Origin of the sequence: Natronorubrum thiooxidans (genome assembly GCF_900156475.1) — an archaeon.
In the GTDB taxonomy this organism is placed as follows: Archaea; Halobacteriota; Halobacteria; order Halobacteriales; family Natrialbaceae; genus Natronorubrum; species Natronorubrum thiooxidans.
The window spans coordinates 1-57,671 of the sequence record NZ_FTNR01000007.1 but is presented as its reverse complement, the minus strand read 5'-3'; the positions used below and the strand labels follow the sequence as shown (position 1 = coordinate 57,671).

General features: G+C 59.5%; 53 protein-coding genes and 1 pseudogene (1 of these 54 running past the window's edge). 24 read left to right on the top strand and 30 right to left on the bottom strand.

Annotated features, from left to right (window positions below; translation table 11 throughout):
* The 4 genes from BW940_RS10925 to BW940_RS10910 form a co-directional block, all read left to right on the top strand.
* A protein-coding gene (locus BW940_RS10925) for a lipid II:glycine glycyltransferase FemX (protein ID WP_076609390.1) crosses the window boundary here: on the top strand, positions 1-618 show its 3' portion. 393 nt of this gene lie to the left of the window's left edge; the window shows 618 of its 1,011 coding nt (coding positions 394-1,011); its start codon lies off the left edge, out of view; the stop codon is at positions 616-618.
* Between the two features lie 138 nt (positions 619-756).
* On the top strand, positions 757-2,370 hold the full coding sequence (locus BW940_RS10920) for an alkaline phosphatase family protein (protein WP_076609389.1): 1,614 nt from the start codon (positions 757-759) through the stop codon (positions 2,368-2,370).
* A 114-nt stretch (positions 2,371-2,484) separates the two neighbouring features.
* On the top strand, positions 2,485-3,687 hold the full coding sequence (locus tag BW940_RS10915) for a carboxylate--amine ligase (RefSeq protein WP_076609249.1): 1,203 nt from the start codon (positions 2,485-2,487) through the stop codon (positions 3,685-3,687).
* A 191-nt stretch (positions 3,688-3,878) separates the two neighbouring features.
* On the top strand, positions 3,879-4,208 hold the full coding sequence (locus BW940_RS10910) for a hypothetical protein (RefSeq protein WP_076609248.1): 330 nt from the start codon (positions 3,879-3,881) through the stop codon (positions 4,206-4,208).
* A 113-nt stretch (positions 4,209-4,321) separates the two neighbouring features.
* On the opposite strand, the gene BW940_RS10905 is transcribed toward BW940_RS10910, so the two are convergent.
* Positions 4,322-5,629 (bottom strand): hypothetical protein, encoded by a 1,308-nt coding sequence (locus tag BW940_RS10905; RefSeq protein ID WP_076609247.1) that lies wholly within the window; start codon positions 5,627-5,629, stop codon positions 4,322-4,324.
* 624 nt (positions 5,630-6,253) lie between these two features.
* Here BW940_RS10905 and BW940_RS10900 point away from each other — a divergent pair.
* The 3 genes from BW940_RS10900 to BW940_RS10890 all read left to right on the top strand — a co-directional run bounded on the left by BW940_RS10900 (position 6,254) and on the right by BW940_RS10890 (position 12,079).
* A complete protein-coding gene (locus tag BW940_RS10900; protein WP_076609246.1) occupies positions 6,254-8,044 on the top strand; it encodes a hypothetical protein in 1,791 nt (596 codons plus the stop codon).
* Positions 8,045-8,731: 687 nt separating this feature from the next.
* Entirely contained in the window at positions 8,732-9,709 is a 978-nt protein-coding gene (locus BW940_RS10895) for a hypothetical protein (protein ID WP_076609245.1), read from the top strand.
* A gap of 537 nt (positions 9,710-10,246) precedes the next feature.
* Positions 10,247-12,079, top strand: coding sequence for a hypothetical protein (locus BW940_RS10890; RefSeq protein WP_076609244.1), 1,833 nt, complete (start codon positions 10,247-10,249; stop codon positions 12,077-12,079).
* Positions 12,080-12,193: 114 nt separating this feature from the next.
* Here BW940_RS10890 and BW940_RS10885 read toward each other — a convergent pair whose 3' ends face one another.
* Positions 12,194-13,660, bottom strand: a complete 1,467-nt coding sequence (locus tag BW940_RS10885; protein WP_076609243.1) for a flippase — start codon at positions 13,658-13,660, stop codon at positions 12,194-12,196.
* A 392-nt stretch (positions 13,661-14,052) separates the two neighbouring features.
* Here BW940_RS10885 and BW940_RS10880 point away from each other — a divergent pair, with 392 nt between their 5' ends.
* The gene (locus BW940_RS10880) at positions 14,053-15,222 is read left to right on the top strand and encodes a glycosyltransferase family 4 protein (RefSeq protein WP_076609242.1); all 1,170 of its coding nucleotides are present in this window, start codon (positions 14,053-14,055) and stop codon (positions 15,220-15,222) included.
* Positions 15,223-15,564: 342 nt separating this feature from the next.
* On the opposite strand, the gene BW940_RS10875 is transcribed toward BW940_RS10880, so the two are convergent.
* Entirely contained in the window at positions 15,565-16,161 is a 597-nt protein-coding gene (locus tag BW940_RS10875; RefSeq protein ID WP_076609241.1) for a DUF7344 domain-containing protein, read from the bottom strand.
* Positions 16,162-16,912: 751 nt separating this feature from the next.
* On the opposite strand from BW940_RS10875, the gene BW940_RS10870 reads away from it, so the two are divergent.
* Complete coding sequence (locus BW940_RS10870; RefSeq protein WP_076609240.1) at positions 16,913-17,863, top strand: transcription initiation factor IIB; 951 nt, start codon at positions 16,913-16,915, stop codon at positions 17,861-17,863.
* On the opposite strand, the gene BW940_RS21805 is transcribed toward BW940_RS10870, so the two are convergent.
* The 5 genes from BW940_RS21805 to BW940_RS10850 all read right to left on the bottom strand — a co-directional run bounded on the left by BW940_RS21805 (position 17,864) and on the right by BW940_RS10850 (position 24,589).
* Positions 17,864-18,040: a hypothetical protein gene (locus BW940_RS21805; RefSeq protein WP_173834878.1), complete on the bottom strand. Its 177-nt coding sequence runs from the start codon at positions 18,038-18,040 to the stop codon at positions 17,864-17,866.
* Positions 18,041-18,148: 108 nt separating this feature from the next.
* Positions 18,149-18,856, bottom strand: a complete 708-nt coding sequence (locus tag BW940_RS10865; protein WP_076609239.1) for a protein sorting system archaetidylserine decarboxylase — start codon at positions 18,854-18,856, stop codon at positions 18,149-18,151.
* A 78-nt stretch (positions 18,857-18,934) separates the two neighbouring features.
* Positions 18,935-20,980, bottom strand: coding sequence for a PAS domain-containing sensor histidine kinase (locus tag BW940_RS10860; RefSeq protein WP_076609238.1), 2,046 nt, complete (start codon positions 20,978-20,980; stop codon positions 18,935-18,937).
* A 103-nt stretch (positions 20,981-21,083) separates the two neighbouring features.
* Positions 21,084-23,918 carry a DEAD/DEAH box helicase gene (locus tag BW940_RS10855; RefSeq protein ID WP_076609237.1) on the bottom strand — a complete coding sequence of 945 codons (2,835 nt, stop codon included), beginning with the start codon at positions 23,916-23,918 and terminating at the stop codon, positions 21,084-21,086.
* Positions 23,919-24,034: 116 nt separating this feature from the next.
* Complete coding sequence (locus BW940_RS10850) at positions 24,035-24,589, bottom strand: hypothetical protein (protein ID WP_076609236.1); 555 nt, start codon at positions 24,587-24,589, stop codon at positions 24,035-24,037.
* A 282-nt stretch (positions 24,590-24,871) separates the two neighbouring features.
* On the opposite strand from BW940_RS10850, the gene BW940_RS10845 reads away from it, so the two are divergent.
* The 3 genes from BW940_RS10845 (at position 24,872) to BW940_RS10835 (ending at position 27,070) form a co-directional block, all read left to right on the top strand.
* The gene (locus tag BW940_RS10845; RefSeq protein ID WP_076609235.1) at positions 24,872-25,771 is read left to right on the top strand and encodes a 5-oxoprolinase subunit B family protein; all 900 of its coding nucleotides are present in this window, start codon (positions 24,872-24,874) and stop codon (positions 25,769-25,771) included.
* Positions 25,768-26,745, top strand: a complete 978-nt coding sequence (locus tag BW940_RS10840; protein ID WP_076609234.1) for a 5-oxoprolinase subunit C family protein — start codon at positions 25,768-25,770, stop codon at positions 26,743-26,745. Before BW940_RS10845 ends, BW940_RS10840 begins: the two co-directional genes overlap by 4 nt.
* 82 nt (positions 26,746-26,827) lie before the next feature.
* Positions 26,828-27,070, top strand: a complete 243-nt coding sequence (locus BW940_RS10835) for an acetyl-CoA carboxylase (RefSeq protein WP_076609233.1) — start codon at positions 26,828-26,830, stop codon at positions 27,068-27,070.
* A gap of 58 nt (positions 27,071-27,128) precedes the next feature.
* On the opposite strand, the gene tsaA is transcribed toward BW940_RS10835, so the two are convergent.
* Complete coding sequence (gene tsaA / locus BW940_RS10830; protein WP_076609232.1) at positions 27,129-27,617, bottom strand: tRNA (N6-threonylcarbamoyladenosine(37)-N6)-methyltransferase TrmO; 489 nt, start codon at positions 27,615-27,617, stop codon at positions 27,129-27,131.
* A gap of 234 nt (positions 27,618-27,851) precedes the next feature.
* On the opposite strand from tsaA, the gene BW940_RS10825 reads away from it, so the two are divergent.
* Positions 27,852-28,613, top strand: coding sequence for a LamB/YcsF family protein (locus BW940_RS10825; protein ID WP_076609231.1), 762 nt, complete (start codon positions 27,852-27,854; stop codon positions 28,611-28,613).
* A gap of 71 nt (positions 28,614-28,684) precedes the next feature.
* Here BW940_RS10825 and BW940_RS10820 read toward each other — a convergent pair whose 3' ends face one another.
* Together BW940_RS10820 and BW940_RS10815 are read right to left on the bottom strand one after the other, a co-directional pair.
* Positions 28,685-30,028 carry an acetyl-CoA carboxylase biotin carboxylase subunit gene (locus tag BW940_RS10820; RefSeq protein WP_076609230.1) on the bottom strand — a complete coding sequence of 448 codons (1,344 nt, stop codon included), beginning with the start codon at positions 30,026-30,028 and terminating at the stop codon, positions 28,685-28,687.
* Positions 30,029-30,257: 229 nt separating this feature from the next.
* On the bottom strand, positions 30,258-31,484 hold the full coding sequence (locus BW940_RS10815; protein ID WP_076609229.1) for an RNA-guided endonuclease InsQ/TnpB family protein: 1,227 nt from the start codon (positions 31,482-31,484) through the stop codon (positions 30,258-30,260).
* A gap of 189 nt (positions 31,485-31,673) precedes the next feature.
* On the opposite strand from BW940_RS10815, the gene BW940_RS10810 reads away from it, so the two are divergent.
* The 3 genes from BW940_RS10810 (at position 31,674) to BW940_RS10800 (ending at position 33,705) form a co-directional block, all read left to right on the top strand.
* A complete protein-coding gene (locus BW940_RS10810; RefSeq protein WP_076609228.1) occupies positions 31,674-32,165 on the top strand; it encodes an Lrp/AsnC family transcriptional regulator in 492 nt (163 codons plus the stop codon).
* A 272-nt stretch (positions 32,166-32,437) separates the two neighbouring features.
* Positions 32,438-33,394 (top strand): PGF-CTERM sorting domain-containing protein, encoded by a 957-nt coding sequence (locus tag BW940_RS10805; protein ID WP_076609227.1) that lies wholly within the window; start codon positions 32,438-32,440, stop codon positions 33,392-33,394.
* Positions 33,395-33,483: 89 nt separating this feature from the next.
* Positions 33,484-33,705 carry a hypothetical protein gene (locus BW940_RS10800; RefSeq protein ID WP_076609226.1) on the top strand — a complete coding sequence of 74 codons (222 nt, stop codon included), beginning with the start codon at positions 33,484-33,486 and terminating at the stop codon, positions 33,703-33,705.
* Positions 33,706-33,765: 60 nt separating this feature from the next.
* On the opposite strand, the gene BW940_RS22355 is transcribed toward BW940_RS10800, so the two are convergent.
* The 6 genes from BW940_RS22355 to tnpA all read right to left on the bottom strand — a co-directional run bounded on the left by BW940_RS22355 (position 33,766) and on the right by tnpA (position 37,241).
* On the bottom strand, positions 33,766-33,894 hold the full coding sequence (locus BW940_RS22355) for a hypothetical protein (protein WP_268875539.1): 129 nt from the start codon (positions 33,892-33,894) through the stop codon (positions 33,766-33,768).
* Positions 33,895-34,029: 135 nt separating this feature from the next.
* A complete protein-coding gene (locus tag BW940_RS10795) occupies positions 34,030-34,698 on the bottom strand; it encodes a cytochrome c biogenesis CcdA family protein (protein WP_076609225.1) in 669 nt (222 codons plus the stop codon).
* Positions 34,695-35,273 (bottom strand): TlpA family protein disulfide reductase, encoded by a 579-nt coding sequence (locus BW940_RS10790; RefSeq protein ID WP_076609224.1) that lies wholly within the window; start codon positions 35,271-35,273, stop codon positions 34,695-34,697. Before BW940_RS10790 ends, BW940_RS10795 begins: the two co-directional genes overlap by 4 nt.
* Positions 35,274-35,275: 2 nt before the next feature.
* Entirely contained in the window at positions 35,276-35,467 is a 192-nt protein-coding gene (locus BW940_RS10785; RefSeq protein WP_076609223.1) for a hypothetical protein, read from the bottom strand.
* A gap of 152 nt (positions 35,468-35,619) precedes the next feature.
* Entirely contained in the window at positions 35,620-36,849 is a 1,230-nt protein-coding gene (locus BW940_RS10780) for an RNA-guided endonuclease TnpB family protein (RefSeq protein ID WP_076609222.1), read from the bottom strand.
* Positions 36,849-37,241 carry an IS200/IS605 family transposase gene (gene tnpA, locus BW940_RS10775; protein ID WP_076609221.1) on the bottom strand — a complete coding sequence of 131 codons (393 nt, stop codon included), beginning with the start codon at positions 37,239-37,241 and terminating at the stop codon, positions 36,849-36,851. Before tnpA ends, BW940_RS10780 begins: the two co-directional genes overlap by 1 nt.
* 233 nt (positions 37,242-37,474) lie before the next feature.
* Here tnpA and BW940_RS10770 point away from each other — a divergent pair, with 233 nt between their 5' ends.
* From BW940_RS10770 to BW940_RS10750, 6 genes are all read left to right on the top strand, one after another.
* The gene (locus BW940_RS10770; protein ID WP_076609220.1) at positions 37,475-38,623 is read left to right on the top strand and encodes an iron transporter; all 1,149 of its coding nucleotides are present in this window, start codon (positions 37,475-37,477) and stop codon (positions 38,621-38,623) included.
* Positions 38,624-38,772: 149 nt separating this feature from the next.
* Entirely contained in the window at positions 38,773-38,949 is a 177-nt protein-coding gene (locus BW940_RS21495) for a hypothetical protein (protein ID WP_159440165.1), read from the top strand.
* Between the two features lie 1,330 nt (positions 38,950-40,279).
* Entirely contained in the window at positions 40,280-41,485 is a 1,206-nt protein-coding gene (locus BW940_RS10765) for a Cdc6/Cdc18 family protein (protein WP_076609219.1), read from the top strand.
* A gap of 286 nt (positions 41,486-41,771) precedes the next feature.
* Positions 41,772-43,547, top strand: a complete 1,776-nt coding sequence (locus tag BW940_RS10760; protein ID WP_076609218.1) for an alpha,alpha-trehalose-phosphate synthase (UDP-forming) — start codon at positions 41,772-41,774, stop codon at positions 43,545-43,547.
* Between the two features lie 3 nt (positions 43,548-43,550).
* The gene (otsB, locus tag BW940_RS10755; RefSeq protein WP_076609217.1) at positions 43,551-44,360 is read left to right on the top strand and encodes a trehalose-phosphatase; all 810 of its coding nucleotides are present in this window, start codon (positions 43,551-43,553) and stop codon (positions 44,358-44,360) included.
* 301 nt (positions 44,361-44,661) lie between these two features.
* Entirely contained in the window at positions 44,662-45,015 is a 354-nt protein-coding gene (locus BW940_RS10750; protein WP_076609216.1) for a winged helix-turn-helix domain-containing protein, read from the top strand.
* A gap of 157 nt (positions 45,016-45,172) precedes the next feature.
* Here the strand turns inward: BW940_RS10750 and BW940_RS10745 are convergent, their stop codons facing one another.
* The 3 genes from BW940_RS10745 to BW940_RS10735 all read right to left on the bottom strand — a co-directional run bounded on the left by BW940_RS10745 (position 45,173) and on the right by BW940_RS10735 (position 48,556).
* Positions 45,173-45,436: a hypothetical protein gene (locus BW940_RS10745; protein WP_173834877.1), complete on the bottom strand. Its 264-nt coding sequence runs from the start codon at positions 45,434-45,436 to the stop codon at positions 45,173-45,175.
* A gap of 436 nt (positions 45,437-45,872) precedes the next feature.
* The gene (locus BW940_RS10740) at positions 45,873-47,918 is read right to left on the bottom strand and encodes a bacterio-opsin activator domain-containing protein (RefSeq protein WP_076609214.1); all 2,046 of its coding nucleotides are present in this window, start codon (positions 47,916-47,918) and stop codon (positions 45,873-45,875) included.
* A gap of 386 nt (positions 47,919-48,304) precedes the next feature.
* The gene (locus tag BW940_RS10735; protein ID WP_076609213.1) at positions 48,305-48,556 is read right to left on the bottom strand and encodes an MTH865 family protein; all 252 of its coding nucleotides are present in this window, start codon (positions 48,554-48,556) and stop codon (positions 48,305-48,307) included.
* A gap of 255 nt (positions 48,557-48,811) precedes the next feature.
* Between BW940_RS10735 and BW940_RS10730 the strand changes: the two genes are divergently transcribed.
* The gene (locus BW940_RS10730) at positions 48,812-49,201 is read left to right on the top strand and encodes a ribbon-helix-helix domain-containing protein (protein ID WP_076609212.1); all 390 of its coding nucleotides are present in this window, start codon (positions 48,812-48,814) and stop codon (positions 49,199-49,201) included.
* A gap of 21 nt (positions 49,202-49,222) precedes the next feature.
* Here BW940_RS10730 and BW940_RS10725 read toward each other — a convergent pair whose 3' ends face one another.
* Together BW940_RS10725 and BW940_RS21490 are read right to left on the bottom strand one after the other, a co-directional pair.
* Entirely contained in the window at positions 49,223-50,884 is a 1,662-nt protein-coding gene (locus BW940_RS10725; protein WP_076609211.1) for a cobyric acid synthase, read from the bottom strand.
* Positions 50,885-50,921: 37 nt separating this feature from the next.
* A complete protein-coding gene (locus BW940_RS21490; protein WP_159440164.1) occupies positions 50,922-51,071 on the bottom strand; it encodes a hypothetical protein in 150 nt (49 codons plus the stop codon).
* Here BW940_RS21490 and BW940_RS10720 point away from each other — a divergent pair.
* On the top strand, positions 51,070-51,471 hold the full coding sequence (locus BW940_RS10720) for a universal stress protein (RefSeq protein ID WP_076609210.1): 402 nt from the start codon (positions 51,070-51,072) through the stop codon (positions 51,469-51,471). The genes BW940_RS21490 and BW940_RS10720 overlap by 2 nt on opposite strands.
* A 57-nt stretch (positions 51,472-51,528) precedes the next feature.
* Here the strand turns inward: BW940_RS10720 and BW940_RS10715 are convergent, their stop codons facing one another.
* The 8 genes and pseudogenes from BW940_RS10715 to BW940_RS10680 form a co-directional block, all read right to left on the bottom strand.
* Positions 51,529-51,918 carry a universal stress protein gene (locus BW940_RS10715; RefSeq protein ID WP_076609209.1) on the bottom strand — a complete coding sequence of 130 codons (390 nt, stop codon included), beginning with the start codon at positions 51,916-51,918 and terminating at the stop codon, positions 51,529-51,531.
* Between the two features lie 541 nt (positions 51,919-52,459).
* Positions 52,460-52,771: a DUF7521 family protein gene (locus tag BW940_RS10710; protein WP_076609208.1), complete on the bottom strand. Its 312-nt coding sequence runs from the start codon at positions 52,769-52,771 to the stop codon at positions 52,460-52,462.
* Positions 52,768-53,115: an ArsR/SmtB family transcription factor gene (locus tag BW940_RS10705; protein ID WP_049889923.1), complete on the bottom strand. Its 348-nt coding sequence runs from the start codon at positions 53,113-53,115 to the stop codon at positions 52,768-52,770. The genes BW940_RS10710 and BW940_RS10705 overlap by 4 nt, the downstream gene beginning before the upstream one ends.
* Positions 53,116-53,316: 201 nt before the next feature.
* The gene (locus tag BW940_RS10700) at positions 53,317-54,027 is read right to left on the bottom strand and encodes an alpha/beta hydrolase family protein (protein WP_076609207.1); all 711 of its coding nucleotides are present in this window, start codon (positions 54,025-54,027) and stop codon (positions 53,317-53,319) included.
* A gap of 501 nt (positions 54,028-54,528) precedes the next feature.
* Positions 54,529-55,560, bottom strand: a complete 1,032-nt coding sequence (locus BW940_RS10695; protein ID WP_076609206.1) for an AI-2E family transporter — start codon at positions 55,558-55,560, stop codon at positions 54,529-54,531.
* A 171-nt stretch (positions 55,561-55,731) separates the two neighbouring features.
* Positions 55,732-56,136 carry a DUF5518 domain-containing protein gene (locus tag BW940_RS10690; protein ID WP_076609205.1) on the bottom strand — a complete coding sequence of 135 codons (405 nt, stop codon included), beginning with the start codon at positions 56,134-56,136 and terminating at the stop codon, positions 55,732-55,734.
* A 281-nt stretch (positions 56,137-56,417) separates the two neighbouring features.
* Positions 56,418-56,963, bottom strand: a complete 546-nt coding sequence (locus BW940_RS10685) for an MFS transporter (RefSeq protein ID WP_159440163.1) — start codon at positions 56,961-56,963, stop codon at positions 56,418-56,420.
* 198 nt (positions 56,964-57,161) lie between these two features.
* Positions 57,162-57,671 (bottom strand): annotated as a pseudogene (locus BW940_RS10680) (ISH3 family transposase); the annotation flags it as partial.

The window sequence follows — 57,671 nt, the reverse complement described above, 5'->3', positions numbered from 1 at the left end:
GCGTTCGAGGATTCGCGGCCGTTCAAATGGAACGCCTACGACGTGACGCCGGAGTACACCTACGCCGTCGACCTCACCGTCGGGGAAGAGGACCTCCTGATGTCGTTCAGCAGCGACGCGCGGAACAACATCCGGAACACCGACGACGACGCCTACGAGGTCACAGTCGGCGGCCCCGAAGAGATTCGTCTGATCCACGAGCAGGTGACACACCGGTACGAGTCGCAGGATATCAGCTTCGGCGTGCCAGTCGAGTTCGTCCTCGAGCTCGCCGACCGAACCGAGAACGGCCACGTGCGACCGTACACCCTCCGCGTAGACGGCGAGTTCGTCGGCGGCATTCTGGCCCTCGAGTACAACGACACCACGGGCCGGTGGATGGGCGGGGTGCGAACCGACGCCGAGGTCGACGTGCCGACGAACGACCTCCTCGACTGGGCGATCATGAACGACGGCCTCGAGCGCGACCTCGAGACGTACGACCTCGTCGGGGCCGACACGCGCCGGATCAACCGGTACAAAGCGAAGTTCAACCCCACGTTGGAGACGTACTACAGCCTCGAGTACGGCTCGTGGGGGATGCGGACGGTCGCGTCGCTGTACGACAGCGTCAAGTAGGACGTGATTTCGCCGCCGTTTTGAAGCGATCATCGACGGTTGACTCGTGGCCCAGAGCAGTCGTCTCCGCCCGAGGAACAGCTGCCCTGCAAGTAATCTAGGTCATAACGAAAGGTCAGTATCGCGGAAATGTCGATGATGAACAACGACTCCTCCCTTCACACGCTGCTCGTCGGGATCGACGCCGCCTGTGATCGCGTACTCGAACCGCTGTTCGAAGCTGACGAGATACCGACCCTCGAGTCGATCTATCAAGATGGAACGAGTGGGCCACTGGAATCGCAGATCCCGCCGTGGACCGCCTCGGCGTGGCCCTCGCTGTACACGGGGATGAATCCCGGCAAACACGGCGTCTACGGCTTTCTTAGCTTCGACGGCTACGACTGGGACGTGGTCAACGCGACCGACGTCCACGAGCGAACACTGTGGGAACTGCTCGATCGCCACGAGATCACGAGCGCGGTCGTCAACGTCCCCGTCACGCATCCGCCACGAGAGTTCGATGGCGCGCTGATTCCAGGCTACACCGCCCCGGAGGATCCCGACTGTCATCCCGAAGGGCTGCTCGAGGATGTCCGAGCGGAAATCGGCGAGTACCGCGTCTACCCCGACAAGAATGTGGCCGATCTCGGGCAGGCATACACTGACTGCGTGCGCATGCGAGGAGAGGCGTTTCGCTACCTCGCCGATGAGTACGAGCCCGAGTTCGGGTTCGTCGAGTTCCAGGCGACGGACTCGATCTTCCACGAGCGGCCGGACGACGAGGCGGCGATCCGGTCGATCTATCGCGAGGTCGACCGACAGCTCAGCGAGATCCTCGAGGCAACGACGCCGACGAACGTGATCGTCGCGAGCGACCACGGGATGGGGCCGTACGACGGCCAGGAGTTTCGGATCAACGAGCACCTCCGCAACGCGGGGCTCGTCAAAACGAGACGCGGTGGCCGAGGGATGCCGAACTGGGCGACGGTTCGTGACGGCAATCTCAAGGAGGGCGACGATACCACGCGGTACGAATCCGGCGTCGCCGAGCGTGCGATGGCGACCGCCGCCGGGTTCGGCGTGACGAGCCAGCGTATCGGGGCCGTCCTCGAGCGACTCGGGCTCGACGAGGTCGTCGCGGCGTACGCCCCCGCTGGACTCGTCAACGCGGGGGCAACACAGGTCGACTTCCCCAAATCGACGGCGTACGTGCGCTCGCGGATCGAACTCGGCGTTCGGATAAATCTCGAGGGGCGCGAGCCAGATGGTGTCGTCGAGCCAGCAGAGTACGAGGAAGTCCGGACCGAGATCATCGACGCCCTGCGATCGGTGACGACACCAAACGGGCGTCCCGTTTTTGAGGCCGTTCGGCCCCGAGAGGAGTACTTTCATGGCCCCGAAAGCGAGCACGCCGTCGACATCGTGACCATCCCGGCCGACTTCGACCACTTCCTGTCGGCGACGCTGCGAGACGAGACGTTCGGCCCACCGAGCGAGCCGTGGAATCACAAACTCGAGGGAACAGTCGCGGCTCGTGGCGACGATATCGATCACGACGCTGGCGTCGGAAACGCACACCTCTTCGATATCGCACCGACGGTTCTGTCGACGTTCGGGCTGGCGGTCGACGAACGGATGGACGGCGAGTCGCTTCCGTGTGTCGAACCGGCAGGCACACGGCAGTATCCCCGATTCGACGGCACACGATCGGTTGAGACGGCGGACGAGGGGGTCGAAAAACGGCTCGCCGATCTCGGCTATCTCGAGTGAGTCGGCGACACGCTGTCCGGTCACGAATCGCGGAGACTGTAGCCGACGACTGAGCGCATCCGGGAGTCGGGTTAGCCACGTCATAACATTTCTATCCGATATTGGAGTGGTCGTATGGACAACGCCGCCTGGAACGGAAACGAGTCAGTCGTCGTTCCGGGGATCTCCGCACCGAGTACGGTTGCCTGTGTGAGATCGCTCGGCCGACGCGGCATCCGAACGATCGTCGTCTCGAGTGATGAAACAACCCCGGCGTTTCAATCGAAATACTGTGACGAGGCGGTGCGTGTGCCGTCGCCACACGAGGATCTCGTGGCGTACAAAAACGCACTGCGCTCGCTTGCGATGCGCCCGGACGTGCGAACGATCATCCCCGTTCGCGAGCCGGATATCTACGTGCTCTCGAAGTACAGAGACGAGTTCGCAGAACACGTGCGTACGCCCTGGCCGACGTTCGAGACGTTGGCACGAGCACAAGACCGGATGCGGCTGTTCGATGCTGCCGATACAGCGGGTGTCGCCGCACCCGAGACGGCCCTGTTTACGACGGAACCCGATAGCAAGCGCGAGTGGATCGTCAAACCACGGTATACGATCCTCGGGGACGAGTACATCGACGAGTACACGCCCAAAACCTGTGTCGCGCCGCCATCGACCCGGTATCTCGAGTCGACACAGGCCGCCACTACCGAGGACGTCTACACGGAGATGCACCACGTGCCGCTGATCCAGGAGTACGTCTCGACGACCGAAGAGTACGGGTTTTTCGCGCTCTACGATGAGGGGAACCCGCTGGCAACCTTCCAGCACCGACAGCGGCGGGGCTACAGCTACGCCGGTGGCCCCAGTGCGTTTCGCGAATCGGTCGACATTCCGGCCCTCGAGGAAGCCGGCCTGGCGCTGCTCGACGAGCTAGACTGGCACGGGCTGGCGATGGTCGAGTTCCTGCACGACGAGGAGACCGGCGAGTTCAAACTCATGGAAGTCAACCCGCGGTTCTGGTCGTCGCTTCCGTTTTCCGTCCAGACCGGGTCGGATTTCCCCTACTACTACTGGTTGCTGGCAAACGGCCAACAGGAGCTGATCGACCACGACTACCGGCCGGGAATCGGTGGTCACCTCCTCCGTGGCGAACTGCTGTATCTCCACTCGGTGCTCAGGAAAGAGATCGATCTCGTCGAGAAGCCATCGGTGAGCGAGGCGGTGATCGACGTGGCGCGATCGCTCTACGAGCAACCACGATTCGACTACCTCAGCCGCGACGATCCACGCCCGTTCGTTCGCGACCTCCTGAACACGTTTTCGACGCTCCGGTAGGACGGATTCACCGGACGACGGGACGAAAACGGTCGATCACTGACCGTCACCTGATGGTTGTCCTCTCCGGCGTTCGTCATATCTTGGATGACTATTTACTCGTCGTTCTGTATCTGAGTGCCAATAGTTCTTGAATAGCTACCAATAAGTCGACAGGAAGGCTTATGGCGCAGAGACAGACTTACCGAAGTATGGCACGCGACACACCGGTACAGAACCAGGTTGCCACGACAGAATCAGAACCACTCCCAAACCTCGTGACGATTATCGGCCGAGGCGTCCCCTCGAGCTTCGAAATCACCGTCGACGGCGAGATTGAGATGGACGCACACGACCCGTTCGCCGAGGGAACGGTCGTCTCGGGCAGCGTCGCGGAGGGCGCGATTGACGTCGGCGTCCAGCGGTTTCGCTTTGCCGGCCAGGTGACGAACGTTCGTGTCGTCGACTGGAACGGCGTCGAAGCACCGGACTCCGCGAGCGTTCCGAACGTCCACGTCGATTACGGCGTTCCCGAACGGTAATCGCAGCCAGCCGGGTCGGATGCAGTTTTGCGGTCACCACCACACGAGAGCGCAGCGATGCGGCCGGACGACGAGCCAGTGGTGACGGCGAAGCCGGGGTTGCAATGAGTCCGCTACCGGCCGGGTCGAACACGTCGCAGCCCCGACTTCGCAGACGTCCAAGCGGGATAGACCGTGTTGTAGACGGGAGCCGGCGCGTTTCTCGCGCCCGCACGGAGTAGTCGGTGTGACAGCGGCGGCGAGGAGTCGGAAACCAGGTCGCCGAGATCAGCCGCGTCGAGCCACTCGAAAAACGCCGCTTCGGCGTCCGACGTCGGCTCCGTTTCGCGAGCGCGCTCGCGGATATCGTCCCACATGTAGCGTTCGTCCTGTCCGAGGACCCACCGCCCCTCCTCGAGTGCAGTCCGAATCTCGTGGTAGTCCTCGTCGACGAACAGATAGCCGTGTGCCGTTGGCTCGAGGCCGGCGAGTCGAAGGCCGACGGCAGTCCGATAACACTTCTCACACTCGCCGCAGTTGCCGTCCATCCGGACGTTACAGGTCTGGAGTTCGAGTGTCGGCTCCTCGTCGCGGACGTAGTCGGCGATGACATCGAGTCGTTCCTGCCGGGTGAGTTCGTGACCATCGTGGTGACACTGCGTGCCGGCCCACCGGATGTTGTCGTCGATATCGGGCCGCGACCCCCACTCGAGGTCGATCCCCTCCCAGTGGGTCGCGGCGACGTAGAGGTCCTCGATACCGCGAGCGTAGGCCATCGGCGCACAGAGACCGAGTAGCCCGAGGCCGTGACCGACGGAGCTGTACCACGCGCCGTCGACGTGGCGCTTGTAGTGGGCCAGCAACATCGGATGAGCGAGAAACGAGAGCATGTTCGACTCGAGAAACGCCGTCTCAAGGTCGTGGTCGGCGGCGAACGACGAGACGCGCGAGCGAAGAGCGTTCCAGTCGTCATCGTCGGCTGGATCGGGCGTGATCGTCCAGCCACGAATGCTGATGAGCGTCGGTGACTCATCGCGGTGGCGGACGTACGAACACGTCGAGTCGACGCCGCCAGTAAAAAGTAGCCCGCTCTCACCGCCCGCGTCGGGGTCGGCGTCGATCGTGCGCTTTGCATACAGCGTCCCTCCCTCGAGAAAGTCGTGCATCGAGCACAGCGTTTCCTTGACGTCCTCGAGGGCGCTCGCGAAGGTCGCGTCGACCTCGTCGACGTAGACGTCGGCCCCGTTTGCCCACGCGACGGGACAGACCTGTGCGAGGACGGGGATCGCACGCACCCCCTCGGGGACGTCCGCGATCGAGACGTCGTAGTCGGTTCGAAACGATTCGTCCGTAAAAAACCGCTCGAGGTCCGCGGACGTCCGAACGTCCGACTCGAGGGTCGTGCCGTCGGCGCTGACGTGGTCGATAACGATGGATGACATAGGAGTTTCAACTGACTGCTCAGTGGCAATACTGCCGGGTATACGCCGTCGACGGCGTTCGACGACTCGGGTAATCGTGACCCGTACATCGGGAACTTCGGCAGTATACGACACCCACTGTTCGCTGTCACCTGACTGGATCACGGAGAGGTACAAAAACCATCAGAACCGTTGATCGTTCGGGAATCGAAAACGCAATCCATACAACTCAGTCCTCGAGCGATAGGGATCGCATACACGCAGCCGATAGTGTGCGTCTCCGCCTGAACGTGACCGAGGGATGAAATCGAGAGCAGCCGTCCGATTCCGGTCAACGGCCGAGAACCGGCAGCGTGGGCTGTCCAACGAGTCGCCAGCGATCACTGTGACAGTGGGCCAGCCGGACGCGACCGCGCGACGGACACAGTCCGTGTCACGTCGGGAGAGCGTATCGGTCAATACGGTTTACACCCCGATCGAACACGAACGGCTGTCGCGGCGGGCGATAAGCCATGAGACACTGTTGAGGGTTCACTCACTGGTGACCGACAGGATAGGAGCCGGATAACAAACCGCTGGCTCGAGGACCATTCCTCAAGACATGCGTATCGACATTGGAACGGACAGCTATTCACTCGAGAGTACATGAAACGGTCGACACTCAACGTCACGGTCGCTGTTGGCTTTCTCGCAGCCGCGATCGGACTCCTCGTCGCGAGGGCGAATCCGGCGACAAGCTACGAGCCGTCGATCTATACGGGCACACCGGCGATAACGTGGGTCGCGTTCGCCGTCGCGCTGGCGATCGCCGTCAGTACGGCACTGACCTGTCGTGGCCGCGAACAGGCGCTCGGGATCGGACTCGGCGCGATGACAGTCACCGGAATCGTCAGTCTTCCGGTGATCAGAAACTATCGGTTCTCCGGGATGGGCGATGCACTCACACATCTGGGCTGGACGAGAGACATCACCACAGGAGCGTTGGCCCCCCACGAGTTGTTTTATCCCGCGGTCCACTCGATCGCGTCGGTCTTTCATTACGTGGGTGGTACTCCGATCGAACGCGGGCTCCTGTTCAGCATGGTCGTCCTGTTCGTGCCGTTCGTGATTTTCGTTCCACTGGTCGTTCGAGAGCTGACGGGTACCAGTATGGCGATCGGAGTCGGAGCGATCGTCTCCTGGATGGTGTTGCCGATCAACAACATCGCGACACACATGGGCGTGCACACGAACTCGAACGCCCTCTTTCTGGTTCCCGTCGTCATCTTCGCGGTCGTCGCCTATCTCCGTCGCCGGGCCGCAATCGAGCGGCTGCCGCTTGGCCTCTCACCGTTTAGCCTCCTGATTGTCTTCTCCGGGGTCGGACTCCTGTTGGTCCATCCACAGCAGATGGTCAACGTCGTCATCCTGATCGGAACGATCAGCGTCGTCCAGTACGTCGTTCGACGCCGCTTCGACGACCACCCGATCCTCGATCACCCGACGACGTATGCACACACGATCACCCTCGGAGCCGTCTTTACTCTCTGGGCAGCGAGCAATGAGCGGTTCAGGGACGCACTGATCGGACTCCTTGTCGGTATCCTCACCGAAGACGTCGGTGGTGGTGCTGAGGTCGACCAGCGCGGGGCCTCGCTCGCAGCGATCGGCGGCAGTCTCGGCGAACTGTTCGTGAAGATGTTTCTCGAGTTGGCCCTGATCTCACTCGTCGTCGGCGTGTTCATCCTGCTTCTGTGGATTGGTCGAACTAGCCTCGACCCCGAAACGAAATCGGTGGTCAACTATCTCGCAATCGCGATGGTACCGCTGACTGGACTGTTCGCCGTCTACTTCATCGGAACCCCGACGATGGCGTTCCGCCAGATTGGCTTTCTCGCGGTCATATTGACGATCCTCGCGGGGGTTGCCATTGCACGTGGCGTTGGCACGCTCTCGAACTACAGTACCCGACCGGCCGGAAACGCCCTCGCAGCAGTCGGCCTCGGTGCCTGTCTCGTCCTCGGGCTGATAACCGTGTTCGCATCACCCATGATCTACGATCCTGGACAACACGTCACCGCACAGCAGTTCAGCGGCTACGAGTCCGGCTTGGAACACGCAGACGACGAGATTCCCCATGCAGGGATGGGCTATGATCCCTACCGATACGACCATGGGATCAACGGCGTCGAAGGGGAAAGAACACTGAGCGGCGCAACAATCGCAAGCGGAACCGTCGATCCTGACGCGTTCGAAGCCGGCAACTACGGCGAGGCGTACAACGGCATCGACTACTACTTCATCGTGACCCAGTACGACCTCGTTCGCGAGATCGAGGTCTACCAGGAACTCTATCACAGCGACGAGTCACTCGAGGAGTTCGAGACCTCCCCAGATGCGAACAAGGTACTCTCGAACGACGAATTCCGAATGTACGCCGTTTCCGGCGCAGAATAGCGCCGGAGCCCACTGTAGCAGGACGACAACACGACCCAGGACAGCCAGAACTGGCATCGGCGATGGACAGACGGCACACCGACTGCAACCTAACAGATAATGCGTTGATTCTCTTCGCGCGTGCGCGAGGCGTGGGTGTCCGATACTGTGTGGGCCCCCACGAGTGGCGAACCCGCGTCGGAGCCACCACTGATCGAAGTAGACGGTGTTCGATGGACAGCCACAGCAGACAGACGAGTGACATCCAGCCGTCCGCTCGAGGCGGATCGCGCTCGTCGTCCCGACCGACGTGGGCTACCGGTCCATCGTTGGACTGCGGTGGGCACGAGTGCAGTAGCGGCTGGACGATCACGTGATCTCGCTGTTCGATTCCCACCGCCGGTTTCAATCGAGTAATAGTGGACTGATCGCCTTGATTCGATCTCGAAAGCCGATAGCGTCGATATTTCGGTGTCGGTAGCGACAAACAGCGATCGGACGATACACCGCCTCTCGCGTGTGGTAAGCCAATATTTCTGCAGAAAAAACTGATTACTCGAGGACGAATGCGAAGCGGATCGTTCATAGTTTCGTGAAGAAATAGTCACAGATTCTGTTTGGTTTTGCAGTGTTAGAAATATATTCTGTAAATTTTATCTACATTGACAAAGAAAAGTTTATAGCTGTAAGCCCAGGTTACGCAAGTGTATGGCGCAGAACCCCCGTACGTCCGAGACGGACACTACGCCGAATGCAGACCGTAATAGTGGATTAAGCCGCCGCAGCTACGTGCGCTCGCTCGCTGCGGTCGCGACTGCAGCAACCACTCTCGGTGCAACCGGCACGACCGCCGCCGAGGACGACTCCGAGGAGTCCAGCGCTACCGGCAAGGGCGACTTCGAGGTTATCGAAGCCGCCGGCCAGACGATCACCATCGGCGACGGTGAGACCTGGGAGAACAAACTCATCGACATGACGACCGGCCAAGACATCGTCATCACCGCCCACAGCAGTGACTGGACGATCCGGAACATCGGGTTCAAAGGCGAGAACACCTCCGGGACCGGCTCTGCCACGTTCGGTATCTCTGACACCGGCGGCGGCACCTGTACCGTCGAAAACGTCTATCTCGGTGATGGCTCGAGTACGGGCAACGGCAATCCGAACGGTCACGGACAGACCGCATTCTGGGTTGCTCCCGACCACTCCGGCCACATCGACTTCACGAACGTCAACATCCAGGGCTTCGCGGACAACGCGATCTACGGCTCTGCCCCCGGTAACAAAGGCGGCGGCACGATCCACATCGACAGCTGTTTCGCTGCCAACTGTTATGTCTCGCACTTCCGACTCGCAACGGCCGGCAGCAAGGTCACGAACTCGAGCGTGTACGTCGACAACGAGGGCTATGCAGGCCGCGGAATCTGGGCCTGGTCGCCCGGCACGATCGAAGTCGAGGGCTGCCAGATCGAGATGAACGGCAACCACACCGCGATCGATGCCGGGGCAAACGGCCAGGGAACGAACGTCGTGCTCCGCGATACCGACTACGACGAGCAAGCCGGCATCGCCGAACACGCTGGCTCGACCGTCGAACTCGAGGGCGACACGGGTACTGCCCCCGAGGCGGTCATCCCCAGTGGCACACCGACCAGCGCCGAAGAGGCAGCTGCTGGCGACAACTAACGGCAACGAAGCGGTCACTGTAACGGACACCGATCGGTCCTCCCGCTGACGCGATCGCGCTGCTGCGGACGCTCCTTTCCCTCCACTTCGAACTCCACTGCATTTTGACTCGCAGACCACCAGAACCGAGAGACACCCTCGCCGGGTCGTCGTTCGATATGGTGTGGCGGTCAGTGGCTAGCGGATGTGAACGAGCGCTGTTTTTCACCGCCTGCTCTCCGAGGAGTGACCGCTCAGCAAGCGCCACGCCTCGAGACGAGTCCACGACACCGCGCCACGCGATCAGTAACCGGGCGAACGAACGGATCAAAACCGTCCGTAAGAGCAGCTTACTGCTCAGTTAGCGGAGCGTTCGGGACCAGAATAGGGGTAATATAGTATTACTCGAGCGGACGGCGGGCAGCTGTGATATATAAAATTCCACGAAGAAAATAGAATGATTGCTTCAAATGACATTCAGATAGTATCTAAAGTCTATAAATTTTAAGTAAAATAGAAGAGAAAGTTTATGGTGGTAGTATCGTATTACCCGATTGCATGGCACGCGAATCTTCGGTACTGAACGAAAATCGATCTGCCGGCAGCGAGGACCAGCCGGCAGACGAGAGCGGTAATTCGGGATTACTCCACCGGCGCTCGTATATGAAGTTGGCCGGTGCAACGACTGCAGCAGCAACGGTGTTCGGCACGAGCGCAAGCGCCGACGAAAACGACTACGACGTCATCCGCGCACGCGGACAGGTGATCACCATCGGTCGCGGAGAGACGTTCGAAAACAAACTCATCGACGTCTCGACGGGCAACAGTGTCCTATTGAACGTCACAGGCGCGAACTCGGTTATTCGAAACATCGGGTTCAAAGGCCTCTATCGCGGCGATCAGTTCCTGATCTCGATCAATGCTGGTCGCGGCGACATTCTCTTCGAAAACATCTATATGGGCGATGGGGCAACCAAGGAAGGCTCGAGTTTCGTCCACGGCCCCGGTGGGGTCTTCATGCATCGCAGCAGCGACGCGAACCTGACGTTCCGCCGCTGTAACGTCCAGGGGTTCCCGAACAACGGCTTTTACTGTTCAAACACCGCCTCCGGACCGAGCAGCGTCCACTTCGATACCTGCTTCGGAAAGAACAACGGCGTCACGACGTTCCGCTGTGCGAGCGGCGACGACGTGATCGAAAACTGCGTCGCGTACAACGACACCACCGACTACGGCCCCGGCTACGGTGGTTACACCGAGACCAACGGCCGACCTGTCTGGGTCTGGAACGGCGGGACCGTGACGATTCGGGACTCACACTTCGCCGACGGGCCATACCCCTACGCGCTCGTCGCCGGCGCGAACGGCTCGCCCGGCCGCGTCAACTTCCAGAGCGGCGGCTACCGAGGAGACATTCAGCGTGCGAGCGGCTCGACCGTCTCCGTCGATGACGCTGTCTCGAGCTCGCCGGATCTCTCGATCCCTGACGGCGTTCCGACCTCGGCAGAGGCAGCTGCATCGGGAACTGCAAGCGCCGACAGTGGGACAAGCGGGACGGACAGTACCGACGACGAAGCCGATGAAGCGGACGAGGACCTCCTCGAGAACGTGATCCTCTTCGACGGCGACAGCTCGGACGTAACCCGATACGAGTTCGAAGTCGACGGCGACGTCGAACCATCGAACTACGAGGGCGCGACGATCGACGACGAAGCCGAGATCGAAGACTCGCTTGCAAGCGGCGTCGTCGCAGACTGGAAAGACGCGTTCCGCTTTTCCGGCGACCTCGAGGAACTCACCGTCGACGGGCCGGCAACGGTGCTAATCAACGACGAGGAAGTCGATCCCGCCGACTACGGCGAGGACCTCCCACACGTCCTCGAGGTCGAGGGCCAGGGCTCGCCGACGAGTTTCGAGATTACGGTCGAAGGGACGATCGAACTCGCTGGCAACGATGATCCCGAAGACGAAGCGACGACGGTTTCCGGTTCGACAGGCCAGAGTACTGTCACCGACGGGAGCCAGATATTCCGCTTTTCGGGTGCACTGACAGACGTCACGCTCATCGATGGTGAGGCGACAGTCAGCCTCGATGGCGAAGAGATCGATCCAGCCGACTACGGCGACCACGAGGTGCTCCCGCACGCACTCGTTATCGACGGAACGAACGCTGAGAAGCCAAGCACGTACTCCTTCGAGGCCAGTGGTGCCGTTGTCAAATCGACCTACCGAGACGCCACGATCGACGACGAAGACGTCGTCGAGGGCCGAGCCGTTCGCGGTGCCGTTGGCAACTGGCTCGACGCCTACTGGTTCGAGGGCGATATCGAGGCGTTCAAACTCTGTGGCGACGCAACCGTCGACGTCCAGTACAACGTTCGCGAGCAGTGAGGAACTCGCCGCTGCTCGCACAGCAATAACCGGTATCGAAAACCAGTCTTCTCACTTCTCGTGGTGAGCCGGCGATCGGCGTTCCACGTCTAAGCGATAGAGCAAGCGAGACAGTCACGTGAGCTGTGCGATCGTCTGGCGTGGATCGATGACGCCGCTTGCTGTGACCAGAACGCCCCAGATAGCGATGCCGACCGCGATTACGCCGAACAATGCCGGAATTGACGAGGCGTACGGGACGAGAAAGAGTACTGATAGCCCCATCCCGCAGGCAATAGCCGACGTCAAGACGAGCGATCGACCGATCCGAACGAAATCCAGCGACAGTTCGCTGTGCATGACGTAGACGTTGACCAGCGTGTAGAGCCCAAACGTGAGCACTGTCGCAGCAGCTGCGCCAGTGACGCCATAGATCGGGATCAAAACGATGTTGAGACCGACGTTTGCGACCGACGTCACACCTTTCGCGTACGCCCGTGTTTTCGCCCGGCCGAGATAATCGAGTCCCTGCGTCGTGACTCCCGTGATCGCCTGGAAAACGACGTAAACCGAGAGCACTTGCAACACCGGTGCCGCACCCGCATACTCGGTGCCAAAAATAAGCGTAATAGCAGGCTCAGCCACGAGCAAGATCCCCACCGCGGCTGGAATGTACAGCAAGAACATATACTGAAGCGTCGTCTCGTAGATTCGGGCCGCACGTTCGAGCGAATCGTTCGCTTTCTCTTCGCCATAGGCCGGCGAAACCGAAAATCCGAGCGAACTGGCCGGGACGAGGACGAATTCGGTGACCTGCTTGCTCAGAACGTAGTAACTGACTGCGACCGGATTGATGAAAAACGCAACCAGAATCGTATCGATCTGCCGGTCAAGGATGTTCGCGCTGTGAGAGGCAGTCAGCGGGACGCTGTACTCGAGCATCCGGTTTCGGAGCGATTTGGTCCCACCGCCATCCGCATACCGGGTGTAGAATCGACGGTAAAGCAACACCAGCCCGGCGGCCGTTGCGAGAGCAGCGCCCAGAATGTATCCAAACAGTGCCCCAGCAACACCCAGCCCGAGCGCTGTCAGGCCGACGACGAACAGGACACGTGTAACGTTGTTGATGACCTCGAGGACGGCGCTCAGATTCACCCGGTTGAACCCCTGAAACAGCGACATATGATACGAGTACAGCGACTGGACGATCAGATAGCCGGCGGCCAACCACATCAGCGTCGAGAGTTCAGGAATCTCGAGAACGGTCGCGAGAATGTCACGCGTTGCGATGAGGACGACAGCGACAACGCCGAGCAAGAGCATCCGGTAGCGAAGCGACGTCCGCACGAGATACGGGACGACCGAGGGCTCAGTCTCCTTTTTTTCGGAGATATAGCGTGCTGCCGAGCGAGCGAGGCCGAGGTCCGCACCGAGTTGTGCGACGGCGACAATGGAGATGATCGTAAACAACAGCCCATACTGATCGTTTGTCAACAGAAAGCGGGCAAGCAACAGCAACAGGAGCCCGTTCGCGATGTTGTTGACGAGGCGAGCGCCGAGTGTTGCCTTGAACCCGTCGAGAATACGATCAGTGAGCGACATGCTCGACAACTCGTCGGTCAGCAGTTCGATTTCGAGGCAGTTCGTCGTCGGAGCGCCAGCCGTCGCCGCCGATCAGGCACCGACAACACGAGCGACTGCCGAGACTCGAGGAGAGGGCCAGTGGCGACATCGACCGCCGAATGCGTGGAGAGAGAGTCGAGCTCACTTGATCGCCGCTACTCTGAACAGCGTCATTGTAATCCCTCCCGTACATTCCGTTTTCCGTGCCATATCAATCGTTGGGCAGAAGATATCGACGAGCAGCGACTCCAGCAGTCCCGGCAGCAGGTTCGTCGGCAACGAGACTGCGTTTTCGAGGCGAACACCGATACGTGAAGAGTACTGACAGTACGAAATAGATAACAAAACAGTCGTGACACACTAGTTAGAGTATGAAAATCGGGTTCTATCACGACGCTGCTGGGACTCGCCATGCGGGTGGGGTCGCAGTCTACACCCAGCAGATGGCGGCAGCACTCAGCCGATCGAACGACGTCTACCTCTACACCCAGAACGGGGACCTGTCACCACTGCTGACCGAGTCGGACGTGACCGTGATCGAAACACCCTCGTTCGAGGACCACTGGACGCAGTCGCTCGATCCGGTGCATCCACTTGGCCCCCAAAACCGAGTCAAGCTCTTGATGACCCAGTGGGCCATCCGAAACGGCCTCATCGACCACATGAACGAGCACCTCGACATCCTCTTTACCTACCAGTTTCTGGATGACCTCCTCCTCTCGAACGTAGTCGACGTGCCGACCGTCTACACGTTCCATCGGCTCACGGGTTTCGGTCTTGGCGTCACACTTCGAGACAAGCTCTCACAGACAGAGCACCTGCTGGCAAACTCGGACGAAACCGCACAGCGAGTGACGAACGCACTCGACTCCGACGTCGAGGAACTCATTTATCCGGGCGTCGACGCTGATCGATTCCAGCCGGGAGTCGAGCCCGCGATCTCGAGTGACGATCCGATCATCCTCTTCGTCGGTCGACTCGTCGAATCAAAAGGGATCTACGACCTGCTCGAGGCAGTGTCTCGTCTCGAGGGCAAGCAGGAACTCCACGTCGTTGGTCGTGGCAGCGAGAAAGCGCAGTTACGACGTCGGGCCCGCGAACTCGGGATGTGGGAGCGAGTGGAACTCCACGGCGAAGTCCCACATCCGGAACTGCCGGCCTACCACGCCGGTGCCGACGTGTTCTGTCTGCCAAGCCACAACGAGAGTTTCGGGATGGCAAACGTCGAAGCGATGGCCTGTGAACTCCCGGTCGTGACGACGGCTCTCGAGGGGATCAAGACGTATCTGGTCAACGGTGAAAACGGGCTCCTCGCACGGGTCAACGACCCACAAGATCTGGCCGACAAGCTCACCATGGTCCTCGAGTCGCCCGAGCTCCGAGACACACTCGGCAGGCAGGCCCGCGAGGATATTCAGGCGTTTACCTGGCGCGAGCAGGCGCGACGGCTCGAGCAGTTCTGTCACGACGCAGTAGAGCGATCCGAGCCGGCAGAACCAGCACGCAGCGAGCCGGTCGAGATGGAGCTGGATACGGCCTGATACTGTCGGAAGCAACGAGCCCGTGTCGACTGTCGAGACGAGTTCGATCAAAAATGGCCCCCGCGCCTGGAACGGGAACAGATGCTGGCACGCGAACTGCTCCGGTACTGGATGACGGTCGTCGGGAGCCAGTCGTCCGTTCGGGATCCGTGAATAAAAGTCCTTCTTCGCGCATGATTAGTCTGCCTGAAACCGCCAGGTCCGGTACCGAAGCCGACGACCCGAGTCTGTAATCGGGGCTTGATACGGTCTGCCGTAACGAGGTACCGATGCAACCGCAGGGCGGTCGCGGTTGCACCAGCACTGACTGACAGGAGTCCGTGTGAGAGAGTCCCAGAACAGTCACTCGATTCGCGATAGTTTGCCGTCGACGTTTCGCTCCTGTTGGCGGTTCGTAACGGCGTGTGCAGCCGAAAGAAAGAAAAACGCGATGACGACGATGCCAGCGACACCGAGCATCGGGATCGACGACAGCGGCGGAAGGCCGAGAAAGGCCCCGGTAACGAGCGCTGCACCAACGACACTCAGCGTGGCGTACCATCGGTCCCACCGATCCTGACGATGGGTATCCGTATCGAGGTACATCATCAACAGGTCGGCGTTATCCGCAAGCGAAATCAGTCCCCGATCCTGATCGTATTCGACGATACCAGCATCGTCCATCTTCGGGAGATGAGTCTGGTAGAGGGCGACATACACTCGCTTTCGCTGATCGGAACTAAGCGCAGCGACGTCGGTATCGTTCTCCCAAGCAGCGATCTGTTCGGCGAGTTCACCGAGTGTCACCGTTTCCTCGGCCTCGAGTAAGTATGCGAGTACTTCTCGTCGGCGGCGGTTCTTCAGGAGTTCGAAAATCACGTCTTTCGACAGCCGTTGGTCTGCATCCGACTCAGCTACCGACGCGATCTCGTCCGGAAGCGAGGTATCGATCGACGACATTAGTCTTGGCCTCCAGGACCCGAAAGCCCGTTCAAGTCTGATTGTGGCGAGTTATGGGGAGCGGAACAACGGCCATACGCTCGGGTCGACGGAAGCCGCATCGTTCGTAGTCGGCAAGTCGCAATCACGATTGACACACCAAGTTGTACACCAATACTGACACTCTTAAGCACAGCCACGTTTCGCACCGGCTGCAAAGCAGGTACGGAGCGGCTTCTCAGCCACAGTAGTATCGAGGCAAAACACCGACACACCACCCATTTGATCCCCCAATCAGCAGTGGGCAGTATCAAACGCTTGTGTGTGCGTATCGGTCGCGTACATGTGAAACGGTTGGGTAGAAACTGGGGCGGGGACGAGAACCGAATTGGAGAGCGGCGACACGACACTGGTACGGAACGTTTGCTGCCTACGACATAAAGGCGAGCGACAGTTCGAGTCAGAAAGACGAATTTACCGAATGAATGTGTGATTTACGGCGTCCAATCGGCGAAACTATGCCCCCATTTCATGTGTTATGCCCACGTCCCACATGGTAGGGCGAAGATGCCACCGAGGCACTTCGTCCACAGAAGACCGATGGGACACGGTTTCGGCACGATGCAGTCGATCGCCTCAATCGGGCATGGCGACGACAGATCGCTGCCTATACTTCTCCTCTTCGAGCATCACCGACCGATCTGGTAAGTCGGGGTTTCTCGCGAAACCATGATACACCCTTACAATGCCTGCATGGATTCTCGTAGTACTGATGACGCGGTCCCTCATCGATCACACGGAGCACGAATCAGCGAAGACAGAGCACGAGCTGTGTCCGGACTGTGAAACCGAGACGATCGTACACGACCCGGACCGCGGCGAGCGAGTCTGCAAGGAGTGTGGGCTCGTCCTGACCGAAGACCCGATCGACTACGGCCCGGAGTGGCGAGCGTTCAACGCCCAAGAGCACGACGAACTTTCTCGAGTCGGTGCACCGCTCACACAGTCGATGCACGACCGAGGACTGACGACGACGATCGATTGGCGGAACAAAGACGCCAACGGACACTCGATGTCGGCCGACAAACACGGCCAACTCCATCGGCTCCGCGTCTGGCAAGAACGAATCCGAACGAAAAACGCTGGCGAGCGCAACCTCAAGTACGCCCTCTCGGAAATCGACCGGATGGTCAGCGCGCTTGGCGTCCCGAAACCCGTCAAAGAGACGGCAAGCGTCATTTACCGACAGGCACTCGAGCAAGACCTCATCCGCGGCCGCTCGATCGAAGGCGTCGCAACCAGCGCCCTCTACACCGCCTGTCGAAAGGAAGACATCCCACGCAGCCTCGAGGAAGTCACCGCCGTCTCACGGGTCGACCAGCGGGAGATCGGCCGGACCTACCGGTACATCGCCGACGAACTCGACATCAACTTAGAGCCGACGAATCCACGCCAGTTCGTCCCCCGGTTCTGTTCCGAACTCGACGTCGACAAAGACGTCGAGACGAAGGCCGTCGAGATCATCGACGAAACGACCAAGCAGGGACTCCATTCGGGGAAATCACCGACCGGGTTCGCCGCGGCGGCCATCTACGCCGCTGGCCTCATCTGTGACGAGACGATTCCCCAGCGCGCAGTCGCCGACACCGCACAGACAACCGTCGTCACCGTTCGCAATCGGTATCGCGAACAACTCGAGGCGATAGATCAAGCGCCGGCCTGATCACATGATCGATCGCTCATCGCCAGAATAAATCTCCTCATCGGCCAGTGCATGAAGGTTCGCATACGGAACGAACGCGAGGAACTCGTCGTCTTCGTCGTACAACTCGAGTCCGTTCTCCGTGTGCTCGTACCGCTCGCAGTCGATTTGGCCTTCTGGCAGGATTGCACGGAACATGCCCGCTCGAACGGTGGCCAGCCAAATATAACTGGGCGATAGTCCAGTGGTTGCTGCGAGGGCAGACACAGTACAGACTCGGACCGCTCTCGATGTGTTCTGAGACGTTTACTCGAGGCCGTCAAAATCTCTCTCAGCCGCCGGCTCGAGGACGACCGTCTCACCGGCAGTCATCGAATCCCCCGTCTCCACGGCGACGTCCTCGAGGTCCACGGTGGGCGGAAAGAGCAGGTCGACGCGACTCCCGAACGCGATGTGGCCGATTCGGTCGCCGCGAGCGAGGTCGTCGCTGCGTTCGACGTAGGGATGGATGCGCCGGGCGAACGCGCCGGCGATGAACGTGACGTCGGCGTCGCTCGAGTTCGAATCCAACGAGGCGTCGTCCGGATCTCGAGTCGCGTCCGTGGCCGGTCGCTCGACCGCAGGCAGATTCGGCGATGCCGTCTCGAGGCGGACGTGGACGCGCTCGTTTCGATCCGATTCCTTCGAGAACGCCGGCCGGTTCGCACCCGAGATGTGTTCGACGTCGGTCACCGTGGCGTCGAACGGCGCGCGGATGACGTGGACGTGCCAGACGTTCATGAAGACGCCCAGCCGAACGCGGTCGCCCTCCTCGCGGAGCACGGAGACGTTCCCGTCGGCGGGCGAGACGACACCGGTCGGCGGCGGTGTTCGGTCCGGGTCACGAAAGAAGGCGAGCGTTCCAACACTGGTCGCGAGTGCAAGGAGACTCGCAGTCACGCTAAACAGGAGCGCGAACGGTGCAGCAAGCAGGGGAAGAATGGCATACTTCCAGGCCCCCGGCGCGAATTTCATGTTCTAACACACGCGATCGGTTCGTATGGCCGTTACGATGGTGGCGAAAGCCAGACAATACACTGTTTCGGTTCGAACTCACCGGTCCCGCTGGGCGGTCTCGGCCGGTTGCAGCGTAAACGAAAACGTCGACCCCTCACCGGGTCGAGAGTCGACCCAGATCTCCCCGCCGTGGCGCTCGACGATGCGCTGACAGAGCGCGAGGCCGATCCCCGTGCCAGCGTACTCCGCGCGACTGTGGAGCCGCTGGAACACCTGAAAGATTTGTGTGGTATCCTCAGGATCGATACCGATCCCCTCGTCGTGGACCGACAGTGTCCACATCGGACCGGTTCGTTCGGCGTCGATATGGACCCGCGGTCGGTCATCGCCGCTGTACTCGAGCGCGTTCGAGAGGAGGTTCTGGAACAACTGCCGGAGTTGGCCGGCGTCACCCCGTACCTCGGGCAACGACGCGGCCGTAATCTCGGCGTCGGACTGGTCGATCATCACCTGCAGGTCGGTCAGGACGTCCTCGAGCACCGCATCGAGGTCGACGGGTTCGAGCGGCGCGCCTTTCGAGTCGATCCGAGAGTACTCGAGAAGCCCGTCGATCATATCACGCATCCGTTCAGCGCCGTCGACGGCAAACTCGATGAACTCCTTGCCGTCGGAATCGAGTTCGTCGGTGTACCGGCGCTCGAGGAGTTGGAGATAACTCGACACCATCCGCAGCGGTTCCTGCATGTCGTGGGAGGCCGCGTAGGCGAACTGTTCTAACCGCTCGTTGGAAACCTCGAGTTCGGCGACCGTGTCGTTGAGTCGGCGCTCGTACGCCTGGCGTTCGATCGCTGTCGCGATGATCGTCGCAGCGCTCTCGAGGAAGTCGACGTCGTGGTCGGCGAACTCCCGTTCGGTGGTGCCGTAGACGACGAGCACACCCGGCGAGTCGGTCGTCGGGCCGATCGGAACGCCGATGCCGCTCCTGATGCCGTGGGTGGTCAGTGCAGTCGAATCGGGCACTCGAGAATCGGTCTCGAAGGATTCGACGACGATCGGTTCGCCTGCGGCAAGCGTGGCGTCGGGCAGCGAGTCGGTACTCGAGCGCTGGATTTCAGTCTCGAGGACGGCGTCGTCACAGCCGACGTGTGAGCGAACCCGGAACGCGTCGTCGGTGCTATTCGTCTCGGCATCGTAGACGACACAGCACTCGAGATCCAGTGCCGCAGCGACCAGCTCAGTCGCGTTCTCGAGGAGGGCATCCGTATCCCGGTTCTCGAGGGCGTGTCGACCGAGGTAGGCGATCGACTCGAGCTGGGAGACCTTTGCCCTGAGCGTTTGTTCGGCCTCCTTTCGTGGTGAGATATCGCGGAACAGCCCGACGAAGTAGCGGTTGTCATCGAACCAGAACTCGTTGAGCGAGATCCCGAGCGGGATCTCGTGACCCGCCTTGTGTTGGCCCGGCAGTTCGACGTACGTCCAATTTATTGTTCGCTCGCCGGTCTCGAGATACTGCTGTAACGCGTCGATATGGGCCTGTCGAAGCCGTGGCGGGATGATCGTGACCTTGTTGGAGCCGACCAGTTCGCCGGGCGGATAGCCGAGGATGCGTTCGACGGCGGGATTGGCGTACTGGATATCGCTGTTCGTATCCAGAACGATGATCCCGTCAGGGAGCGCGTCGGCGAGCGCCTGAAACGTCCGCCCGTAGGTGAACTCGGACGACGAGACGGATTCCGTCGGCGTTGCTCGACGGTTGACGAGGCCGACGATCCGTGACTCGTCGCCGTCAGTCTCGAGGCGCTCGAGATGGATCTCGATAGACCGTCTCGTCTCCGCGCTGGTTCGGATCGACAGGTTCGTCGAGACCGGGCTCGTCGCGTCATCGGCAACGAGTGACTCGAGCGACGGGAGATCGTCCTCGACGAGCGTGGAAAACGCGGTTCCACGCAGCTCAGAGCGGCTGTACCCGGTCAACGATACGAAGGCGTCGTTGGCGTCGGTGATCGTGCCGTCCGCATGCATCCAGACGCTAGCGATACCCGCCGCTTCGAGGAGCGATCCCGTCCCGTGGTCGTGGATGCTCGACCCATCGCTGTGGTCCGTATTTCCGGCGGATGACGAGGAGGGCGGACCGGAATCCATTGCCCATGATTTGCCTGTCACCATCATAAGGACTGGGTTCACCGTGAGACGCAGTCTCATTCAGCAGAGAGAGTATCGGTCAGTTGTGACTGTCGCAGCCGCCTCAATCCCAAAACGACTGGGTTCGCGCGTACTCGCGCTCTTTCGAGAGGATATCGCGATAGAACTCGGCTTCGTCCTCCCGGAGCTTGTTGATGATCCGGGCGGCGTTGTGCGGCCCGACGCCGCGAGCAGCCATCGCGATCACGGCCTGTTTGCCGTGACTTTGGACGAGGCTCGCGCTCCGATACGCGCGTTCGGTCATCGACACCTGCTCGTCGTCTTTTTCGTCGGCGCGGACTGCCTGGACGACCTCGTCGGCCCATGGGTTCAGCGACGCGATCCGAGTGGAGCCACACTCGGGACACTCGGGCTGGTCGGCGACGCGCCTGACTTTTGTTTTGGCCTTCCACTCCGTGCAATGGGTACAGAGCAGGATGATTCGGTCGTTCTGCAGGCGTTCCTTGACCGTCTTGATCACGCTCGCATCCGCGTTTTCCGGTGCCAGAAGCTCCTTGCCGCCAGCCGAGCGGCCACCCTGTCCGACCGGCGTTCGGCCTCGATGAGTGACGAGTTCCAGTTCGCCCGATTGGAGGCGCTCGAGGACCGTACTCGCCCGATCGACGTCGAGATCCTCGTGGAACACCTCGCGGATCGCCTCGGCGTACATCGGGGTGTCCTCGAGGGCCGCCAACAGCCGCTTGCTCGAGAGTCGCCCGGAGCCGTTGTTCTGCCAGCGTTTGAGCGCGCCGAACTTGGCCGAGACCTGCGCGAGCCGAAAGGCGAGCGCGTCCGAGCGCTTGAGGCCGAGTTCGATGATCGCCTCGACGTGGTCGGGATTAGTTTCCTCGAGCACCGCCAGCACGTCGCTCGTCGCGACCGAGGTCGGTACCTCGAGTTCGATCCGGTAGGGGTCCGTCTCGAGACCCACAGACGAGCCGGCCTGCTGGCCGAGCAACGAGGAAAGCAGTCGACCGAGCGTCTCGTTTATCATATGGCCGAACGGCGCGTTCAGGACGATGGTTCGACCCTGCCGCTCGAGGACGAGTCGATCAGCCGTCGGCATCGGTGCCTCGGCCGCGACGTGGCGCTCGAGTTGCCCGCAGGCCTGCGTGAGCGTGTATTCGTCGGCCGGGTATCGATGGGCGAGTTCCCTCGAGACGGCTCCCGCGTCCGCACCAGCCGACAGCTGTGGCTCGGCGACGGACCGAATGTCGCCGACCTCACCGGCGACGGCGGCGGGGACGGGGATCTCCTGACCGGTCCAGGACGGCACCTCGCCCGCGGGGTCTTCGATCGGGCTGACCTTCACTCGCGCCTCCTCGTCGTCGATCTCGGCGATGCGCCACATCTCGCCGCGTTGGATGAACACCTCGCCGGGCTGGGCGAAGTTGACCACGAACCGTTCGTCTAACGTCCCGATCTGGGTGCTCGAGGCGATGTCGTGGACCTCGTAGGTCTCCTCGTCGGGGATCATCGAGAGATTGGCATAGACGTACTGCCAGGTACCGCCCGTGGTCTCGAGACGGTCCTCGGCCTCGTCGAACCAGACGATCCGATTGCGATGGAGTTCCGAGACGACCTCGCGAAACGTCTCCTCGGGAAGATCACGAAACGGGTACGCGCGCGTAACCGTCTCGTAGGCCTCACGGAAGGATGTCGAGCCGCGGCTCTGGACGAATCCTGGAATCTGGTTTGCGACCACGTCGAGACTTCCGTTGTGGATTGCCGTCGGTTCGACCTCACCGTCTCGAGCTCGACGGGCGATTGCCACTGCCTCGAGCGTGTCGTCGGGGCGGGTCGTGATGATGGTGCCACTCGAGACCGCGTCCTGGCGATGACCCGCACGCCCGATTCGCTGGAGCAGTCGCGTCACCTGCCGGGGACTTTTGTACTGGACCACGTGATCAACCCGACCGACGTCGATTCCCAGTTCCATCGAGGACGTACAGAGCAGGCCCTCGAGGTCGCCGGCTTTGAACCGATCTTCGACGTCGATTCGGGCCTCCTTCGAGAGCGAGCCGTGGTGGACGCCGATCGGGAGGTCGAGTTCGGTGAATCTCGAGCCAAGCGCCTCCGCTGTCTGACGCGTGTTGACGAAGATCAGTGCCGACTCGTGTTCCGCAACGAGGTCTCGGATCAATCGAACGTGGCTGGCCGTGTCGGCTTCAGTCATCAGTTCGCCCGCCAGCCGTTCGTCTGCGTCGGTGATCTCGGGTTCGCGGACGGTGACGTCGATGTTGCTTCCGACGTCGATCTCTCGGATCTCACAGGGCCGACCCCCAGTAAGGAACTGGCCGACCTCGGCCGGATCACCGACCGTCGCCGACAGGCCGATTCGCTGGATCGGCCCTGCGAGGTCCTGTAACCGCTCGAGACCGATCGCAAGCTGGGCACCACGTTTCGACGCCGCGAGTTCGTGGACCTCGTCGATCACGACATGGGAGACGTCCCGGAGACCCTCCCGCAGGCGTTCCCCGGTGAGCATCGCCTGGAGGGTTTCGGGCGTCGTCACCAGCACGTCCGGCGGGTTTTCCGCCTGCTTGCCGCGCTGGTACTGGGTCGTATCGCCGTGGCGGACGTCGACCTCGAGGTCGAGATAGTCGCCCCACCACTCGAGGCGGTCGCGCATGTCGCGGTTGAGCGCCCGCAGCGGGGTGACATAGAGCGCGCCGAATCCCTCGGGCGGGTCCTCGAGTAAGTGGTCGAAGACGGGCAACATCGCCGTCTCGGTCTTGCCGCTGCCGGTGGGGGCAATCACGAGCGTCTGTTGGCCGGCCGACAGCGGCGGAATCGCCAGTCGCTGTGGTGGCGTGGGCCTCGAGAAGCCGCGTTCGGAGAGCGCCCCACGAACCGTCGGCCCGAGGTGTGTAAACGCCGCGACGTCCCCGTCAGTCATCGGAACGCGTTAGGGACGAGCGGCGGATAAACACCACGTTCCGTGCGACTCGAGCGGCTGAGCGAGACGGCAGCCGCTGCAATCGATGCGGCGCGGCGTCGGCGGCGCTGTCGACCTCACTCCTCGTCGTCGGCGCTGTCGCTCTCGGTCTCGGTTTCGGACGCCGAGTCGGTATCGACCTCGTCGACGAGTTCCTCCGCGACGTCCTCATCGACTGTCATCTCGCCCGGTTCGGCCGGTTCCTCCTGAACGTTCGATTCCGCACGCTCGGCGATTTCGTCGGCCGAACGCTCGTCGTCAGTGTACTCAGCATTCGTCTCCGCGTCGTCGATCACGTCGTCGTCCGAGTCGATAGCTGACTCGGCATCGGGCTCAGGTTCGTCGCTCTCGGAGTCCCCGATCGGGATCGTCGCGACCTCGTCAGCTCGATCCAGTGTCTCGGTCGCAGCCTGGGTTGGGTCGTCCGGGACCGCATCCGTGGCTCGCTCCCGGATCTCGTCGACAGCGTCGTCGCTCGAGCCCAGTACTCGAGTCACGACGTAGGCGACGACCAGGGCACCGACCGCAACCAGGAGATATCTGCCGAGACGACCGTCTGAGGAGCGATCGTCCGTTGGTCCTGTACTGAACGCCGAGATCACTTCGCGATGGAGACGTGTTTGAACTCCCATTACGTGGTGTCCCACGTCAGCCCGGAAGTGAGTTTGGGGAATCCAATCTGGCGGTGACCGACCGGGTTGACAGACAGGGACTCGAGAGCGCTGACGACGACAGTTGAGGATATCGTCTCGGTTTCGAGTCAGGCACGCAACACTGTCGGTCGCACCCGGTTCGGGTATTGTATGCTATTTCCCTGCCCGCCCGGTGGTTGAATTTGATTCGAGATGTGGTGAGAATGTTACGCACGGACCAATATCTATTCATGCGTGTACTCTGAATTGTCATCGTACAGCATGGCAAGCGAGATTACACCACAGGAGCTTCCCGAGCCACGATACGAGTACGGGGCTGATGACCACGTATTCGTCGAGCTCGCGGAGGAAATGAGTTTTACTGCCAATTTTAAGGCGATGGCGATCACCCAACAGGTCGCCGAGCGCGATATCGACGGGATCATCGAGAACTGTCCGGCCAACGCCTCCTACATGCTTCGCATCGATCCCGGCGTCATCCATCCGGACGAGGTGATCGCGGAACTCAAAGAGATCGAAGCGGCGACCGACATCGAGAACTACGAGTGGGACACCCGCGTCATCGACGTGCCCGTCCTGTTCGAAGATCCGTGGACCCACGAGACACTCATGGAGTTCCGTGATCGCCACCAGGACCCGGACGGGACCGACCTCGAGTACTCGGCCCAACTCAACGGCTTTGACGACGTCGAATCCTTCCTCGATGCGTTCGTCTCGGCACCCCACATGGTCACGATGGTCGGGTTCGTCCCGGGGCTGCCGTGGTGTTTCCAGATGGTGCCTCGAGACCAGCAGCTAGAGGTACCCAAATACGTCGAGCCACGGACCGACACGCCCAGTCGCGCGGTCGGATTCGGCGGCGCGTTCTCGGTCATCTACCCGGTCCAGGGCGCTGGCGGCTACCAACTGTACGGCCGGACGCCCATCGAAGTGCTCGACGTCGACCAGCAGTTGGCCGACTTCAACGACTCGATGGTGCTCCCGAACCCCGGCGACATCCTCAACTACAGACGGATCGATCGCGAGGAGTACGACGCGATCCGTGAGGAGGTCGAGGCCGGAACGTACGAGTACACCACCGAACAGGTGACGTTCTCGACTGACGAATTCTTCGAATCGCCACTCGAGTACACCGACCAACTCACGGAGGAAATCGCATGATCACCATTCAGGAAGGCGGGATCGCGAGTACGGTACAGGACCGCGGGCGCTTTGGCCACTACCACATCGGCATGCCCCCGTCGGGAGCGATGGACAAGTACGCCCACACGGTCGCAAACTATCTCGTCGGCAACGAGGCCGACGCCGCGACGATCGAGATGACCTACCAGGGGATCACGGCGACGTTCGACGAGGATACTGTCATCGCCATCACCGGTGCTGACATGTCGCCGAGTCTCAACGGCGAGTCGATCGGGACGTGGGAAACCGTCGCCGTCGACGCTGGCGACGAACTCGAGTTGGCGTTTGCGACCGAAGGCGCACGTGCGTATCTCGCTGTCGCCGGCGGGATCGACGTCCCCGAAGTAATGGGTAGTCGCTCGACGTACACGCTCGTCGGAATCGGCGGTCACGAAGGACGGAGTCTTGAGGAGGGAGACGAACTGCCGATCGGCGAGGCCGACGACACCCCGACCGACCTGGTCGGGACGCAACTCGACGACGAGTACGTTCCGGCGTATGCTGACGAAGACACCGTCCGTGTCGTCCTCGGCCTCACGGACTACCGACTGACTGAGGAAAGCAAGGAGACGCTCTGTGAGGCCGAGTGGACGGTCTCGCCGGAAGCGGATCGCATCGGCTACAGACTCGAGGGGCCGGAGATGGAGTTCAAAGAGCGCGAACAGCCATTCGGTGCCGGGACCGACCCATCAAATGTCGTCGACCTCGGCTACCCCATCGGCTCGATCCAGATGCCCCAGAAACCGATCGTCCTCCTGCAGGATGCGGTCACGGGCGGGGGCTACGCGACCGTTGGGACCGTCATCAGTGCCGACCGCGGACTGCTCGCACAGCGACAGACGCACAAGTCGGTGTACTTCGAGGATGTCGATGTCGACGAAGCACTCGCTGCCCGCAAAGAACGCGACGAACGCCTCGAGACGATTCGAGCCGAAATCGAGTCGACGGACTGATAGCCAACAGTCCGACACGAATCCGAACAAAAGCCAAAACAAAGAAGCCGATCCAGACCGAGTTCAACACAGAACACACACCATGTCCGATAAAACAACAGTCAACTCACCGATGCCGGGCGTTTTCTATCGCCGTCCAGATCCCGAGGACCCGCCGTTTGTCGAAGCGGGAGACACCGTCGAGGAAGGCGAGACGATCGGTCTCGTCGAAGTGATGAAGAACTTCCACGATATCGAAGCCGACAGCGCAGGGACGATCAGCGAGTTCCTCGTCGACGACGAAGCCGAGATCGAAGCCGATCAAGAACTCGTCACGATCGAGTAACGATCTCGAGCGAGGCGTCAACGGTCCGAAACTGGGTGCCGGAGACAGCGCTTTGCTGTCAGCAGAATCGATCGTCAGCTCGTTTTTCGGTAACTGCCGACTGGGACGTCTCGAGCCAGCCTGCGTCGACGTCGTCCGGGGCATCGAACTGAGGAACGAACGGTTTGATGTCCAGCAGCGGTGTTCCGTCGACGACATCCACTCCGTTGACAGTTATCTCCCGATCTGTGACGGTGTCGATTTCGACGACCGAGAGGCCGATCGGATTCGGGCGCTGTGGCGCACGGGTCGCAAAGAGTCCCCGTTCAGCCTCATCCAGAAATGGCTCGACCGTCAACGAGACGTCGTCGTCGGACGCATGGAAATGATACAGCAAGATACAGTGAGAAAATTCCGCTAGGTCCTGCAATCCCGCCGCATACGACTCCGCAAGTTCGACGGTCCCCGTAGCGTCTGTGCCGGCTGATTGGATCGGCATCCCTTCGGGCGACTCGAAGGGCGTACGGATCACACCGATAGCATCGTACTCGAACTGGTCGGAGGTCATACTCAACTATCGGTTACGAAGAAAGAAAGCGGTGACTCATTCGGATGCAGTAGCCGTCCAACTGCGTGACCGCAAAGTGACGAGTTTCTCGCCTCTCGCACTCGAATTCAACAAAAAAGTTCAGTTCGAATAGCAAGGAGATCGACGGGATTTGTATGGACAATATGCAGCTTTCGTCACGGCGTTGGACAGCCTGACGGAAGTTATATGCACGATTGTGATAGAATTACACCCATGGCAACGATCGATATCAACTGCGATATGGGCGAGAGTTTCGGCAACTGGGAGATGGGCAACGACGAGGCCGTCATGCCCTACATCACGTCCGCGAACATTGCCGGCGGCTATCACGCGGGTGACCCCCACGTCATGCGCGAAACAGTCGAGTTGGCCGCCGAACACGACGTTGGCATCGGCGTTCATCCTGGCCTGCCGGACAAGATGGGGTTCGGACGCCGGAAGATCGATGCCAGCCCGGAGGAGGTACGGGATTATGTCGTCTACCAGCTCGGTGCGCTGACGGCGTTTGCACGCCGCCACGGGGCAACCGTCCAGCACGTCAAACCGCACGGAGCGATGTACTCGATGCTCTCGGAGAGCCCCGACCACGCCCGTGCGGTCATGGAAGGCATGCTCGAGGTCGACGACGACCTCATCTACCTAGCGACCGATATGAATATCTACGAGGTCGCACAGGACGTCGACGGCCTCCGAGCCGTCTTCGAGGGCTACGTCGATCTGGACTACCGAGCCGATCGCTCCCTGATCGTCGAACAGACGCTCGAGGATCGCGATCCCGAACTCGTCGCCGATCGGTTCGTTTCGATCGCCACCGACGGCGTCGTCGAGGCAGCAAACGGGGAGGAGATCTCGATTCCCGCGGACAGTATCTGTATCCACGGCGACAATCCAAACGCCGTCGCGGTGCTCGAGGCGATTCACGACCGACTCGAGGACACTGATATCGAACTCGCGTCGCTGCCCGAAGTCGTCTGAGACGGTCTAACTGCACACCGACAGTGAACGCAAAATTGGACCGAGACGGGCGAGAAACTCCGAACGGAAAGTTACTCGGCGAGCAGGTCGTTCTCGACGTACGTTGTCGTGTGTTCGTTCGCGACGAATCCCTCGTCCTCGAGCAACAGCTGGTGGAACGGGATCGTCGTCGGCACGCCCTCGATACTGGTCTCCTCGAGTGCGCGTTTGCCGCGGGCGATCGCTTCGGCTCGGTCCTCGCCGGTGACAACCAGTTTCGCAAACATCGAGTCGTAGAAGGGCGCGATCGAATCACCCTCATCGACGCCGTCGTCGACGCGAACGCCGATCCCGCGTGCCGGCCGATACGTCGACAGCGTGCCGGGCAGCGGAATAAAGTCGTTGTCGGGATCCTCGGCGTTGACCCGGAACTCGATCGCCGCGCCGCGCGGTTCGATATCGTCCTGCGAGAAGGCGAGTTCCTCGCCGGCAGCGACGCGAAGCTGCCACTTGACCAGATCGATCCCGGTGAGTTCCTCGGTAACAGTGTGTTCGACCTGAATTCGGGCGTTGACCTCGATGAAGTAGAACTCGCCGCCCTCATAGAGGAACTCGACTGTCCCGGCGTTGACGTAGTCCGCCGAGGCAGCCCCCCGGCACGCCGCCGCACAGAGTTCCTCGCGGGTTTCCTCGTCTAACACCGGCGAGGGCGACTCCTCTACGAGTTTCTGCTGGCGTCGCTGAATGCTGCAATCGCGCTCACCGAGATGGCGGATGTTGCCGTGGTCGTCGCCGATGATCTGGACTTCGATGTGCCGTGGATCCTCGAGGAACCGCTCGAGGTAGACGCTGGGGTTGTCGAAGTAGGCCTCGCCCTCGCGGATTGCCTCCTGCAGTTTCGATTCGATCTGGGAGGGGTCGTGGGCGATCTTGAGGCCACGACCACCGCCGCCGCCGTCGGCTTTGATCGCGATCGGATAGCCGTGTTCCTCGCCGAAGGCCTCGACTTCAGCCGCCGACGTTACCGGTTCGGTCGTACCGGGAACGATCGGGACATCCGCTGCCTGCATGATTTTGCGGGCTTTGGTCTTCTCGCCGAAGTCAGCCATCACGTCACTCGGTGGGCCGATCCACTCGAACTCGCTGTTTTCGACGTTGGCGGCGAACGATTCGTTCTCGGCGAGAAAGCCGTATCCCGGATGGATCGCGTCGACGTCACCCGCGCGCGCAGCCTCGAGGAGCGCGTTCTGATCGAGATAGCTCGCTTTTGCTTTCGAGCTGCCGATGTGGTAGGCGTCGTCGGCCAGTCGAACGTGTTTGGCGTCTTCGTCCGCATCACTGTAGACTGCCACCGCTTCGATACCGAGTTCCGTGCATGCCTGGATGATTCGAACGGCGATCTCGTCGCGGTTCGCGATCAGCACCCTTTCGAACACAATACCGTGTGATGGGAACTATTGGCAAATAAGTCTAACTTATCAGATGCTGTTGAACATAATTCATATAGAACCGTGATTGTCAGATCGAGGTGATGAATATTTGTCCCGAAATCGCCCACCAGACTCGGTTGACGTTCGGATATCAACACCCATGACCGCAGGGGTCGGGGCTCGTCAGTCAACTGCCTCGGGGTCAAGCCCCGAGGCTTGTCAGTGGACTCCCGCTCTAACTGCGTAAGGCAGTAGGTCGAAATCGACCGTTCGCGTTCAACGTCCCTGACTTCAGAGCCAGTTGACTTGTGGCTCGTTCAGCACCAGACTTGAGCCAGTGCTGAACAAGACGCCACCCGATATTCCGAGCGGCGTTATAATCGCTATGCAGTTCCTTTCCGCATTTCACACACTCAAACTCGTCACCGTCACGGTTATTCTCGTGCGTGAATCCACATTCGCCGTGACTACACCGCTGACTCGTGTACGCCGGAGCCACATCATCTACGTCGATACCGTACTCTTCGGCTTTGTATTCGACGTGCCGTTGGAGTTCACGGAACGCCCACTGCTGGAACTTCGAGGCGTTCGAGATACGTTTCCGAATGTGTTTCAGGTTCTCGAACGCAATCGCCGTGCAATCGTTCTCCACGGCTTCTCGAACGATTTCGCTGGAGATGCGATGGAGGGAGTCGGCGCTCCATCGAGCGAATCGGCTGCCGATGCTCTTGATAGTGAGGTGGGCCGAGCGAGTGCCTGTCTGTTGCAGATTGCCGCGCCGACGCTCATACTCGTTTCGACGGTGATTGAGGGAGTCTGCGTTACCGAGGAACGCTCCCGTACTGGTGACAGCGACGTACCCATCCACGTTTAAATCAACACCGAGAACCACTCCGTTCTCGGATTCTTCGTCGATAGAATCAGCGGGTTCGACTTCTTTCTTCACGGCTACATGGAGGTAGTACGTGCCATCGCGCTTGTGGAGTGTTGCTTCGGCTTTCTCCCACTCATCCGTCCAGTAGTCCTCGAACGGCGTGCCGTCCTCGTTGACGGGTGTGACGTATTCTGCGGTCACGCGGTCGTCCACAGTAGCGAGGGAGACGTGGTCGTCGTTGTACGTGATGGTGCGACCGTTGTACACAACGACTGTGCCTTTGAACTCGGGCTTGCTGGCTTTCTCGCCATCGAACTTGCGGTCTTTGCAGTTTGAGAGGGCGTCAGTTGCGAGGTTGCGGGCACTTTGAACGAGACTGGATTGCAGGGAGAGTTTCTCACGAACGTCAGAATACGTTTCCTCATGGAGTGTATTCTTCGTGTCTGTGATTCCGTAGGGGTTGTCGTCCCATCCGTGGTCAGCAACGTGTTGCGCCGCTTGTCGGAACTGCTCGAACGTCTCATCGAGGACTTCGTAGTCCTCTTCGGACACGTCGAGTTTGACTTGGATATTCCGAACAACCTCCATACTTCATTAGTATATGTAGAGATACTTAAAAATTATATATTGGATTTGGAGTCGGCTATGCTATCGGACGTGGTTTGTGGAGAAGAGTGTCGGCGTCCTCCCCGAGGTCAAGCCTCGGGGTATCCGCCTTGAATTTTCGATAACTGTTCATTCGAATGGTGTTTACCCAGCCACAACCTTGTATGGAATATGGACGAGCGCAGCATTCGCATTCTCCAGGCGATCGCGACACTCGGCACGGGGAGCCCAGACGAAATTGCAGCGTACACCGATATCCCGAAATCGACGGTCCACTATCGGATCACGAAGCTCAAAGAAGAGGGAATCGTCCTGGACGATCTGTTCGATATCGACCTCGAGAAACTCGGCCTCGAGATCACGGTTATTACGGAAGTCATCGCGGAGTACGACGAGCAGTACCATACACAGGTCGGGGACAAACTCGCCGAGATCGAAGGCGTCAACCAGGTTTATTTCACGATGGGAGAGACCGACTTCGTCGTGATCGCACACCTCGCAGACCGTGAAATGGTCCACCGGCTCATCAGCGACTACGAGAGCATCAGCGAAGTCGTCCGAACGAGTTCGCAGTTCGTCGTCGAGACAGTAAAGGACGAACCCCATCCGCTCAACGACTTCGAGTTGGAGACGCTGGTCGAGACCACAATGGACCTCGACTGATCGCGACTGACAGTGCTGCCGACGATCCTCAAGTGTCGACACGACAGTCTCTGGTTCGTAGGCACTGGATAATAGTCTCTAATAGCGTATTACGTCCTGTTAGATGATTCATATATACAACCAATCGCATGACAGTCACGATTGATGATACAGCGACCATCGCGGGTACAACAGCACGTGTCCTCGAGACACCGGCCGAATGATCATCTTGAGCGATACGATGTCGGGTATGAACGATCGAAGACGAATCAAACACGAGGAGGTGACTAGCCATGGTCCGGTCGCGAACACTCGTCACAACTGGCCTGTTCGTCGTGTTCTGTATCGGACTGGTCGGGGTCGCTGCGGTCGGTGGCGCAAGCGACGATCCGGCGACGAATCCGGCCCTCACGCCCCCCGATTCGGACACCGAACTGAACGTCTCCGAAGACGCATATGTCGAAGCGGCACCGGGCCCGGACGACGAGTACTACGAAGCCAGTGACGGCAACTGGGTCAGTTACGTCAACCCGCGCGATGAGTACCGAGAACCGTATCTCGGTGAGGGGTCCGCGAAGATCTGTGTCACACTCCTCAACGAGGCGGGTGATCCCATCGTCGGTGAGACCGTCCCGAACACGACGGTGACACTCCCGACCGGTGAGTCGACGTCGTGGCACAGCCACGCCGATCCAATGACCGTCACCTACCCGCTGACCGACAACTACGAACGGCCACTCGATGCCGACCAGTTCGGAACGACCGACGACCTTCCACAGGGAAGCGGCTACATGGATAGTCACTGCATCGAACTGCACGGTCTGCCCGAGGACGGAACCGTCGAGTACGGCGAAATCCAGATCGAGGGCGAACACGCCGACAAAATCGAGACCGTCGGCTACATCCAACAGGCACACGACACGTGGGACACCGACACCGATCCGATCGAGGCCGCCGAGCCGTACGCGGACGCCGGTGGCGGCTGGACCTACTACCCCGGCGGCTCACACGGACAGGTCGTCGCCGTCCTCCAACTCGATAGCGAGGTGACCGGCGCCGACGGCGAACCCGTCTCCGACGACGAGAACTCGAGTGACGACGACGGCGAGCACACCGAACCCGAAACGACGGGCGAGACGAACGACGATGACACTGACACCGACGACGAAGTCCCCGGATTCGGCGTCGTCACTGCGATTCTCGCGCTGGCACTCGCTGCACTCGTCAGTTCCCGTCGCTGGGCTCGCTGACGGACCCCAACGCGCTCGGCTACCGTTCACCGAGTACGGATCGAGTCCGATCAGTGGGATTTTCACCATCCGCTCGAGAGTGCTCACCAATGACAGCCGGAACCGAGTCGGACGATCCCAGAGTCCCGATCGTCTGCGCCGACTGCGAAACGACATCGCGTGTGTCACTCGATGCTGTGGCTGACGCGATCGAACGACACAACGAACAGCTCCACGACGGCGACGACATCGCCATGGTCGACCCCGATATCGCCGACCAGATCGCAGATCTCGTCGCGACCGATCTCGGGCTGCTCGAAGATCCGGAGTAGGCTGACCCCGACCCGCTTCGCAGGACCACGGGCTGTGCGTCGGGAGGCCGGTAGGCGTACTTACCGCCGCAGATACGAGCGAAGCCGCTCGAGCAGTGACGAGTCGTCGCTCGAGTCACCGCGTTTGGTCACGAGTCCGTCGTCGTCCGGTGAGTCCTCCAGTCGGACGTCGGGTCGTTTCGAGTCCATCGATAGTGGGACAACGGGGAGCAAAACAAGTGATCGCCTTGTGAACGAAAGCCGACGTGGAGTCCGAGACGGTGCTGTGGTGTATGAACCGCCTCGGGTTCAAGCCCTGAGGCTTCTATTTTTCCGCAAATAAACTCAGAGGACGTCGAGGATAACGATGGAGAGATACAGCTGTCCGAGCCCGGCGACGATCATGATCGCACCCGCGATTCGCTTGAGCGTTCCGCTGTGTGCTGCCAGCCGACCAGCACTGGCAATGAGGCCCATCCCCGTCGCGACGGTCAGCGAGACCATCAGCAACACGATGCTGCCGACGTAGGTTCCGATGACGAGTGCTGCCGACAACGGCGGCAGGGAGAGTGCCTGTGCAATCACGGCGATGAACAGGGGTGCAACACACCCCGCAGCCGCCAGCGCGTAGCCGGCCCCGAAGATACCGAACCCGAGGACGCTCGAGCGACGTTTCGGGAGCGTGATCGACAGCGATGGGGCCCGATCGAACACGATCAAGAGACCGAAGACGACCAGCAGCGCACCGACGATCGGCTCAAACAGCGTGATGTTCGACAGCGTGGAGTGGCCGATCTGATAGGCCGCGACCAACAACACTCCAAGCGTCACGAGTGCGCCGGTTCCGGCGATCAAGCCGCGGCTTAGCGCACCCGACAGGGATGCGTCCTCGCCTTCGGTCTGACTGACGTAGAAGCCGACGTACCCCGGCAAGAGCGGATACGCACACGGCGAGAAGAACGTCGCAACGCCCGCCCCCAACGCGAACGCGAGCGGCAGCGAGCCGTCGATCATAACAGCCCGTCACCGTCGTCGGCCTCGAGTGCCTGTTCGATCCCGTTGACCAGTTCGTCCGCGGTTTTGACGCCGGAGTCGGACCACTGAACGCGGCCCGAGGCATCGATTGCGACGGCCGTCGGAAGGCCATCGAGATAGCGCGCCGACAACTCTGCTGTCGGATCCAGCCCGACGGTCCAGTTGCCGTCGTGTTCCGCCCACCAGTCGGCGAGATCAGCCGTGGGAGATGCACCGTCATCGCCGAAATTCTCATTGGTGACGGAATAGAACAGCACCTCGTCACCAATTCGTTCGTTGGCCTCGGCGAGCGCCGGCATCTGATCGATACACGGCCCACACCACGTGGCGAAGAAATCGACGAACGTTGCCTGTTCGGGATCCGGGACCTGTATCGTCCCGGCCTCGCTTCCCGGCGCGTCGATCGTCTCGATCTCGAGTGGCTCATATGGTCCGTCTTCACCACCGCCGTCACGCAGGGACTCAGGAGACGGAACGCCGTACACGGCGACTGCACCAGCACCAGCGACGACGCCAACACTGCCGACTCCGGCGAGAAAGTCCCGTCGGCGCATCGTTATGCCACCCCAATGACGACCCTGAGATCCTCGACAGCCGTCTCAAGGCCGCCCTCCTGTTCGGCGTCCGGAAGACGATCGTCCGGCGGTGGAAGAATCGTTCGGCTGTCGCCACTCTCGCGGTCGAGACTGTCGAGACAGCCAGCAACACCGGCGACCCCAAGCGAGTGAAGATCTGTCCGCCGTTTCATACGCGATATGTAGGAGTGGGCGATAAAATGTCCGTTGGTTCGGCCACCGAAGAGGAGTTCAATTATCAATCACGATCACCTAGTGACATCCTCCTCGCCGTAAACGGCGAGGCTTCCCACGCAGTAGGAATACCGGGTTTGCCGGTAAGGTTTTAAGACTCATACGCTCCAAGCGTCATTTGCGTAGGTACGCTCGGCTTGGGTGATCTTACGGCGGTGTCACTACCACTCCCATCCCGAGGCGAGTCATTGCGTTCCGGTTTCCAAGGAACGCTCTCTCCCCACGGATCAACCCGCTTAGCGATGCTTGCTGCTGCACTGATATCTGCCTGAAACGTCGAGACGTGACAATCATCGTTCGTACATCGGAGTTCCGCTTGTGTACTTCGCTTTCCGATGTGTCCGCACTCGTGGCACGTCTGCGACGTGTAGGCTGGATTCACGTATTTGATTGGGATACCGGCGTCTCTCGCTTTGTCCTCAACACGACCCTGAAGCCGTGCAAAGGCCCATGCGTGAAGTCGCCGGTTCATGTACTTCCCGTAGTCTAAGTTCTCACGGATGTACGTCAGATCCTCCATCACCATCACCGGGTTCTCGAAGGTGCCAGCGTATTCGACGACCTCACAGCTGGCCTTCTCGAGGATATCCGTGAGTACGTTCTGGTAGTAGTCGAACCGTTCGTCAATGCGCCATTCAGCATCGCGTTCCTGTAGTCGCTGAAGCGTGGTCGACATTTCCTTTCGGAGGTGTTTCGCACGCTTGCCACTCCAGAGAACGGGTCTTGTCGGTGTACCGTGCTTAAGGCCACAGGCCGTAATCAGCGCAGTCTCACCGATATCAAGCCCGACTGGTGTGGTGTCACCGTTTGTCGTCGGTTCCTCGATTGGGTACTCGACGGTGACGTGAAGTACCCAGTTCTTCCGGTGGCGCTGAAGTCGAATCTGTCCGGCCTTCGCGTCCCCGTTGAGGAGATCGTGCCAAAGTGATTCTTGCTCCGGATTGATTCGGAGCGGAATCCAGAAGTTCGTTCCGCGCCCCGGTCGCGGTGCCCACCACGTGAACTCGTGCTCACGTTCGCTTGAGTGATCGAACTTTGCAGCTTGGTTCGTCAGACGGAGCGGGTGTTCGTCGTCAATCTCTCGAGCGTTGTACGTCGTTCGGAGCTTCTTGACGTAGCTACAGAGCGCAGCCTTCGCTTGGTACGGAAGGTCAAACGGCGTCACTACTTCGGAGACACCGCCCATCGTATCCGCGCCAGAGTCGAACGCATCTTGCAGTGCCTCACGATAAGTCTCGAGCGTGTCCTGAAGCTTCTCCTCTTTGTGGGCTGTCGGCGGGGCAAGAGTCGCCTCGAGCGTCTTGTTTGCCGTACCAGACATCACTGATCCTCCACGTAGTCCATGAGGACGTCGATGCTCACTTGCCCGGTGCTGGCGAGGAAATACCCCGGTTGCCAGAACGAACCTTCGAGTGTCTGTTTCACTTCGGGATACTCACTGCGAACCTTCCGCGACGTGACGCCCTTCAGCGAGTTGATGAACTTCGTCATGTCGGTGGTCGGTTTCGCAGTGAACAGGATGTGAACGTGGTCAGCCCCACCGTTCACGTTCTGAATCTCAACCCCGAAGTCCTCCGAGAGTTCGTTCGCAATCTCACCGATACGTTCCGCGATTTCTTCGGTGAGGATGGTCGAACGGTACTTCGTGACGGTCACAAAGTGATATTGGAGCGCGTAGACTGTGTGCGACCCTTTTTGAAGGTTGTACTTCATTTGGCCTCACCTGATACAATGAGGCCAATTGTATTAAACGTTGTTTCGTGGGGTATTCAGTCGGTTGTAGTTCGTGGATTGCGTAGTCGACCGACGCGATTCACGCCCGCCGTGAACGGCAGGATTCTCTCGCTGTTTAAAGATAGTCGGTGCGGAGAATCACCGGCTACTTGGAAGTCATTCGATCGTTGAACCAACAGGCGTTTTGTCACCGCCTCCCCTACTCGAGTATAATGAATCGTCGGGGTTTCTTGCACGGAACAGCTGTCGTCGGCAGTATCGGCGTCGCTGGCTGTCTCGATCGCCTCGGCTTCGACGAACAGTCCGCCTGGTCGAACCCACCGCTCGTCGAGAATCGACCGGATGCCGTCTATCTCCCTGCAGGCAGCGAGGAGATGAACACCTATGGACAAGCAATCGATGGCGAGTATGCCGTCGAACTGAGCTATACGTTCCCCCACCGCTTCTGGCTCGTCGCCGGCGACACGGAGCAGGTCGACGTCGACGTCGACGACAGTATGCACCTCATGATAACCGCCTGGGACGTCGAGACGGACACCGTCCTTCCGGTGAACGTCGGACTCGAACTCCTCCACGACGGCAACTCGGTCGGCGGGCGGCTCTCACCCTGGCCGATGCTCTCCCAGCGGATGGGATTTCACTACGGCGACAACATCCAACTTCCGGAAGAAGGGGAGTACACGGCTCGCATCCGGATCGGCCCGCTCGAGACCGAGCGAAGCGGGACCTTCGAACACCGATTCGAAAGCGCGACAACGCTCGAAATAGACTTCGAGTTCGAGCGATCGGACATTCACAACCTCGAGTACGAGGAAGTCAACGACGACCGTCGCGGCAGTCGTGATGCACTATCACTGATGGATCACAGCGAGCATGGTGATCACGGGACCGAACACGGCGACGCACACGATCACGGAGGGATCAACAGTCCAGATAGTTTCAACGGACCCGGCTATCCCCCCACGTCGAGTGGGCAACCAGTCGAAGAGTTACCCGGTAAACTGTTGGGTACCGAACAAAGCGCCGACGCTGAAATCTCCGCACTAGTCAGTGAGAAGGATCGAGTAACCGACGACGGGTCGTATCTTGTCGTTTGTAAACGAACCCCGTACAACGATGTCATCCTTCCGCTTGCGAGACTGAGCGTGACGGTCGAGCGCGCCGGATCGGTCGTCCTCGAGCCTGAGTCGCTGACCGAGACGCTCGATCACGAATTCGGCCACCACTACGGACTCGAAGTCGACAACCTCGAGTCAGGCGACGAAATAACGGTTTCCGTCGACGCTCCACCACAGGTATCACGACACGACGGTTACGAGACGGCATTTTTCGAGTTCGAAGATGTAACATACATCGTGTGAGACGGTGTGCTATCCCTGGTTTTCGGCGCGACCGCAATCGAGTTCGCGGTCGCGCCGGACCAGACTGCCAGTAGTCTGTCTGAGAAATCTTCCCGAAACCGATCGTACGGTTGGGATAACTATTGGAGTGAGTCGAATACGCCCAAGGTATGGCTCAGTCAGACCCAGCAGAGGTGCATATCGGGTGCCCGGAGTGTGAGACGTCGATCAACGCGTCCGTTCCACCGGGGCCAGGGATCGACGAAGAGAGTCATGCCAACCGACTACAGGGGAGTGAAACGGCGTGTCGGAACTGTGGACACGAACTCGAACTCTACTACTACTAAGTGACATCCTCCTCGCCGTAAACAGTAGATCCTCGCCGTAAACAGTAGATCCTCGCCGTAAACAGTAGATGCCGACTGATACTCGGCTACTGACTCGCGTTCGAGTCAGAACCAACTACCCGTAGATCAGTATCGACTACCGGGTTCAGCTGCTGGCCGGGTGTACACAGCAGGTCCGACGAGCACACACCACGTTTCCGGTGAAATACTGTTCTGAATGATATTTAGTTACAAGAGATAATATGAACGTTAGTAATCTCTCGGTCGTGAGAGAGGCTCGATCATCCATGAACGGTGAAGGGGGCACACCGGGTTTCCGATGAATTGGACAGCAGCTGACGATCTGGTCGGCGTACCCAGTGCATCGGTCCGAAACGACGTGCACCCACACACCGAGTTTCCGGTGAAGTAGATAACGATCGAGAGTGTCTTGACTGGGAGCGCGCGCACACCGGGTTTCCGGTGAAACGGGAAATAATCAAGGGGGGGGGTATCACGCTGAATACGCCGCGCGCACACACCGGGTTTCCGGTGAAACGCCTTTCACAGGAAGGAGGGAGAACTACAAGAGAGGTGATTTTAGGCGTAACATGGAGCTTACTCCGGATCTATTCTGGATAGTATATTGATGTACTATGGATTCTATCATAGATAAAAACAAAGAGTGCTGTATAACCATAGATATATGGTAGAATAGAGTGTATTTGTATGAGATCGCTCTAATCTTAGCTTTGTCGCAATAACTACTCCTAGATATGCCCTTGAGTAAACATAACTATACTACTAGGATGGTCCAGTGCTACTTGTGTATGGATAGATATAAGTGGCCTCAAAGGAAAAAGTCCATTAAGTCCTAAAACAGAAAAAGAATTGACGGTAGTCAATACACTTCTAATTCACCGGAAATTCGATTTGAAGCTCCGTTTGAGACGTTTCGGAGCGGATTCCGCCCAAAACGATGTGTTTCTACTGCTCGTTTCTTTCTAGTTCGTAGATAGATGCGTCGATCGTTTGTCATTCTTTTGGATCGCTATTCCGCTATTTTCCGTCAGTAGAACCCTCAATAAGACTGTTTTTGATCATCGAACTGCCGGTATTACAATCATCGAGAACTCACCAACCCCCGTTTCAACTGGAACCCCTTACCCCCATTTTCCCCGTTTCACCGGAAACGTGGTGTGTGTGTGCTCCGTTTTCCCCACGAAGAACTTTCGTTTCACCCACCTGCTTGAGAACGGCTCTCTTGCCGAAATCTACGGCTCTCATCGGTTTTCCGGATTCAAGTCCAAACAGTAAAGACGTTTCACCGGAAACGTGGTGTCTGTAATCTATGTCGAGTTCCGGCGATGACCTCTTTACCCGTGACGATCCGATCTTCGAGAACAAGGAGTTGCTCGAGATCAATCACCTCCCCGAGGAGGGGCGAATTGTCGGTCGAGACGACGAGATTGCGGAACTCGCGAATGCCGTCAACCCCGCCATTTTCGGCCAGAGTCCGAGCAATCTCCTTATCTATGGAAAAACTGGGACTGGAAAATCGCTCTGTGCCAAACATATCTCCGAACAGCTCGTTCGCGTTGCGAAAGAAGAGGGTGTCACGGCCAAGTTCGCCTACGTCGACTGTGCGCAGGATAGCACGGAGACCCAGGCGGTCCAGACGATCGCCCACTCGTTGAACGATTCGGCAGTCACTGATGTCAAGATTCCCGACAAAGGACTCAGTACATCGACATACTACAAGCGCCTCTGGCGAGTGTTGGATACACAGTTCGAGGTCGTCCTCATCATCTTAGACGAGGTCGACAAACTCGACGACGACGATATTCTTATGCAACTCTCGCGTGCGGGCGAGGCCGGCAAACTCGAGTCGTGCAAGATCGGCGTGATCGGGATCAGCAACAAGATCAAGTACAAAGATCGGATGGACGAACGAGTCAAGTCGAGTCTTTGTGAACGCGAGTTCGTCTTCCCGCCATACGACGCGAATCAGCTTCGAGACATCATGCAGGCCCGTAGCGACGCGTTCAAAGATGGGGTCCTCGATTCGTCAGTTATTCCACGGGCTGCAGCGCTTGCCGCTCGAGAACACGGTGACGCCCGGAAGGCGATCGATATCCTTCGGTATGCAGGCGAGATTGCTCAGTCCACCGGTAACGAGACCGTTCGCGAGGAGTACGTCGTCCAGGCCCGTGAGCGGGCCGAAACTGATCGGTTCCGAGAGCTCATTCGGGGGTCGACACCTCACTCACGGTACGTTTTGCAGGCGCTTGCAGTCCTTGCACTCAACACCGCAGACGAGGACGGCTTCCGGACGACTCGTATCTACGACGTTTACGAGGAAATCTGTCGCCAGGAAGGCTCCGACACGCTCTCGTTGCGTCGGGTCCGTGACCTGCTGAAAGAGCACGCCTTTCTCGACATTATCGAGCAATCCCGTCAGAGCGGGGGAAGTGCAGAGGGGAGTTACACCGAACACCAACTGCTCGAGGATCCGGACGTCGTCCGGAAGGTACTCGTCGAGACGGACGACGCATGACCGACCTCTGATAAACGGATGACCTTCCAGTACCGACCACTCTGGACGAGACAAACGGCTGTTTCACCGGAAACGTGGTGTCTCCTCGCTGCTCGACTCTCGATACTGTTTGCAAATCAATGATTCTGTGGCGTGTCAGACTCGTCCGTGTCTCTTCGGACCGTTGAACGGATAGTCACGCCGGTTGGATGGTCAGTTGATTTCGGCCAGTATCGGGACACTATTAGACACCCATGCTGGTGCAAGCCACGAATCAACCCGGGACGAGGCTGTCCAATAGCAGCGAATGCGAGTTACCGACGAGCGATTGTCGTTGACGGCTCCGAGTAACCGACAGCTACGGGCCGATGGAGGCGGCCGGAGGACTGACGGGACAGGGTCCGACGGACCGACCTGTCCGAATTCTCTGATCGTCGTCTCGAATCGGCAACCGTATCGACACGAATACGACACGGCGGCATCGACCGCCGGTAGCGATCGGCCGGCCACGACTGCGGACGCGGCGACAGGGACTGATGAGACGGTTCCAGAATCGACTGACGAGACCGACACCCGTCCGATCACGGTCGACGAACCGACAGGCGGGCTGACTGCTGGGCTCGATCCGGTTTTGCAGCAGGCGGCGGGAACCTGGATCGCCTGGGGCGATGGCGACGCTGACTTCGACGTCACTGACGAGCACGACTGCGTGGCTGTCCCACCGAACGATCCATCCTATACGCTCCAGCGGATCGCGCTCTCGGACGAGGCGATCGATTCCTACTACTATGGGTTCAGTAACCGCGTCCTCTGGCCATTGTGCCATGGATTTACGGATCTCGTCGAAACCAGATCGAACGATTTCGAATGGTATCGGACGGTCAACGAGCGCTTCGCCGAGGCAGTACGTGAGCACGCGACCGCTGACTCGGTAGTCTGGCTTCAGGATTATCACTTCGCACTCGCATCGCAAATGATCCGTGATCGAGTCCCACAGTCGACGACCGTTGCCCAGTTCTGGCACATACCGTGGCCGACATCGACGACGTTCCAGCACTGTCCGGCCGGCAGAACACTTCTCGAGGGACTGCTCGGAAACGACCTGCTTGGCTTTCACGTCGACCGATACGCCGAGCGCTTTCTCGATTGTGTCCACCGATATCTCCCGGCCGCTGACGTCGACTGGGACCGACGGACCGTTACGTCCGGTGAGCAGACGACTCGCGTCGTTGCAACGCCGATGGGTATTGACGCCGAATCCTACGATCAGGACGCCCGGTCCGTCTCGGCGTCACAACGCTCCTCGCTGTTCGACCGATACGATATCGCACGCGAGAACGTCATCGGCCTTGGTGTCGACCGACTCGATTATACGAAAGGGATCCCCGAACGGCTGGCTGCGGTCGAACGGTTTCTCGAGTGGAACCCGTCGTCCCACGGCGAGTTCACGTTCGTCCAGACGGCGACACCGTCTCGAACCGACATTCCGGCCTACGAACGATACGGCGAGTTCGTCCGGAGCGAAGTCGAACGGATCAATCAGCGATTCGGCACGCAGGCGTGGAATCCGATCGTCTACACCGAAGACTATCTCTCGGCGGCGGAGCTCTGTGCGCTGTACCGACGTGCAGACTTGATGATCGTCAGTCCGCTGGTCGACGGGATGAACTTGGTCGCACAGGAGTACGTCGCGTCGAGCGTCGACGGTGACGGGATGTTGCTGTTGAGTCAGGGAACGGGTGCTCACGAGACGCTCGGCTCTCATGCGCTCACAATCGATCCGACCGATACCGACGGTGTTGCCCGTCAACTCGAGCGGGCACTCTCGCTGTCGCCCGCCGAACGCCATCTCCGGATGAATACGCTTCGAAAACGGGTCTTCGATGGGAACCTCGAGTGGTGGATGACAGCCCAGTTCGACTGGATACGTCGCGTCCGAAACGAGACACTCCGCGATGATGCGACTCGAGTTGCTGATTCCGATGCCGAGCGGGAGTTCGACTCGAATTCGGAGGCAGATTCGGACTCGGACCCGGATTCGGACTCGGATTTCGATCCTTACGAACGGACGTCGTCAGTGTAGCCGATGTCGCCAACGACTCCTCCCCGTCCGATCGACGAGCATCGGGATCGGATCCGCTCGAGGCTTGCGTCGGCGTCGCGACTCCTCCTCTGTCTGGACTTCGATGGGACGCTGGCACCGATCGTCGACGACCCGGATGCGGCGGCGCCGACGCCGGAAAACGAGGCTGCGGTGGCGTCGCTCGCCACAGAGCCCGCGGTGTCGACGGCAATCGTCAGCGGTCGCGCGCTGGCAGACGTTCGTGACCGTATCGATGGGCCGAAGACGTATGCCGGGAATCACGGCCTCGAACTGTCTCGCCACGGATCGGTTACGGTCCACCCAGTTGCCCGCCAACGGATGTCGCGACTCGAGGCGGTCTGTGAAACACTCGAGACGGTCCTCGAGCCGATCCCGAACTGTCGGATCGAAAACAAACGACTGACGGGGACGGTCCACGTCAGGTCCGTCCCTGCCAGCGTCAGGTCGGTTGTTCGGCGGCAGACACATGCGGTTGTCGACCGACTCGGTGATGGCTCGCTCGAGGTTTCGACCGGGAAACGAATCTTCGAAATCGGACCGTCAGTGTCCTGGGATAAGGGGGATGCGGTCGCGTTGATCGCGTCGGAGATGCCCTCCGAGACGGTGCCGATCTATATCGGTGACGACGTAACCGACGAATCGGCGTTCCGGACCGTCGAACCCGATGGAATCGGCATCAGAGTTAGTGGCGATGAACCGTCTGCGGCCTCCTATCGAGTCGACTCCCCGACCGCGGTTGCGACAGTGTTGAACTGGCTCGACTCGGTCGGCGTCGACCTCCTCGAGAGTTGAATCCGGTGGGGGATCACCGGTCCTCAGGATGGTGGGCCAGTACATCCCTGACAACAGAGAGAGGGCACGGTGGTTCCTCAGAACCGGCTGCAGCGAGGATACTGATCGATCCGCTTGTCCCTGTATTCGGCAGTATCGATGTGTTTCTCGCCCCGCGATATCTGTTCGATTCGAGACCGGGTTTTCGAGGTTCGGGCTGACTGTTCTGTTTTCGACACTGATCGCGGTATAAAACACAAGCAGGAAAGTCGAAAGTATTAGTTACCACTGGAAATATAGTGGGTAATGAGAGTGAACGATAGTGAAACTGCGTCAACCTACTGATTTCCTGATTCTCGAGGAACTCGAGGACAAGGGACGAAACGTTGCAACGAACCTCGCTGCACACACGGGGAAAAGCCGAAAGAACATCAACACCCGGCTGCCGGTACTGGAAGATTACGGACTCGTTTGCAAGATCGGGCCAGCAGAACGGTCTGGACTGTACGAGATTACCTCTATGGGGAAAGCAGCGCTCGTCTACCGCGACCAGTACGATGATGTCGACGATTTCGAGTCGCTTATCGAAGGCCCCAGCGCGGAAGATGCCACGCAGGATGGCAATACACAGGCCAGTTTCGTCCGCGGCGAGGGCGACCATGACGACGACAAGTAACTGTCTCTGATGCCGTTCGTCCTAACGTGGGCGTCAAGGCCTCAGTTACATCTGTGTTCGTCGCATGATAGTCACGACTGAAACGATTTGCACACCGATCCTGTGTCTTTAATCGACCCCACCGCTGTGGGCAGCAAGTAATCCGGCGGGCTCTTGACTAGTCGGGGAGTGGGTGGCGTGTGTCGACGACGCGAGCGCCGCGGTCGTCGACCCGGAGCTCCGCCCAGGCGGGGAGTTCGTCGGTCGGTGTCAACAGCAGCAGGCTTTGATCGCTCGTTTCTACCAGCCATCGATCCGGCGCACGCTGTCGGATGCACGGCTTCCATCGTTCGGTACGGAGTCGGTTTCTGATTTGACAGTCGGTATAGTAGTGACCGTCCGTCCCCTCGTAGAGTCTGTTGACGGGTGTATCCGCTATCACGGCGCTCTGTCCTCCGCGGATCGGCTTGCGGAACTCGGTACTCGCGTGATCGCCGTCCCCATTCCACTCGAACGATATCGGGTTTTCTGCATCGGCGTTTGGGTTCACATAGAGTACGTTTATTATCTCGAGAGTCTCACGACGTTTGATATATATGTGACACCCTCACAACGTGTCGCCTCGAGATGGCTGCCGATAGTATCAGAAAACATATGACTCTGTGGTGGGTGTGATACTGCGTGTCGGAACGACCAACACACCACGTTTCCGGTGAAGAATAAGCCTACTTGTCATTTGTGCCGGTCTCTCACACCCGGTAAATATGACTTAGACACCAGACGTTTGATATATTTTCGGTCGGACTGTGTGGTCAGGAACTCGTGTTCGGATCGAGCCGTACCTCTCTCCATATCTCGCCTATTTATCGCTTCCAGCGCTACGTTTGTTCAGTTCTGCTATCAATTTCGAAGAACTCCTTTAAAACCGTCTTGAGCCCTTTCCGCAGGTGTTGGTGCATCGTGGGTGGCGAGATGTCCATCGTTTCGGCGACCTCTTCGCCGGTGCTCTCCCGTGGCCAGTCGAAGAAGCCGCCGTAGTAGGCGAGTCGAAGCGTCGTGAGTTGTCGTTCGGTGAGTTGATCGAGAATTCGACTGCACCGCTCGGTTGCCGTTCGCACCGGTCGGTCGACTTCCCGGCGAGCGACGAGTTCGGTGTTCTCGTAGACGCCGGTCAGGGTATCCGCAATCTCTCGAACATCGGCATCCTGAGACACCTCGACCAGACAGGTGCCGACACCGTTTTTGACGGTAATCTCTCTGATCGTCGCTCCGTGGTTTGCAAGTGCCCGGACCCCCGACTCCGAGAGGCTCATTTCGATCGTACAGCAGTCGGCACCATGGTGTATCCGTCGACACTCCTCGACCGAATCGTGGGCGGTGGCTGCTTCAAGCACCGTCTCGCAATCGATCCCCTCGATCGTGATATACTGGACGGTACGCCCGTTCGAGGTCGTCCCAGCCCACTCGAGCGAGCAGGTACAGTCGTACTCCTCGGAGAGGTCGAACGAAAAGGTATCTCCGCCGTCGATCCGAAACTCGAGTTCGATGACTGCGTCGGCAAACAGGAGCTGGCGGTTCCGGACGGCCATGATCGTAAAGCCGATCGTCTCACCGAGCAGTTCGAACCCAGCACGTTCTCCCTCACTGAACGCCTCCTCACGGCCAGAGAAGACGGTCAAGACGCCGTATATCGATTCATTGTGGCGGATCGGAACGGCGATCGCGGATCGAACGCCAGCGTCACGTGCGCCGTCTCGAAGCGGGTCGGGAACCGTCTCATTCTCAGAAATCCCGGTTTGTGTCTGGATCGTGCCCGTCTCGACGGCCCGTTGTGCCAGCCACCCCTGATCGACGGCGGCGTCGGTGACACGTTCGAGGTCCGCGGTGGCACTGCCGGCTCCGGTTCGATACCGAAGGGATCTATCACCCGTGTGTTCGGCGATCCAGGAACCACAGTACAGATCCGAGTCGACGAGCTGGTCACAGACTTCGTGTTCGATCGCGTCTCTGGAACGTGCCTCCACCAGCGTTTCGATTACCTGACCGATGACCGCATTGATTTTGTTGAGTGTCTCGAGTTGGTTCCGTTGTGATCGCAGTTCACGCTCTCGTTGTACCCGTTCGGTAATATCTCTCGCGAGCCAGACAACAGCGCGCGCTCCGCCAATTCGGTCGTCGATCGGGACGACTCGACCCTCGTACTGTCGGCGTCCATCGGTCGTTTCGATGCTGTACTCGATGGACTGGGTATCGCCGGTGGCGAGGGTCCGGTCGATACACGCCTGTAACTCCGTGGCCACGTCGTCCGGAAACACGTCCTCGAGTTGGTTCCCGGTCAACTCGTCGGCCGATATCGAGCCGAGATCAGCGACGTCGGGACGGACACTCGTCTCGAGGTAGGTCCCGTCGGCGCTGATGACGAAGGCTTCGTCCGGCAGTTCGTTTGCGAGAATCCGGTGGTAATCGGTATCGACCGCGCTCGCTATCGGTCGTGTCTCCGCCGCACCAGTCTGATTTGAGTGGATCGCTTCGAGAACCCGTTCGACGGGATCATCGTCACGGTCGGGCTGAACGTAGTCGTCCGCGTTCGTCCGTACTGCAGCCGCTGCAAGTGCCTCACTCCCTGCCAGTGGAACGACGACCGTCGGAACGGCCGGCATTTCCGTGTTGATGCGCTCGAGTACCGTTTTCGTCCGCTCCGTACACTCGAGTTCGAGGACGATGCCAGCGAGCTCGGTCGAGCCGTCTTCAGCCCGGTTTTCGGGGGCCGATTTGACTTCGGAATCCAGCATAGTCTCGAGAACGGTCTCCGGTGAATCCGATCGAACGTCGAACGACGTCGCGGTACGCAGCCGTTGCTTGAGCGAACTCGAGTCAGCGGTCGTTACGTGGAGGATCGGTCCGGGTCGGGTCTCGTGGGGCATGCAGTAATCCAAACTGTTGTGGTTTCCGATCGTAATTAGCCGGGTGCGTCTTTCGGAAACAACACAATGACAGAACAAAAGACTACTGGCCAGTCGATTTGTCGGCTTGCAATGCGATTGTCGACTCCCGATCCCGTTGGGTCCAGTGGTCGCTGTGGTGTCAGCCTCGCTGCACAGTTCACACTGTCTACACTGTGTACACGGTGTACATTTCAATCGGGCCGATAACCCCTCGAAAACACGGGCCGAAGGCGTCTTGAGCCGAGTCCGGACGACCCACTTTCGATGTCGCTTACGCACTGAATCAGTATCTTGCGCACTGAATCAGTATCGTGGCCGATCGGACTGTTTACATCCCGATACGTGTCCGCTGTGGGCGAACCGATCTACAGTTCGCCCTGTTCTTTGAGGTCCTCGATGATGTCGTCGACGAAGGATTCGGGATCGTCGTAGGGGAAGTCCCCGCCCGACGTTTTCGTGTTCAGTTCCATTGCGGTGACCGAGAAGTCGCCGGATTCGAATTTCGTTCCGGGTCCGTTCGGAAGTGCCGGAACGAGGTCCATCGGACTCGAGATTGGGTAGTCGGCTCCTTCGAACGCGTCGATCATCTGCTCGCGGATTTCAGTTGCGTCTGCCATTGCGCGCTCTACTTGCACACGATAAATAATAAATTTGCAGGTAGTTGCAACGACCAGTTCCGTTTCTCTATCGAGCCGATAACACACCCGATAACCTTTCTTAGCTGTTCTAAGACAATAATTCACTTCAAACAGCCATGGAACCACTTCTCCAAGCCGTGTCCGATTCGAAGCATGGAATCTCGGCCCGAAAAACGTCTTCTGTATGACAATTATTCGAAACAATAATGAACCAGTAGCGAACAGTATGACGATATGGCGAAAGATACCGTCAGATATCCGGACGAGGTCGTCGAAGAGATCGATTCCCTCGTCGAAGACGGTATGTTCGAGAGCAAATCCGAGTTCTATCGGTTCTCCGCGGAGTACGTCCTCACGCTAATCAACGGCGACCACGACGTCAAGACGTTCAACTTCGACGAGATCAAATCCGAACTCGATATCACCGAGGCAGACCACGCCAAAGCGCTGGGTACCGACGGCGGAACCTTCTTTCTCGATGCCGTGATCACGGTCCGCAAACACGGGCTTCGTGGGGACTTCGAGGCCGCAGAACGGTTCATCGACACCCACTACGATGCGACCGATCAAGAGTGTATTATCCTCGAGGAGTTGCTCGGAACCTACCGAAGCCAGCCCGCCTAGAGCATCTCGAGCAACTGGCCGCTACCGACTGTTCGTTTCGGCTCCGCGAGCGATATCTGCCTCGAACGGCTCGCCCAGTGCCTCGAGGTCGACGTGTTCGCGAACCAACGTTGCAGCGCGATCGTACGGCGTCGCGCTGGTCGTCGCTCTCGAGCCAGCGTTCGATGCCGATTGCCCGTCCTCATCATCACTAGCCGGCCAGTCGATTCCTGCGTCCATAGCGACAGCCTCGAGAAACGCTGTTCGGACCGACTCGTTGTCGAACAGGCCGTGCAAATACGTTCCGAGTATCCGTCCGCGGGCCGCACTCGACTCGCCGAGCGGTCGGCGTACGGTCTCGAGCGCCCGCGTTCGACCGGCGTGGATTTCGTAACCCGAAGCCTGACCGTCCGCGCCCGCGAGCAACGGTGTCGCGTCGCTATCGACGAGGACCGCCGTCTGCTCGACGTGTTTCGTTCCCTCGAACCGCGTCTCGACCGGCAACAGCTCCAGCCCTTCGACGACGTCGTCCTCGCCCGTTCCCTCGAGTGCGGCGTTCGTGATTCGCTCGCCCAACAACTGGTAGCCGCCACAGATGCCGACGATCGGGCCGTCAAACGCCGCGAGCGCGTCCCTGAAGCCGGCCTCGTGGAGCGCGAGGAGGTCGTCGACGGTGTTTTTCGTTCCCGGAAGCACGACCGCATCCGCGTCGATGTCCTCGAGCGGATCGTCGGCCGGCGTCCCATCGTCACTCGTCGGTCCTGTTTCCACTGGCACAAAGACAATTGAGACGCCCGGTTCGGCTGCCAGCGCCTCGAGATCCGTCGCGTTCGAGATCCGCGGCAGCCGCGGGACGGCGATCGTTAGCCGCTGGTCGTCGGGGACGCCGTCGTCGTCGCCCAGCACGCCGCGTTCGCTCGTGGCAGGCAGCCCGACACTGTCTTCTTCGGGGAGGCCGGGGTCGTCGTAGGGGAGCACTCCCAGGATAGGGACGCCGGTTTTCGATTCGATTTCCTCGATTCCGGGCTCGAGCAGCGTCGGATCGCCCCGGAACTTCGTGATGAGCGCGCCTGTAACGCGCTCGCGCAGCGAGTCGGGCAGCAGTTCGATCGTTCCGTAGAGACTGGCGAAGGCTCCGCCGCGTTCGATATCGACCAGCAGGAGGATTTCGGCGTCGGCAAACCGGGCGGTCTCGACGTTCGCGAGGTCCCGATCGTGGAGGTTAATCTCGGCGATGCTGCCGGCTCCTTCGGCGATGACGACGTCGTGGGCGGCCGCGAGTCGCCGGTAGGACTCTTCAGCCGCGGCGCGTGCCTCGTTCCAGTACTCCTCGTAATACGCGCCTGCGGGGACGTGCTCGTGGGCCCGCCCCTGAACGACGAGTTGGCTCTCGCCGTCGCCGCGGGGTTTGAGCAGGACTGGATTGCAGTCCGTCGTCGGCGTCATACGGGCCGCTCGTGCCTGGACGAACTGTGAGACGCCGATTTCGCCCCACTGCTCGGCGCTCGAGTCGTCACTCGGTCGGTCGGTTTCCCCCTTGGTTGCCTCGGGCTGAACGACGACGCGAGCGTTGTTGCTCATATTCTGTGCTTTGAACGGGGCAACCGAGACGCCCCGATCGACGAGCAGCCGACACAGGCCGGCGGCGACCGTCGATTTACCGACGTGACTTGCAGTTCCTGCAACGAGAAGCGTCCGTGTCATCCGCGTGGGGATAACTCACGCAGCTCACGGTATCGTCCTATCGGTTCGTTCCTGCCGGCTCCTCGTCGTCCGAGGCTAATTCTGGCGACTGGCCATCGTCGAACTCGAGTTGTTCGCCCGGATGGGGCTCGGTATGACGCAGAATCTCGTGGGTGTTTTTGCCGGTCGTCGCCAAAGAACGGGCCATGTACGACAGGATTTTGGTTCCGACGGATGGCCGGCCAAACACCGAGCGAGCGATCGAGGAGGCGATCGAACTCGCCCGTGTTCACGGCGCCTCGATCCACGCCCTGTACGTCATCAACTCCGCCGAAATCGCACCGGGAATGGAGTTCGAAGACCTCGAGCCGATCGGAGAACGCGCCGTCGACCACGTCGCAAGCCAGGCAGTCGAGGCCGGGGTCGACGACGTTCAAACGACGGTCACACACGGGCTTCGCCATCAAGCGATCCTCGACTACGCCGCCGACCACGATATCGATCTGATCGTCATGGGCCGACACCGCGGTATCGAACGGTTTTTCAGAAAGAGCGTCTCCGAACAGGTCTCGAGGGAGGCGAAGACGTCTGTACTCGTCGCCGAATAGCCGGGTTCGTACGCTTTCGGTGGCTGTTCGCTTGTCGACGTGGGGCCGAGCAGTCAATCATCCCTCGAGGGCGGGGATAACGACGACCGGTCGTGTCGCTCCCTCGAGCACGGTGTGTGCAGTTGATCCGACCGTTGTCGACCCATCGGTGAGACCGTAAGCGGATGTGATGACGAGTTCGTCAGCACCGGTCGCCGCTGCGGCCTCGAGGAGTATCTTGGCTGGATCGCCGTCGTCCTCGCGAAGTTCCGTGGTGACCTCGTCGACGGTTGCGAGCCGAACGGGGGCAACATTCAGCGCCTCCTGGGCGTCTCGCCGTGCCGTCGTATCGGTGGGTGGCGCGACGGCCACGACCGTCACGGTATCCGTCGCGGTCGCTCGCCCGTCGAGATAGTCACAGATCGCTGCCGTCGTGTGGACGGATGCAGTGCCAGCGAGATAATGCATATCGGCTTCTCGAACGGCAGCCAAAAGAAGCTGTGGGCACCTTTCAACCGACTGGCGTCTTGCATCGAGCGACGATACCAGAGAGGAGCGGCGATGTGGTCCGTCTCAGAACAGGGATTTTCCGAGTCAGAAAACACGCTCGTGCCATTATTAGATACCAGCCGAAAGCGGTGAGTGGGGACGATCGTCTCGGCACGGCGTGTCCCATCCGGGTCGGGTATCCCCCTGATCGTCGCTGGACAGATCCCGCCGGTGGACGGCCGTGACAGCTATCCGAGCGGTCGTCCGTTCGATTCCCGCTCATCCAGTGGTCCCCCCTTCCCCTCCGCTTCGGCCCACAACACACGATCGTCGCCCCGGTATTTTGCTCTCGATTCCTGGGTTCGATATTCTACCACTTATCGACCAATGACCGGCCCGACGACTGTTCTCGATGCCAGCTTTCCAGCCAGAACAGACACACTCACCTCCTGAGCGTCGACGAAGGGTCGAATCGATTGTACCGCTGGATTCGATCCTCCAGTTCAGGCTTGGAACGCCACTAATGCTGTCCGTACAGCGAATACATGATCGCAACCAGCCCGACCAGTCGACTCACGTTCTCGAGAAAGACCGTTATCACCTGTTCGGCGCTGAAGAGTGTCGTAACTGCCACGTTGATCAGGAACGGACAGAGCGTCAACAAGAGCAAGCCGACAGCCAGATAGAGCATCGACGGCGCGTCGTTGCGGCGGTAGCCCCGGTAGGCCTGGTAGGCGATGATCGTCCCGATCAGCGCAACCAGAAAGAGACTCCCAACGGTGAGCAGTTCGAACAGGGGTGCCTCGTCGATCCGAACGACGTTCTGACTCATCGCATCCCCTCCCATAGCCGGGTGAATTTGTCGGCAACGTCCTCATCACGATACGTCAACTCGAGCGCAAACGAGCCGTCCTCGAGGGAGAGTTCGAGCCGATCGAGGTTTGCGCTGTAGACGCTGAAGTGGTTGCCGTCGGGTGCGAGCTCCGTCTCTTCGGTGACGAGATGGCACTCCTCGAGCCGCTCGAGTCGCCGGTAGATCGTCGGCAGGGACGCATCACATCGCTCGCTCAGGGTACTGGCAGACATTGGTTCGATACTCGTATTGGTGAGGATTTCGCGTGCGTACTCGTCGTCGAGGACGGCAAGCACAGTTGACAGATCAGTATCCTCACTCACTGTTAGCTCATCGTTCCGGCATCGGTATGAAAAACGGTCCGGTTTTTCTGAACGAGAAAATTCGATCCTCTTGGCCGCAACCGAACACCTCTCACCCATCGCGATGGGGCGTGTCTCGGATTGTCCATATCATATATCGATACGTGATTTATTCTGGCTGACACCGGTCCCGACTCCCATCACAGACCCACTCGAGTCCCATCACTGCGTCTCGAGCCAGTGAAACGTCCGCTCGAGTAGCCGGGCTTCCGCCGGCGTCGAAAAGCGGTGTCCCTCCGTTGTGAACGTCTCGAGAAGGACGTCCGTCTCGAGTCGAGCCACAGCCTCAAGGCTGTCGTCGATATCCACGGCGTCGTCCGTTCGGCCGTGGAAGATTGCGACCGGAACATCGAGCGATGCTTCGACGTCGGCAAAGCGGTACGTCTCGAAATCCTCAAAGAACCGACGATCGATTCGGTCGCCGGTTTCGAATCGGTACTCGCCGTCCCGTTCGACAGTCGTTCGATACGCCTCGAACGCGCGGTTGTACGTGACGGGTGCTCGTGTCACCACAGCGTCGACCCGTGGATCCTGTATTGTCGCGTGGAATGCGACTTTCCCGCCGAAACTCGAGCCAAAGAGCACGTACGACGCGGGATCGACGTGCTCGACGACGGCACGGAGATCCGCAAGTTTAGTACTGAGCGTCTGGTCGATGAACCGGCCGTCGGACTCGCCACAGCCGCGGAAGTCGAACCGGACAGCATTATACCCCTCCTCGACCGCTCGCCGACAGCGGTGTTCGTAGCTTCCGCGTTTGTCGCTTAGAAACCCGTGACAGAACACGACCCAGTCGTCGCCGGGTGCCTCGTGGTGGATCGCGCTGACGGCGGCTCCGTCGGCGACCGGAATTTGGTGCGCTGTTTCGGTCATCGGTTCCACCCACGGGGGATGCTGTGGTAGTCGTTGTGTCTGTCCGTCTTGAGTGGCCTCGTCGGCACACCATTTACACTTGTGCCCCTCGAGCGATACTGTATGACCCGGACGACCTACAGATGCACCTGTGGCGCGCTTTTGGAGTTCTACCAGGACCTCGAGAAAGAATCTGGGATCGCGACACGGCGTTGGAAGTGTGTGGATTGTGGGACGCCGGTCCCTGGTCAGTTCGCCGAGAAAATCAGTCATCAGCATCCATCCTGAGGAGACAGCGTCTCAAGCGGTGTTTCCACGGCTTCTCTCAACTACGATGCCCGGACGGCGTCGTGGACAATACAAGTACTTGTGATTACTGGGCTAATCTAAAGTAGCTACTGTACTCTGCTGTATCGACGAATAGTGCGTTCTCGAGGGCTGGCTCTGGCAAATTCGCATTCACCGTTATCTATAAACCATATAACGATATATAAATTTCGCGATCCGGTGAGAAAGAGACACTCACGCCTGCTCGAGTGGTGCTGGCTCGGCGTACTCACGCACGTAGATATCGATAATGAGTTTCATCAGTCCAAGGATGATCGGTCCGATAAAGAGCCCAACGAAGCCGAACAGTGTGATTCCGCCGAAAATACCGATGATCGTGATAACCGGGCTGAGCTGTGTCCCGCGTCGCATCACCATCGGGCGAAGGACGTTATCGACCGTACTGATAATGACTGCGCCGAAGACGAACAACACGACGGCGGGAACGGGGCGACCGATAACGAGTAGATAGATCGAGGCCGGGATCCAGATTATCGATGCCCCGACGAGTGGGATCATCGCTGCGACAAACGTTGTCACGATCCAGAACACGACGTTTCCAAGGCCGAGAACGAGGAACGCAACGCCGAGTAAGAGTGCCTGTGCTGCTGCAACGGCGGCGGTACCGACGAGTGAGTTGTGGAGCAACAGACTGGTTTCTTCGAACAGTTCCTCTCGAACCGCTGGTTCGACTGGTAATACCGTTCGAAACCACCCAACAGCCTGGTCGCCGTCTTTGAGCAGGTAGAACAGGACAAAAAACAGGACCGTGAACCCGATGAAGAGTTCGGGGAGTCCACCGATGATACTGAAGAGATTCCCAGCAAGGCCTCGGGCACCCGTTTTGACGGCACCGCTGAACGTATCGTGTGCGGCTGCGATATCGGCCTGCACACCTAACCGATCTGCGATCACGTCGTCGAGTTGGGCGACGTTTCCGGGCTCGAAGTCTGCAAAGAGTTGACGGGCCTGCCTCGCTGCAACGCCAAGGATGATGACAATCGGGAGTACAATAAGAAAGAGTCCAATAAGTATCGATAGTCCGGCAGAAAGTCCCGAGCCAAGCCGATCTAAAAGCCGATTATTGATAGGGGCGAGAGCGTATGCAAGGATCACGGCGACAAGAACCCAGGTGAGAAATGGCAGGACGAGCAGGAACGAAAGAAGTCCGATTAAAAGACCGAGTACAACCAGGAACCGTTTTGAACGTCTCGATTCTGTACTCATGGGCTCGTGGTGTTCCACCTAACAGTGATTACACCGGTTCTACTAGCCCACTGCTTGTGCGAGATGATGAGAATAAATCCACCCCAAGGATAATAAGCGGCTATTTGCGACGGTGATGAAACTCACCTGCCTGTGGAGAGGCCACAGTGCCGATTGAAAATCAGTAATTGCTCATGCCCGTGCGCCCGTTGGCTCCGGAGCAGCCCGACGGTGTTTTGTCCACGAGCCGATCGCACCGCCCAGAGCACCGGGGACGGCGTAGAACGCGAGCATGAGTATGCCGAGGACGAGCACGCTGAACGACGCGACGAGGCCCGCGAATAGCAGGGTCGTGAATGTCGCAATGACTAACAAGACCAGCGATCCGAAGACGGTTGCGATACCGCCGTGGGTCGCACCGGAACTCACCGTCCCGCCAGCGAGGTATCCAGCGGTGAGACCACCGAGTATACCGATTCCGCCCCAGTACAGGAGCACGACAGAGGCTTCCGATCCCACGTAGATGAGACCGCTGATGAACCCTAACGCGAGGGTCATGACGAATCCAGTTACTACCGCTGTCCAATTTATGTCCATGATCAACTGTTACTACGCTGTCAGTCAAAATAAACCTCGTCTCACGGGATACGGACAGTACAACCGGTGGGCTGAATACATATCATGATATATTTGATAGAATATTCAATCCGTGTGTTCGACGTCTATCGGTGTTGCTCACCAGACTGATCAGATCTTTCGTCCGAGTGTGGCGGTAGCTGTCATCCTGGCAAGTGCCTCCTCTGGATCGATTTTCGGACGACCCCACCCTCAACAAGCGAGGGGCGAGTAGCCCCGAGCGCGGTAGGGTGTGGGGTAGTTCACTCCTCTATCGCTGTTTCAGATGGGTCACTTGGTGGCTCCTGAGGTGATTCGAGTTGATCGAGCGGGTCGTCAGTCTCCTGTACCTCCTTCGGTAAGAGCGTCGACGCCGCAAGTGTGAGCAAGACGAACAGTGTGAGGAGGAGTAACGATGTCTGCTGGGCATTGACCATCGCGGCTTCAAAGATACCCTCGAGCAGTTGCTGTTCCGCTGGTGTGAGTTGCGCCATGAACTCCTGCTGGGTCGCCTCGGTCGCTGTCTCCGCTGCGTCTTCGAGGGCCAGTACCAGTTCGTTCCGTTGGGCCACCGTGACTGTCTCGTCTCTGGCTCGCAACACGCCATCGACGACACCGGCGTAGAACCGTCCGAGCAGGAACGAGCCGATGACTGCCGTTCCCAGCGCGAATCCCAGCATCCCGCTTGCGTTCATGACGCCAGATGCCTCCGAGAATTTGTCTGCTGGAACCGCTGATAGCGTCATATTGACGAGTTGTCCCATCATCAGTCCGAGACCGATCCCGAAAAGCGTCATCGGAATCGCCATACCAGTGATGGTCTGTTCGAGACTCAGTACCTCACAAAGCATTACCAGTTAGCCTGACCTGAGTCACCTGTTCTGTCGTGATGAGTCGTCGATAGCGGTTGAACAACACTAATCGGGGACGGAGCTGTCGCTGTCGGCGGCGGTCAGCCGCCGACGCGACAGCGTAGCCACTCACAAGGCAGCGATCTCGGTCAGTGACTACCGGTGGAACCGGTCGTCAGGTGGCCGGTTTGCGGGGACGGCCCGACGCACCGCGAGGGCCGTCCACGCAGCCCGTCGAACCATGTTGACGAACTCCTTGTATGGCCACCACCAGAGGCGACGCCCGCCTCGGCGGGGCGTCGCCACGTATTCGTAGTGCAGATACCGCCAAACGTTCTGTAGCAGCAGACTCACTACGACGTACAGCAGTCTGACCGTCGCGTCTCGCGTCGTTGTCGTCGCTATCGCTTGCTCGGACAAGCGATAGCTCGACTCGATACCGAAGCGTTTGCTGTAGTGGTATCGAGCGTCGCGTGGTGTCTCGATGAACGGCGCGTCAGCGGCGTAGCCGTGACGCGCCACGCCCTGCTCGTCATATCGTCCATTCAGGTACGTACAGTCGATGTAGACGGGAAACTCGACGGTCCAACTGTGACCGTCGAGTTTCCCTGTCAGGTCGTGTTGGATGACGCGACTCCACCCTTCCGAGAGTTCCTGCTGAATCGC

Excerpts from the sequence above, each read along its gene's own strand:
- BW940_RS10690 (WP_076609205.1), bottom strand. The coding sequence starts at position 56,136 with ATGGACATAAATTGGACAGCGGTAGTAACTGGATTCGTCATGACCCTC.
- BW940_RS10915 (WP_076609249.1), top strand. The coding sequence starts at position 2,485 with ATGGACAACGCCGCCTGGAACGGAAACGAGTCAGTCGTCGTTCCGGGG.
- BW940_RS10780 (WP_076609222.1), bottom strand. The coding sequence starts at position 36,849 with ATGTCTGGTACGGCAAACAAGACGCTCGAGGCGACTCTTGCCCCGCCG.
- tsaA (WP_076609232.1), bottom strand. The coding sequence starts at position 27,617 with ATGACCTCCGACCAGTTCGAGTACGATGCTATCGGTGTGATCCGTACG.
- BW940_RS10835 (WP_076609233.1), top strand. The coding sequence starts at position 26,828 with ATGTCCGATAAAACAACAGTCAACTCACCGATGCCGGGCGTTTTCTAT.
- BW940_RS10845 (WP_076609235.1), top strand. The coding sequence starts at position 24,872 with ATGGCAAGCGAGATTACACCACAGGAGCTTCCCGAGCCACGATACGAG.
- BW940_RS10810 (WP_076609228.1), top strand. The coding sequence starts at position 31,674 with ATGGACGAGCGCAGCATTCGCATTCTCCAGGCGATCGCGACACTCGGC.
- BW940_RS21805 (WP_173834878.1), bottom strand. The coding sequence starts at position 18,040 with ATGTTCCGTGCAATCCTGCCAGAAGGCCAAATCGACTGCGAGCGGTAC.
- BW940_RS10880 (WP_076609242.1), top strand. The coding sequence starts at position 14,053 with ATGAAAATCGGGTTCTATCACGACGCTGCTGGGACTCGCCATGCGGGT.
- BW940_RS10855 (WP_076609237.1), bottom strand. The coding sequence starts at position 23,918 with ATGACTGACGGGGACGTCGCGGCGTTTACACACCTCGGGCCGACGGTT.
- BW940_RS10790 (WP_076609224.1), bottom strand. The coding sequence starts at position 35,273 with ATGCGCCGACGGGACTTTCTCGCCGGAGTCGGCAGTGTTGGCGTCGTC.
- otsB (WP_076609217.1), top strand. The coding sequence starts at position 43,551 with ATGTCGCCAACGACTCCTCCCCGTCCGATCGACGAGCATCGGGATCGG.
- BW940_RS10760 (WP_076609218.1), top strand. The coding sequence starts at position 41,772 with ATGCGAGTTACCGACGAGCGATTGTCGTTGACGGCTCCGAGTAACCGA.
- BW940_RS10890 (WP_076609244.1), top strand. The coding sequence starts at position 10,247 with ATGGCACGCGAATCTTCGGTACTGAACGAAAATCGATCTGCCGGCAGC.
- BW940_RS10795 (WP_076609225.1), bottom strand. The coding sequence starts at position 34,698 with ATGATCGACGGCTCGCTGCCGCTCGCGTTCGCGTTGGGGGCGGGCGTT.
- BW940_RS10695 (WP_076609206.1), bottom strand. The coding sequence starts at position 55,560 with ATGAGTACAGAATCGAGACGTTCAAAACGGTTCCTGGTTGTACTCGGT.
- BW940_RS10825 (WP_076609231.1), top strand. The coding sequence starts at position 27,852 with ATGGCAACGATCGATATCAACTGCGATATGGGCGAGAGTTTCGGCAAC.
- BW940_RS10870 (WP_076609240.1), top strand. The coding sequence starts at position 16,913 with ATGACGCGGTCCCTCATCGATCACACGGAGCACGAATCAGCGAAGACA.
- BW940_RS10910 (WP_076609248.1), top strand. The coding sequence starts at position 3,879 with ATGGCACGCGACACACCGGTACAGAACCAGGTTGCCACGACAGAATCA.
- BW940_RS10815 (WP_076609229.1), bottom strand. The coding sequence starts at position 31,484 with ATGGAGGTTGTTCGGAATATCCAAGTCAAACTCGACGTGTCCGAAGAG.
- BW940_RS10765 (WP_076609219.1), top strand. The coding sequence starts at position 40,280 with ATGTCGAGTTCCGGCGATGACCTCTTTACCCGTGACGATCCGATCTTC.
- BW940_RS10685 (WP_159440163.1), bottom strand. The coding sequence starts at position 56,963 with ATGGCGATTCCGATGACGCTTTTCGGGATCGGTCTCGGACTGATGATG.
- BW940_RS10850 (WP_076609236.1), bottom strand. The coding sequence starts at position 24,589 with ATGGGAGTTCAAACACGTCTCCATCGCGAAGTGATCTCGGCGTTCAGT.
- BW940_RS10730 (WP_076609212.1), top strand. The coding sequence starts at position 48,812 with ATGGCGAAAGATACCGTCAGATATCCGGACGAGGTCGTCGAAGAGATC.
- BW940_RS10895 (WP_076609245.1), top strand. The coding sequence starts at position 8,732 with ATGGCGCAGAACCCCCGTACGTCCGAGACGGACACTACGCCGAATGCA.
- BW940_RS22355 (WP_268875539.1), bottom strand. The coding sequence starts at position 33,894 with ATGGACTCGAAACGACCCGACGTCCGACTGGAGGACTCACCGGACGAC.
- BW940_RS10735 (WP_076609213.1), bottom strand. The coding sequence starts at position 48,556 with ATGGCAGACGCAACTGAAATCCGCGAGCAGATGATCGACGCGTTCGAA.
- BW940_RS10840 (WP_076609234.1), top strand. The coding sequence starts at position 25,768 with ATGATCACCATTCAGGAAGGCGGGATCGCGAGTACGGTACAGGACCGC.
- BW940_RS10905 (WP_076609247.1), bottom strand. The coding sequence starts at position 5,629 with ATGTCATCCATCGTTATCGACCACGTCAGCGCCGACGGCACGACCCTC.
- BW940_RS10875 (WP_076609241.1), bottom strand. The coding sequence starts at position 16,161 with ATGTCGTCGATCGATACCTCGCTTCCGGACGAGATCGCGTCGGTAGCT.
- BW940_RS10720 (WP_076609210.1), top strand. The coding sequence starts at position 51,070 with ATGTACGACAGGATTTTGGTTCCGACGGATGGCCGGCCAAACACCGAG.
- BW940_RS10770 (WP_076609220.1), top strand. The coding sequence starts at position 37,475 with ATGAATCGTCGGGGTTTCTTGCACGGAACAGCTGTCGTCGGCAGTATC.
- BW940_RS10785 (WP_076609223.1), bottom strand. The coding sequence starts at position 35,467 with ATGAAACGGCGGACAGATCTTCACTCGCTTGGGGTCGCCGGTGTTGCT.
- BW940_RS10885 (WP_076609243.1), bottom strand. The coding sequence starts at position 13,660 with ATGTCGCTCACTGATCGTATTCTCGACGGGTTCAAGGCAACACTCGGC.
- BW940_RS10715 (WP_076609209.1), bottom strand. The coding sequence starts at position 51,918 with ATGCATTATCTCGCTGGCACTGCATCCGTCCACACGACGGCAGCGATC.
- BW940_RS21490 (WP_159440164.1), bottom strand. The coding sequence starts at position 51,071 with ATGGCCCGTTCTTTGGCGACGACCGGCAAAAACACCCACGAGATTCTG.
- BW940_RS10740 (WP_076609214.1), bottom strand. The coding sequence starts at position 47,918 with ATGCCCCACGAGACCCGACCCGGACCGATCCTCCACGTAACGACCGCT.
- BW940_RS10805 (WP_076609227.1), top strand. The coding sequence starts at position 32,438 with ATGGTCCGGTCGCGAACACTCGTCACAACTGGCCTGTTCGTCGTGTTC.
- BW940_RS10920 (WP_076609389.1), top strand. The coding sequence starts at position 757 with ATGAACAACGACTCCTCCCTTCACACGCTGCTCGTCGGGATCGACGCC.
- BW940_RS10725 (WP_076609211.1), bottom strand. The coding sequence starts at position 50,884 with ATGACACGGACGCTTCTCGTTGCAGGAACTGCAAGTCACGTCGGTAAA.
- BW940_RS21495 (WP_159440165.1), top strand. The coding sequence starts at position 38,773 with ATGGCTCAGTCAGACCCAGCAGAGGTGCATATCGGGTGCCCGGAGTGT.
- BW940_RS10800 (WP_076609226.1), top strand. The coding sequence starts at position 33,484 with ATGACAGCCGGAACCGAGTCGGACGATCCCAGAGTCCCGATCGTCTGC.
- BW940_RS10900 (WP_076609246.1), top strand. The coding sequence starts at position 6,254 with ATGAAACGGTCGACACTCAACGTCACGGTCGCTGTTGGCTTTCTCGCA.
- BW940_RS10860 (WP_076609238.1), bottom strand. The coding sequence starts at position 20,980 with ATGGATTCCGGTCCGCCCTCCTCGTCATCCGCCGGAAATACGGACCAC.
- tnpA (WP_076609221.1), bottom strand. The coding sequence starts at position 37,241 with ATGAAGTACAACCTTCAAAAAGGGTCGCACACAGTCTACGCGCTCCAA.
- BW940_RS10710 (WP_076609208.1), bottom strand. The coding sequence starts at position 52,771 with ATGAGTCAGAACGTCGTTCGGATCGACGAGGCACCCCTGTTCGAACTG.
- BW940_RS10700 (WP_076609207.1), bottom strand. The coding sequence starts at position 54,027 with ATGACCGAAACAGCGCACCAAATTCCGGTCGCCGACGGAGCCGCCGTC.
- BW940_RS10865 (WP_076609239.1), bottom strand. The coding sequence starts at position 18,856 with ATGAAATTCGCGCCGGGGGCCTGGAAGTATGCCATTCTTCCCCTGCTT.